Genomic DNA, 55,258 nt, shown 5'->3' with positions numbered 1-55,258 from the left:
CCCGCGTCGTACGGGTGGTGCTGGCGGCGCCGGCGGCGACGGCAAGACTGGAGAATAACGATGCTGCAACCGAAACGCAGGAAGTATCGCAAAGAGCAGAAGGGTCGTAACACCGGTGTGGCTACTCGCGGCAACGCAGTGTCGTTCGGTGAGTACGGCCTGAAGTCTATCGGTCGCGGCCGTCTGACGGCGCGTCAAATTGAAGCGGCGCGTCGTGCCATGACGCGTCACATCAAGCGCGGCGGCCGAATCTGGATCCGCATTTTCCCGGACAAGCCGATCTCGCAAAAGCCGGCGGAAGTACGTATGGGTAACGGTAAGGGTAACCCGGAGTACTACGTCGCGGAGATTCAACCGGGCAAGATGCTGTACGAAATGGACGGCGTAACCGAAGAACTGGCACGCGAAGCGTTCCGTCTGGCTGCAGCGAAGCTGCCGCTGAAGACGGCGTTTATCGTGCGCCAGCTCGGCGCCTAAGGAGTAAATGATGAAGGCTACCGAACTTCACCAGAAAGATCAGGCCGCGCTCAACAAGGAGCTGTCGGACCTGTTGAAGGCGCAATTCGGCCTGCGTATGCAACTCGCGACCCAGCAGCTCACGAACACGAGCCAGCTGAAGAAGGTTCGTCGCGACATCGCACGCGTGCGGACCGTCCTGACTGAGAAGGCGAACCAGAAATGAACGATAGCGTAAAAACCTCGCTTAAGCGGACGCTGGTCGGCAAGGTCGTCAGCAACAAGATGGACAAGACCGTCACCGTGCTGGTCGAGCACCGCGTCAAGCACCCGATCTACGGCAAGTACGTTGTGCGCTCGAAGAAGTACCACGCGCACGACGAGGCAAACACGTACAACGAGGGTGACCTCGTCGAAATCCAGGAAACTCGTCCGATCGCGAAGACGAAGGCTTGGACCGTGTCGCGCCTGGTCGAATCGGCACGCGTGATCTAAAAGCTGCATAGCTGTAGACGTAGTTGAAATCGTAGTAAGTTTCGCTTGCAGGGCCGGGATTATTTGTTATAATCTCGGTCTTCCCTCTTTGTGGGAGCCCCGTCGCGGGCGAAGTTGGTGGGGGAAGCGGGTCGGGCGCCAGTCCGAGTCGAAAGATTCACCGGATTGCGATGGCGGGTTTCGTCGGCCGTCGCTGCTGTTCTAACCCAAGCGGCCAGTTGGCTGACGGGACCAAGACTGACCGGGTGTGCCATGGTGGTGCGGCCGGATTAAGTTGGGAATGATAAACCATGATTCAGACCGAAACTCGGCTTGAAGTGGCCGACAACACAGGTGCGCGTGAAGTCATGTGCATCAAGGTGCTCGGCGGCTCGAAGCGTCGTTATGCCAGCATCGGCGACATCATCAAGGTGAGCGTCAAAGAGGCTACGCCGCGCGGACGCGTGAAGAAAGGCGAAATTTACAACGCCGTGGTGGTTCGCACCGCCAAGGGCGTGCGCCGTCAGGACGGCTCGCTGATCAAGTTTGATGGCAATGCCGCCGTGCTTTTGAATGCCAAGCTCGAGCCTATCGGCACCCGTATTTTCGGGCCGGTCACGCGTGAGTTGCGTAGCGAACGGTTTATGAAGATCGTTTCGCTGGCGCCGGAAGTGCTGTAAGGGGGTCGAGATGAACAAGATTCGCAAGGGTGATGAAGTCATCGTTGTCACCGGCAAGGACAAGGGCAAGCGCGGCGTCGTGCTGGCCATCGGCGAAGAGCATGTGACCGTCGAGGGCATTAACATCGCCAAGAAGCATGTCAAGCCGAATCCGATGAAGGGTACGACGGGCGGCGTGGAAGCTAAGACGATGCCGTTGCATATTTCGAACGTCGCGCTGGTCGACGCGAATGGCAAGCCGTCGCGTGTCGGCATCAAGGTCGAGGGAGACAAGAAGGTTCGTTTCCTGAAATCGACCGGTGCAGTGCTGAGCGCCTGACGCAGCGGAGTAAAAAATGGCACGTTTGCAAGAATTTTACAAAGAGAAGGTCGTTCCCGGTCTGACCGAGAAATTCGGTTACAAGTCCGTGATGGAAGTGCCGCGCATCACCAAGATCACCCTGAACATGGGTCTTGGCGAAGCCGTCGCTGACAAGAAGATCATCGAAAACGCTGTTGGCGATCTGACGAAGATCGCCGGTCAGAAGCCGGTGATCACGAAGGCGCGCAAGGCAATTGCCGGCTTCAAGATCCGTCAGGGCTACCCGATCGGTGCGATGGTCACGCTGCGTGGTCAGGCAATGTACGAATTTCTGGACCGTTTCGTGACGGTTGCGCTCCCCCGTGTGCGCGACTTCCGTGGCGTGTCGGGTCGTGCGTTCGACGGTCGCGGCAACTACAACATCGGTGTGAAAGAGCAGATCATTTTCCCCGAAATTGACTACGACAAGATCGACGCGCTGCGTGGGCTGAACATCAGCATCACGACGACTGCGAAGACTGACGACGAAGCAAAGGCACTGCTCGCCAGCTTCAAGTTCCCGTTCAGAAACTGAGGTTACCGTGGCTAAACTGGCACTGATCGAACGTGAAAAGAAGCGCGCCCGCCTTGCCGCGAAGTTCGCACCGAAGCGCACTGCGCTGAAGGCGATCATCGACGACCAAAGCAAGTCGGACGAAGAGCGCTATGCGGCGCGTCTGGAATTGCAGCAACTGCCGCGCAATTCGAACCCGACCCGTAAGCGCAATCGTTGCGCGATTACTGGTCGCCCGCGCGGCACGTTCCGTAAATTCGGCCTTGCGCGTAACAAGATTCGCGAAATCGCGTTCCGCGGCGAGATCCCTGGCCTGACCAAGGCGAGCTGGTAATAGGAGAGACGTAAATGAGCATGAGTGATCCTATCGCCGATATGCTGACTCGCATCCGCAATGCGCAGATGGTCGAGAAAGTGTCGGTGACTATGCCCTCGTCGAAAGTCAAGATTGCGATTGCGCAGGTCCTGAAGGACGAAGGCTATATCGACGATTTCGCAGTGAAGTCAGAAGGTGCGAAGTCGGAACTGAATATTGCGTTGAAGTACTACGCTGGCCGTCCGGTTATCGAGCGCCTTGAGCGCGTATCGAAGCCCGGTCTGCGCGTGTACCGCGGCCGCAACGACATTCCCCAGGTCATGAATGGCCTTGGTGTGGCGATTGTTTCGACGCCGAAGGGCGTGATGACGGACCGCAAGGCGCGCGCTACAGGCGTGGGCGGCGAAGTCATCTGCTACGTCGCTTAAGCCGAAGGGAGAAGAAACATGTCTCGAGTAGGTAAAAGCCCGATCACGCTGCAAGGCGCGGAAGTGGCCCTCAGCGGCGAGAGCATCACCGTCAAGGGTCCGCTCGGTACGATTTCGCGGATCGGCAACAGTCTCGTGAAGGTGGTGATTGACAGCGGCGTCGTGAAGTTCGAGCCGGCTGACGAAAGCCGCGAAGCAAATGCGATGTCGGGCACGATGCGCGCGCTGGTAGCGAACATGGTGCTCGGTGTCACGAAGGGTTTCGAGCGCAAGCTGACGCTGGTTGGCGTCGGTTATCGCGCACAGGCGCAAGGCGACAAGTTGAACCTGTCGCTGGGTTTCTCGCACCCGGTGGTGCACCAGATGCCGGAAGGCGTGAAGGCTGAAACCCCATCGCAGACCGAAATCGTGATCAAGGGAATCGACAAGCAGAAGGTCGGCCAGGTAGCTGCGGAAGTGCGCGGTTACCGCCCGCCCGAGCCCTATAAGGGCAAGGGTGTGCGCTATGCCGACGAGGTCGTGATCCTTAAAGAAACGAAGAAGAAGTAAGGGTGCGCAATCATGGATAAGACTCAATCTCGCCTGCGCCGCGCTCGTCAGACGCGTATCAAGATCGCTGAGCTGCAGGTCGCGCGTCTCGCCGTGCATCGCACGAACACGCACATCTATGCACAGGTGTTCTCGCCGTGCGGCACCAAGGTGCTCGCCAGCGCGTCGACGCTCGAAGCCGAAGTGCGTGCGCAACTGGCCGACAAGACGGGCAAGGGCGGCAACGTCGCCGCTGCCACGCTGATCGGCAAGCGCATCGCAGAAAAGGCTAAGGCTGCCGGCATCGAATCCGTCGCCTTCGACCGCTCAGGTTTCCGCTACCACGGCCGCGTGAAAGCGCTGGCTGATGCAGCGCGCGAAGCCGGGCTCAAGTTCTAAGGGAAGAATTCGTCATGGCAAAGATGCAAGCGAAAGTTCAGGCTGACGAACGCGACGACGGCCTTCGTGAAAAGATGATCTCGGTCAATCGCGTGACCAAGGTCGTGAAGGGTGGTCGGATTCTCGGCTTTGCCGCACTGACCGTGGTCGGTGATGGCGATGGCCGCGTCGGTATGGGCAAGGGCAAGGCGAAGGAAGTGCCGGTTGCCGTCCAGAAGGCAATGGAACAGGCTCGTCGCAACATGTTCAAGGTGCCGCTCAAGAACGGCACGCTGCAACACGAAGTGCACGGCAAGCACGGCGCATCGAAGGTCCTCCTCGCTCCGGCGAAGGACGGTACCGGTGTGATCGCCGGCGGCCCGATGCGTGCTGTGTTCGACGTGATGGGCGTGCAGAACGTTGTGGCGAAGAGCCACGGTTCGACGAATCCGTACAACCTCGTTCGTGCAACGCTCGACGGTCTGCGCAAGCAGTCCACGCCGGGTGACATCGCGGCGAAGCGTGGTAAGTCCGTCGAAGAAATTCTGGGCTAAAGGTGGGCACCATGTCTGAAAAAACTGTCAAGGTTCAGCTCGTCAAGAGCCTGATTGGGACCCGCGAAACGCATCGTGCAACGGTGCGTGGCTTGGGCCTGCGCCGACTCAACTCCATCAGTGAGTTGCAGGACACGCCGGCGGTCCGCGGCATGATCAACAAGGTCTCGTACCTCGTTAAGGTCATTGGCTAAGGCTTCCGACTAGGAGTTGATAATGGAATTGAATAACCTGAAGCCGGCAGAAGGTTCGAAGCACGCGAAGCGTCGCGTCGGCCGCGGCATCGGCTCCGGCCTCGGCAAGACCGCAGGTCGTGGTCACAAGGGCCAGAAATCGCGTTCGGGCGGCTTCCACAAGGTAGGCTTCGAAGGCGGTCAAATGCCGCTGCAACGTCGCCTGCCGAAGCGTGGCTTCACGTCGCTGACGAAGCAATTCGTTGGTGAAGTGCGCCTCTCCGATCTGGAAAAGCTGCCGGTCGATGAGATCGATCTGCTCGCGTTGAAGCAAGCCGGCCTCGTCGGCGAACTGACGCGCAGCGCCAAGATCATCGCGACGGGCGAGCTGAAGCGGAAGATCGTGGTGAAGGGCCTGGGTGCGACGAAGGGCGCGCGTGCTGCGATTGAAGCAGCAGGCGGTTCTTTTGCCGAGTAACGAGCAAGTCGGTTGCCGTCACTAGCATTTGCATCGGAGAAGGTACTTGGCTAACAGCCCGAGTCTCGCAAAACCTGGTCGAAGCGCGGCGAAGTTCGGCGATCTGCGTCGGCGAGCAGTGTTTCTGCTGCTGGCGCTGATCGTCTACCGAATTGGCGCGCACATTCCGGTGCCGGGTATCGACCCGGACCAGCTGGCGAAGTTGTTCCAGAGCCAGTCGGGCGGCATCCTTGGCATGTTCAACATGTTCTCGGGCGGCGCGCTTTCGCGATTTACGATTTTCGCGCTGGGGATCATGCCGTACATCTCGGCGTCGATCATCATGCAGTTGCTGGCGATCGTATCGCCACAGCTCGAAGCGCTGAAGAAAGAAGGGCAGGCGGGGCAGCGGAAGATCACGCAGTACACACGGATTTTCACTGTCTTGCTGGCGACGTTCCAGGCGTTCGGTATTGCGGTGGCGCTCGAGAATCAGCCAGGGCTGGTCCTCGATCCGGGGATGGTGTTCCGGCTGACGACCGTCGTGACGCTCGTGACGGGCACGATGTTCCTGATGTGGCTCGGCGAGCAGATCACGGAGCGCGGTCTCGGTAACGGTATCTCGATCATTATTTTCGGCGGGATCGCGGCGGGTTTCCCGAATGCGATCGGCGGGCTGGTCTCGCTGGTGCAAACCGGCGCGATGGGGCCGGTGTCCGCGATTATCGTGGTCGCGCTGATCGCAGCTGTGACGTATCTGGTGGTGTTCATCGAACGCGGCCAGCGCAAGATCCTCGTGAACTATGCGAAGCGTCAGGTCGGCAACAAGATTTACGGTGGCCAGTCATCGCATCTGCCGCTGAAGCTGAACATGTCGGGCGTGATTCCGCCGATCTTCGCATCGTCGATCATCCTGTTCCCGGCAACGATCCTGAACTGGTTCAGCTCGGGATCGCGTACCGGGTGGTTCTCGGACACGCTGCATAACGTGGCCGAGGCGCTGAAGCCCGGTCAACCGGTGTATGTGTTGCTGTACGCGTTGGCGATCGTGTTCTTCTGCTTTTTCTACACTGCGCTGGTGTTCAACAGCAGGGAAACGGCCGACAACCTGAAGAAAAGTGGCGCGTTCGTTCCGGGTATTCGTCCGGGCGATCAGACGGCTCGATATATCGACCGCATTCTCACGCGTTTGACGCTGGCGGGTGCGATCTACATCGTGTTCGTCTGTCTGCTGCCGGAATTTCTGGTGCTGCGCTGGAATGTGCCGTTTTATTTTGGTGGAACGTCGCTGCTGATCATTGTCGTCGTCACAATGGATTTCATGGCGCAGGTACAGTCGTACGTTATGTCGCAACAGTATGAATCGCTGCTGAAGAAAGCAAACTTCAAAGGCGGCGGCGTCCCGATGCGCTGAAAGGACATATGGCCAAAGACGATGTAATCCAGATGCAGGGCGAGGTCATTGAAAACCTGCCCAACGCTACCTTTCGGGTGAAGCTGGAAAACGGCCATGTCGTATTGGGACACATATCCGGGAAGATGCGGATGCACTACATCCGTATCCTTCCTGGCGACAAGGTGACGGTTGAATTGACGCCTTACGATCTGTCGCGTGCGCGGATCGTCTTCCGGGCGAAGTGATTTGAAAAAAGGGTAATATCATGAAAGTGATGGCATCGGTTAAGCGCATTTGCCGCAATTGCAAGATCATCAAGCGCAAAGGCGTTGTGCGCGTGATTTGCAGCTCTGATCCGCGCCACAAACAGCGTCAAGGCTGAACGCCGCGCTTTTGCTTGCGCTTTTTGTTTGAGGAAAAACAATGGCTCGTATCGCAGGGGTTAACATCCCGAACCACCAGCACACCGAAATCGGCTTGACGGCGATTTATGGTGTTGGCCGCACGCGTTCGCGCGACATTTGCGTCGCTGCTGGTGTGGCATTTTCGAAGAAGGTCAAGGACCTGAACGACGCAGACCTCGAAAAGCTGCGTGAAGAAGTCGGTAAGTTCATCGTCGAAGGCGATCTGCGCCGTGAGACGACGATGAACATCAAGCGCCTGATGGATCTGGGCTGCTACCGTGGCGTACGCCATCGCAAGGGCCTGCCCCTGCGTGGTCAACGCACGCGTACGAACGCCCGTACGCGCAAGGGTCCGCGTCGTGCAGCGCAATCGCTGAAGAAGTAAGCGGGACTGACAGTTACAGGAAAATGTAATGGCTAAGGCTTCGAACAACTCCGCGGCGCAACGCGTTCGCAAGAAGGTCAAGAAGAACGTCGCCGAGGGCGTGGTTCACGTTCACGCGTCGTTCAACAACACCATCATCACGATCACCGATCGTCAAGGCAACGCGCTTGCCTGGGCGACGTCGGGTGGCCAGGGCTTCAAGGGTTCGCGTAAATCGACCCCGTTTGCAGCCCAGGTGGCGGCCGAGTCGGCTGGCCGCGTGGCGATGGAATACGGCGTAAAGAACCTCGAAGTGCGGATCAAGGGCCCCGGCCCCGGCCGCGAGTCCGCGGTGCGCGCGTTGCATGGTCTTGGCATCAAGATCACCGCGATCTCCGACGTGACGCCGGTTCCGCACAACGGTTGCCGTCCGCCGAAGCGTCGTCGTATCTAAGACGCCGCGCTTGCTCATGCCTGTTGCCGCCTCGGGCGTCGACAGGCTTGTGCATTATGAATTGACTAAGCCCACCGTTCGGCCCAAAGGGTTCGGACTAGCGTGAAGGCAGGTTTTCACGTGATCAATCACAGAAGGAACGCAAAGTGGCACGTTATATCGGCCCTAAAGCCAAGTTGTCCCGCCGTGAAGGCACTGACCTCTTCCTGAAGAGCGCCCGTCGTTCGCTCGCTGACAAGTGCAAACTCGACAGCAAGCCTGGCCAGCACGGCCGCACGTCGGGTGCCCGTACGTCCGATTACGGTACGCAGTTGCGCGAAAAGCAGAAAGTGAAGCGCATCTACGGCGTGCTCGAGCGCCAGTTCCGCCGCTACTTCGCGGAAGCGGACCGCCGCAAGGGCAACACCGGCGAAACGCTGCTGCAACTGCTCGAATCGCGTCTCGACAACGTCGTCTACCGGATGGGTTTCGGTTCGACGCGTGCTGAAGCGCGCCAGCTCGTGAGCCACAAGGCGATCACGGTGAACGGCCAGGTTTCGAACATTCCGTCGCTGCAGGTCAAGTCTGGCGACATCGTGGCAGTCCGCGAACAGTCGAAGAAGCAGGCCCGTATTCTCGAGGCGCTGTCGCTGGCTGAGCAGGGCGGCCTGCCGAGTTGGGTCGCTGTCGATTCGAAGAAGTTCGAAGGCACGTTCAAGCAAATGCCGGAACGCAGCGACATCGCTGGCGATATCAACGAAAGCCTGATCGTCGAATTGTATTCGCGGTAATCGGATTAACGGCCGGGGCACCCTGATTGCGCTGAGCAAGGGGGCGTCTCGGCTGGTTATTTTCAGGTTGTTACCGGTCAGCCTTATCGGTGTAACGAGCCGAGGGTATTGAAAAGGAAAACCTATGCAAACCAGTTTGTTGAAGCCCAAGATCATCGCAGTCGAATCGCTGGGCGAGAGCCACGCGAAAGTGGTCATGGAGCCGTTTGAACGCGGCTATGGCCACACCTTGGGTAACGCGCTTCGGCGTGTGTTGCTGTCGTCGATGATCGGTTACGCGCCGACCGAAGTGACGATCGCAGGCGTTGTGCACGAATACTCGACGCTCGACGGTGTGCAGGAGGACGTGGTCAACCTGTTGTTGAACCTGAAGGGTGTCGTATTCAAGTTGCACAATCGTGACGAAGTGACCGTCACGTTGCGCAAGGAAGGCGAAGGCCTCGTGACCGCTGGCGATATCGAACTCGCGCACGATTGCGAAGTGATCAACCCGGACCACGTGATCGCGCATCTGTCGAAGGGCGGCAAGCTCGACGTGCAGATCAAGGTCGAGAAGGGCCGCGGCTATGTGCCGGGCAACGTGCGTCGCTACGGCGAGGAATCGGCCAAGATCATCGGCCGTATCGTGCTGGACGCATCGTTCTCGCCGGTTCGCCGCGTGAGCTATGCCGTCGAGAGCGCGCGTGTCGAACAGCGTACTGACCTCGACAAGCTCGTGATGAACATCGAAACCAACGGTGTGATTTCGCCGGAAGAAGCGATCCGTCAGTCGGCCCGCATCCTCGTCGATCAGCTGTCGGTGTTCGCTGCGCTGGAAGGTACCGAAGCAGCGGCCGAAGCGCCGTCGCGCGCGCCGCAGATCGATCCGATCCTGCTGCGTCCGGTGGACGATCTCGAGCTGACGGTTCGTTCGGCGAACTGCCTGAAGGCCGAGAACATCTACTACATCGGCGACCTGATCCAGCGTACGGAAAACGAGCTGCTGAAGACGCCGAATCTGGGCCGGAAGTCGCTGAACGAGATCAAGGAAGTACTCGCTTCGCGTGGTCTGACGCTCGGCATGAAGCTCGAAAACTGGCCGCCGGCTGGTCTCGACAAGTAACATCGCACGCTGTACCGCGACTGGCAAAGACGCGGATTTTCCTTTAAAATCCACGTCTTGCCTTTTCACTACCGGCCCGTGCTACCCACAAGGGAAGCGATAGAAGAGCTGGATCAAAACTTTGAATCAAAGGAAATGAAATGCGTCACCGTCATGGTTTGCGGAAACTGAACCGCACGAGCAGCCACCGTCTGGCAATGCTCCGTAACATGTCCAACTCGCTGATCGAGCACGAAGTCATCAAGACTACGCTGCCGAAGGCGAAGGAACTCCGTAAAGTCGTCGAGCCGCTGATCACGCTCGGCAAGAAGCCGTCGCTGGCCAACCGTCGTCTGGCATTCAACCGCCTGCGTGACCGTGATTCGGTCGGCAAGCTGTTCGACGTGCTCGGCCCGCGTTTCGCGAATCGTCCGGGTGGCTACCTCCGTATCCTGAAGTTCGGTTTCCGCGTCGGCGATAACGCACCGATGGCGCTGGTCGAACTGCTGGACCGTCCGGAACCAGTCGAAGCCGACAACGTTGCTGAAGCCGAATAAGCGAAAAGCGACAGCAGTCGAACTGCATAAAAAGCCAGGCTCTTGCCTGGCTTTTTTATTTCCCGGGCGCGATCAACACGGCAGAACGCGCCAGCCAGCGCGACCGATAGCCGCACCGCCTGCCGGCAGACGCACGGTACCCAGTGTTACGATAACGCTCTGATTTCCCGCCGCCGGAGCCTGTGCGTGAGCCTGAATGTGACCTTGATGCTGACGACGGTGCCCGATGCGGAGATCGCCCGGAAGCTCGCGTCCGACGTCCTGGCCGCACGTCTTGCCGCCTGCGTGACGCAACTGGGCCATGTGCAGTCGATTTACCACTGGCAAGGCAAGATCGAATCCGCCTACGAGATCCAGGTGCTGTTCAAGACGAGCGTCGCCCGCGCGCCGGAGCTCGAGCAGTTCATTCAATCACATCACCCGTACGAGACGCCCGAAATCCTGTCTTGGCAAGCCACCGCATCGGTCGCGTACGGGCAGTGGGTTAACGCCGAAACGCAACGCACTATTCATGTTTAACCGTATAGACCGGCGATCGCGCGGCACCGCGCCCATCCTCGCCATCATTCTCACGCTGTTCGCGCTCGTCCTGCTGTCGGCGAACATCGCACGTGCCGCCGACGACTTCCTCGATCCCGCCGATGCATTTCGCTTCAGCGCGAGCGAGACACCCGGCGTCGTCGACGTTCACTACAAGATCGCCGACGGCTACTACATGTATCGCGAGCGCTTTGCGTTTGTGGTGAAGGGCGGCGCGGCGACGCTCGGCGATCCGCAGTTGCCCGCCGGTCACGTGAAGTTCGATCAGACGTTCGGGAAGAACGTCGAGACCTACCGCGGTGAGTTGACCATCCACGTTCCGGTCAAGCAGGCTGCAGCCGGTTTCGATCTCGCGGTGACGTCGCAGGGATGTGCCGATGCGGGCATCTGCTATCCGCCGATGGCGCGTGTGTATCACGTCAGCGGCGCCGCGCTGCAGGCGGCTAGTGGCGGTGCACCCGCACAGTCGACCGCAAAGCCCACCGGTTCGAACGACGGCGCGTCCTGGTACGAGCGCGCCACCAGTGCCGACTACGCGCAGTCGCTGCTCGAGGGCGGCGGCTTTTTCACGATCGTCGGGCTGTATTTCATCGCGGGCATCGTGTTGAGCCTGTTGCCCTGCTCGTATCCGATGATTCCGATCCTGTCGGCGATCATCGTCGGTGAAGGTGCGCGCGTGACGCGTGCACGCGGGTTCTCCCTGTCGCTCGCGTACGTGATCGGGATGGCGCTCGTCTACACGGCACTCGGTATTGCGGCTGCGCTGGTCGGCCAGAGCCTCGGTGCGTGGCTGCAGAATCCGTGGGTACTTGGCACGTTCGCCGTGCTGCTGACCGCTTTCGCGTTGACGCTGATGGCCGGTTTCGACATCGTGCTGCCGCAGCGCTGGCAGGACGGCGCATCGCGTGTCTCGCAGGGACGTCAGGGCGGCCGGTTCGCCGCGGTCGCCGTGATGGGTGCGCTGTCCGCGCTGGTCGTTGGCGCCTGCATGACGGCCCCGCTGTTCGCGGTACTCGCCTTCATCGCACACACGGGCAATGCGTGGCTCGGCGGCGCGGCATTGTTCTCGATGGGCATCGGGCTGGGTGTGCCGCTGCTCGTGATCGGTCTCGGTGCCGGCACGCTGCTGCCGCGTGCGGGCGCGTGGATGGACGGCGTGAAGGTGTTCTTCGGCGTCGTGCTGCTGGCGGCCGCGTTGTGGATCGTCTGGCCGGTGCTTGGTGCCGTCGCGCAAATGCTGTTGAGTGCCGTGTGGCTGCTCGTCGCGGCAGCGTCACTGGGGCTGTTTGCGTCGCCTGCGGCCGGTGTCTCGCTAGGGCGCAGGTTCGCGCGTGGCATCGGTGCGGCGCTCGCGGTCTGGGCGACGGTGCTGCTCGTCGGGCTCGCGGCGGGATCGGCCGATCCGTTGCGGCCGCTCGCCGTGCTGGCCGCTCGCGGTCCGGTGACGGGTGCTGGTGGCGCGGCAGCCCAGCCAGATCTGACGTTCGCGCCGGTCCGCTCGTCGCAGCAACTCGACCAGGCGGTCGCGGCCGGCGCACAGCCGACGATGCTCGATTTCTACGCGGACTGGTGCGTGAGTTGCAAGGAGATGGAGAAATTCACGTTCAGCGACCCGCGTGTGCTGGCGCGGCTCAAACAGCTGAACCTGCTGCGGGCGGACGTGACCGCGAATAACGCCGACGATCAGGCGCTGCTGAAACGCTTCAAGCTATTCGGGCCGCCGGGCATCATCTTCTTCGATCGTAGCGGGAAGGAAGTGCTGCGCGTCGTCGGGTATCAATCGGCGGACGAATTCCTGCGCAGCCTCGACCGTGCGACGGTGCCGTCGCCGCAGACCTGAAGGCCGCGGTCGCCCAATAAAAAAGCGCTGTAATCCAGCGCCTTTTTTACAACGAGACAAACCCGCGCCGGATCAGCGCTGCGCCTTCAGCAAACGCGCGGCATCGAGCGCGAAGTAGGTCAGCACGCCGTCCGCGCCAGCCCGCTTGAACGCGAGCAGCGCTTCCATCATCGCCTTGTCGTGATCCAGCCAGCCGTTCTGCGCGGCAGCCTTGAGCATCGCGTACTCGCCGCTCACCTGATACACGTAGGTCGGAAAGCCGAACTCGTCCTTCACGCGCCGCACGATATCGAGGTACGGCATGCCGGGCTTGACCATCACCATGTCGGCGCCTTCGTCAATATCGGCTTGCACTTCGCGCAGCGCTTCGTCGGTGTTGGCCGGGTCCATCTGGTAAGTCATCTTGTTGCTCTTACCCAGATTCGTCGCCGAGCCGACCGCGTCGCGGAATGGACCGTAGAACGCGGACGCGTATTTGGCCGAGTACGCCATGATCCGCGTATGAATATGGTCGTCGCTCTCCAGCATTTCGCGGATCGCGCCGATGCGCCCGTCCATCATGTCCGACGGAGCGACGATGTCGACGCCGGCCTCGGCCTGCGCGCGCGCCTGATCGACGAGGATCTCGACGGTCTCGTCGTTGATCACGTAGCCGTTTTCGTCGAGGACACCGTCCTGACCATGGCTCGTGTACGGATCGAGCGCGACGTCGGTCAGCACGCCCAGTTCGGGAAAGCGCTTTTTCAGCTCGCGGATCGCGCGCGGAATCAGACCGGCTTCGTTGGTCGCTTCGCGGCCGTCCGGCGTTTTAAGCGCGGGCTCGATGGCGGGGAACAGCGACAGCACAGGCACGCCCAGCGACACGCACTGCTCGGCGACGCCCATCAGCAGATCGACCGACACGCGTTCGACGCCCGGCATCGACGGCACAGCCTGCCGCTCGTTATTGCCTTCGACGACGAATACCGGATAGATCAGGTCGTTGGTCGTAAGAATGGTCTCGCGCATCAGGCGGCGCGAGAAGTCGTCGCGGCGCATGCGGCGCGGACGATGATGCGGGTAGAAGCTCATAGCAAATGTCGTAGAGGTGATAAAAAAGCCCTGCCTCCGCGTCCCGGACGCCTCCCGGAAACTTTTTGAGACAATGGTATATCATACCGATCGAGCAAGGCGCCATGCGCTGACCTCCCCGCTTCTCCTCCCTGAGCGGGTGCCTGTCGTTTTTCGATTAGGCTGTTTGACCCGCCGTTAAAGCGGCGGGTTTTTTTATGGGCGAACGAAAATGCGTCGCCGCGTCGCCGCCCAGCCGCCTCGAAACGACGCATTATGAACCGGCCCCGGTGCTCGGCTCATCGACCTCGGTCGGCGCGATCCAGCTTTCGATCAGCGCGTGCGCCTCGTCCAGTCCAATCCGTTTCAGCGACGAAAAGAGTTGCGCGCTGAGCTCGCCTTCGTAGCCCGCATTCTTGTACTCGGTCAGTCCTTTTTGCGTGGTCCGCAGCGCATTGACGCTTTCCTGCCGCGTCAATTTGTCGCATTTGGTCAGCAGCGTGTGGATCGGTTTGCCGGTGGGCGCAAACCATTCGATCATCCGGCGGTCGAGTTCGGTGAGAGGACGTCGCGAGTCCATCATCAGGATCATGCCGCGCAGCTGCGCACGCGACTGCAGATAGCTGGACAGCAGCGCCTCCCAGTGCGCCTTCGCCGCGCCGGGCACTTCGGCATAGCCGTAGCCCGGCAGATCGACGATATGGCCCGTAGGCTCGTCCGCAGGGCCGACAGAGAAGTAGTTGATATGCTGCGTGCGGCCCGGCGTCTTGCTGGCGAAGGCAAGCTGCTTCTGGTTGCACAGCACGTTGATCGCCGTCGATTTGCCCGCATTCGATCGTCCCGCGAACGCCACCTCCGGCTGCGGCGTGGGCGGCAGGTCGCGCAGGTGATTGACCGTGGTGAGAAAGCGGGCTTGGTGGAGCAGGAAGGCCATGAAGGAACCAGAGAGGAGACGCGGAGGGAGCCCTGATCGGGCCGGGACATGCCCGACTGGCGTCTTGGCGATTAGCGAGTTATTGTACAATACGTCGGTTTACTGGAGACCAGCGAGGCTAGTGCGCAAGGCTTTGCGGAGTTAATCGGTCACCGTCGTATTTTGCAGAACCTCTAATTCCCACAAGACGAAACAGGGTGTGCGAATGAATCGACTGGGCAAGTTTCTGGTGGTACTTCACACAGCAGCAGGTCTCTCAGTTTTAGCGGTACAGGCAAGAGCAGCAGATCCGGCCAAGCCGGACGTCAACAGGGGACAGGCAATCGCGGCGCAGGTATGCGCGACATGTCACGGAGCAGATGGAAACAGCGCCGGCGGCGCGTATCCGAAGCTCGCGGGTCAACATCCCGAGTATCTGATCAAGCAGCTCAAGGATTTCAAGACGCAGCCGGGCGCAAAGCAGCCCGCGCGCAACAATGCGATCATGGCGGGCATGGCGGCTGCGTTGTCGGACCAGGATGTGGTCAACGTCGCGACGTATTTCTCCGAGCAGACACCGAAGCCCGGTTATGCGCACAACAAGGATACGGTTGCGCTCGGACAGAAGATTTATCGTGGCGGGATCGCCGAGAAGGGTGTGCCGGCATGCGCAAGCTGCCACGGCCCGACCGGTCAGGGCATTCCGTCGCAGTATCCGCGGCTGTCGGGTCAGTGGTCGGACTACACGGTCGCGCAGTTGACCGCGTTCCAGCAGGGCCCGGGAGCGCGTAACAACAACGAAGCGATGCATACGATCGCGCAGCGTCTGTCGGATAGCGAGATCAAGGCAGTCGCCGATTACATCGCGGGCTTGCACTAAACCGGCAGTCCGCACGCAAGTGCCGCCGGCCCCCGGGGCCGGTCAGAAAACAAGAAAAGGGTGGGGGCGTCGTGCTCGTAGCGACCGCCCTTCACCCTTTTTTGCTGTTCAGCTGGAGTTTGAATGAGCGTCACCACGTCGGGTTTGCAGTTGAAGTCGGGCCAGCGGGCCGTACGCACTACAGTCGAACTGCTCAGTTCGATGCGCTTCGCGATCGCGCTGCTCGTGATCCTGGCGATCGCGAGCATCATCGGCACCGTGCTGACCCAGGACGACCCGTACCCCAACTACGTCAATCAGTTCGGCCCGTTCTGGGCGGACATCTTCCGCTCGCTGTCGCTGTACAACGTGTACAGCGCGTGGTGGTTCATGCTGATCCTCGGCTTTCTGGTCACGTCGGTTTCGCTGTGCGTGATCCGCAACGCGCCGAAGATGATCGCCGACATGAAGAGCTGGAAGGACAAGGTGCGCGAAGGCAGTCTGCGCGCGTTCCATCACAAGGGTGAATTCGCGGTCGGGGGCACACGCGCCGATTCGGCGGCGCTGCTCTCGAGGCTCGTCGGCAAACTCGGCTACAAGTTCGTCACGCGCGAGAGCGAAGGCGCGACGCTGATCGCGGCGAAGCGCGGCGCGCTGACGAAGATCGGCTACATCTTCGCGCATGTCGCGTTTGTCGTGATCTGCATCGGCGGTCTGCTCGACAGCAATCTGCCGATCAAGCTGCAGATGTGGCTGTTCGACAAGACGCCGATCCGCGGCAACACGGTGATCAACGAGATTCCGCCCGAGCATCGTCTGTCGCAGTCGAACCTCACGTTCCGCGGTTACGCGTGGGTGCCCGAAGGCCAGTACGTCTCGACGGCGATCCTGAACCAGCAGGACGGTTCGCTGATCCAGGACCTGCCGTTCTCGATCGAGCTGAAGAAGTTCATCGTCGATTACTACTCGACCGGCATGCCGAAGCTCTTCGCGAGCGACATCGTCGTGATCGATCACAAGACGGGCGCGAAGATTCCCGCGCGCGTCGAAGTGAACAAGCCGTTCACGTACGACGGCGTATCGATCTATCAATCGAGCTTCCAGGACGGCGGCTCGCAGATGCAGATGACCGCGTACCCGATGGTCGGCGGCACCGTGAAGACGATGCCCGTCACCGGCACGATCGGCAATTCGGTGCCGCTGGCGGCGAGCATGCCGGGCGCGAACGGCCAGACGGTAGAGTTCGCGGATTTCCGCGCGATCAACGTAGAGAACATCTCAAACGGCAGCGGGCAAAACGATGTGCGTGGCGTGACCGCGCACCGCACGCTGAAAGAAGCGTTCGACGAGCGGCTCGGCTCCGGCGCGAAGACCTCGAAGCCGCTCGACCTGCACAACGTCGGCCCGTCGATGCAATACAAGGTGCGCGACAAGGACGGCCAGGCGCGCGAATACAACAACTACATGCTGCCCGTCGATGTCGGCGGCGAGCGGATGTTCCTCGCCGGCATGCGGGCCAATCCGGGCGACCCGTTCCGCTATCTGCGCATTCCGGCCGACGCCGGCGGCTCGGTGAAGGAATGGATGAACCTGCGCGCGGCGTTCCAGGACCCGGCGCTGCGTGCCGAGGCGGCGCGGCGTTTCGCCGCACGTTCGGTGCCTGATGCGAACCGCGACTTGCAGCAGCATTTGCAGGACAGCGCCGAAAGGGTCTTGACCCTCTTTGCGGGCGACGATGCGAATACCACCGCCGCAGCCGGCGGCCAGACCGTCGGCGGCTTCCAGGCAGTGGCGGGTTTCATCGACCGGTCGGTGCCGAAGGCGGAGCAGGAAAAGGCCGCCGGGCTGCTACTGCGGATGCTCGAAGGCGCGACGTGGGACCTGTGGCAACTGGACCGTGCACAGATCGGCGAGGCGCCTGCGACACCCGGCGCAGACACGAGCCGCTTCCTGCAGAGCTCGATCAACGCGATTTCCGACAGCTTTCTGTATGGATCGCCGGTCTATCTGCAGCTGGATTCATTCAAACAGATCCAGGCTTCGGTATTTCAGCTGACGCGCGCACCTGGCAAAAAAGTCGTGTATCTTGGCAGCCTGCTCCTCGTGCTGGGCATCTTCTCGATGTTCTACGTCCGCGAACGGCGCCTGTGGTTCTGGCTGAAAGACAGTGAGCGCGGCGTCGACATCGTGATGGCGATGTCCAGTGCACGCAAGACGCTCGATTTCGAAAAAGAGTTTGCCCGGACGCGCGACGCTGTCGGTGCGGCGCTGGGCGTCAAACCGACCGACGCATCCGGTACAGCCGGCGCCCCCAGCGCGCCGCCGTCCGCAAGCTCACCCGATACGACCCGGTAAGAACATGGATCTGACCCAAGCCTCCACTCCCTCTTCGCGGCCGGCCGCCTCTAGCCGCCCAGCGACGCCCGCCGTCCAGCCCGCCGACCCGGCGCTGCTCGACGAACGGTCGTTCCTGAAGCGTCTGCGTCCGTCCGACTGGCTGTTCGCGATCGCGCTCGTCGCCGGCGCGGGTTTCGCGCTGTCGCGTTACCACGCGTTCATGAACTACTACGACAAGCTGGTGCTGGTGTGCGCGGTGCCGGCGATGATCGTGCTCGGCTGGCGCTGGAAGCCTGCGCGTCTGCTGATGGCCGGCATCGCCGTGCTGTCGCTGTTCGCGATCCAGACGTATCACGGCGACCTCACACGGGCCGATACCGCGTTCTTCCTGAAATATTTCCTGTCGAGCCAGTCTGCGATCCTGTGGATGAGCGCGTTGTTCGTGCTCGCCACGCTGTTCTACTGGATCGGCCTGCTGTCGCGTTCGCCGACGGGCGCCGCGATCGGCTCGAAGATGACGTGGGCCGCAGTGCTGATGGGCTTCGTCGGCCTGATGGTGCGCTGGTACGAGTCGTACCTGATCGGCGCGGACGTCGGCCACATTCCGATCTCGAACCTGTATGAAGTATTCGTGCTGTTCAGTCTGATCACGGCGCTGTTCTACCTGTACTACGAACGCCACTACAACACGCGGGCGCTCGGCGCGTTCGTGCTGCTGATCATCAGCGCAGCCGTCGGTTTCCTGATGTGGTATTCGATCGCACGCGACGCGCAGCAGATCGAGCCGCTCGTCCCCGCGCTGCAAAGCTGGTGGATGAAAATTCACGTGCCGGCGAACTTCATCGGCTACGGCAGCTTCGCGCTGTCGGCGATGGTCGGCGTCGCGTATCTGGTCAAGGAGCGGGGCGTTCTCGCCGATCGTCTGCCGGCGCTCGACGTGCTCGACGACCTGATGTACAAATCGATCGCCGTCGGCTTCGCGTTCTTCACGATCGCGACGATTCTCGGCGCGCTGTGGGCCGCCCAGGCGTGGGGCGGCTACTGGAGCTGGGACCCGAAGGAAACTTGGGCGCTGATCGTCTGGCTGAATTACGCCGCGTGGCTGCACATGCGGCTGATGAAGGGCCTGCGCGGCGCGATCGCCGCGTGGTGGGCGCTCACGGGCCTGCTGGTCACGACCTTTGCATTCCTCGGCGTCAACATGTTCCTGTCGGGGCTGCATAGCTACGGCAAGCTGTAAGATCCGCCGCGCTGCGACGACTCAATAACCGCCAGTGCCTCGCACTGGCGGTTTTTTTATTCTGGCGATGGATGATTCCGGCTGTTGGCGGCGTTCACCTGAACGTAGCCCGCAAAAACGGGCGGAATGGACATCGGAACGGCGTGCGGCGCCATGGAGCGGTCAACATGTGGATCAAGCGAGCGAGCGGCATCGCGGTGCGCGGCGAAGGCATTGCGCCCAGCGACATTACGCCAAGGGCAGTATTCGAGAACCGGCGGCGCGTGCTGCAGGCAGCGGGCGCGATCGCGCTCGGCGGGTTGGTTGGTGTGAACGGCCAGGCGCTGGCGGCATACACATCGCCGGACAGCAAGGCGCAGAAGCTTGCCGCGAAGACGAACCCGAAATTCACCGTGCTGGACAAGGTGACGCCCTACAAGGACATCACCACGTACAACAACTTCTACGAGTTCGGTACCGACAAGAGCGATCCCGCGCAGAACGCGGGCACGCTGCGGCCGAGGCCATGGCGCGTGAGTGTCGAGGGCGAGGTGAAGAACGCGAAGGTCTACGACATCGACGAGCTGCTGAAACTCGCGCCGCTCGAGGAGCGCGTGTACCGGCATCGCTGTGTCGAGGGCTGGTCGATGGTGATTCCGTGGATCGGCATTTCGCTGTCCGAGTTGATCCGCCGGGCGCAACCGACCGGCAACGCGAAGTACGTGCAGTTCATCACGCTGGCCGACCCGTCGCAGATGCCGGGTCTCTCGCAGCCGATTCTCGACTGGCCGTATTCGGAAGGGCTGCGGATGGACGAGGCGATGAATCCGCTGACGCTCCTCACGGTCGGTCTCTACGGGCAGGTGCTGCCGAACCAGGACGGCGCACCGATCCGCATCGTCGTGCCGTGGAAGTACGGGTTCAAGAGCGGGAAGTCGCTGGTGAAGATCCGCTTCGTCGAGAAGCAGCCGGATACGAGCTGGAATAAGTACGCGCCGCAGGAGTATGGTTTTTACTCGAACGTGAATCCGAACGTCGATCATCCGCGCTGGAGCCAGGCGACCGAACGGCGGATCGGCGAGGATGGTTTCTTCACGCCGAAACGCAAGACGCTGATGTTCAACGGCTACGGCGATCAGGTCGCGTCGCTGTATCAGGGCATGGACCTGAAGAAGTTCTTCTGAGCCGACCGATCATGCCAACCGATACGTCGACCGTTCCCCGCAGCGACGCGTCCCGCGCGCCGGCTGCGACCTCCGGCTCTAGCGCTGCTGCCGCCCGGCGCCAGCCAGCCGTCGGCGTCGGCCACTGGATCGTGCCCGCGAAGATCGCCGTGTTCATCGCCGCGTGGTATCCGCTCGCGCGCATCGTGCTGTTCGGTCTGACTGACCGGCTCGGCGCGAACCCGATCGAGTTCATCACGCGCTCGACCGGCCTGTGGACCCTCGTGTTCCTGTGCATCACGCTCGCGGTCACGCCGCTGCGCCGCCTGACCGGCATCGCCGCACTGGTCCGCTTTCGCCGGATGCTGGGTCTGTATGCGTTCTTCTACGCGACGCTGCACTTCACCACGTACGTGTGGTTCGACAAATGGTTCGACGTTGCGGAGATGCTGAAGGACATCGGCAAGCGGCCGTTCATCACGGTCGGCTTCGCGGCGTTCGTTCTGCTGATTCCGCTCGCGATCACGTCGCCGCGCGCGATGGTGCGCAAGCTGGGGCGCCGCTGGCAGACGCTGCATCGCGCGATCTACGTGATCGGTGCGCTGGCGATCCTGCATTTCTGGTGGATGAAGGCCGGCAAGCACGACCTGCTGCTGCCGAAGATCTACGGCGCGATTGTCGTGGTGCTGCTCGGCTGGCGGCTCGCGGTGTGGTTGAAGGCGCGCGTCGCGCAGCGGGCGAAGGCGTGAACTGACCGGCTCCAGAAAACAAAAAAAGCGATGCGTTGATGCATCGCTTTTTTCATGTCGCCGTGCACATCGGGACGGCTGCTTATCTCAGCAGAATCACGCCGGCAAAACCGACTCGCCCGCGAATAGCTCCGGCACCGTCTCGCGCGCGCGGACCACGTGCGCCGCGTCGCCGTCGACCATGACTTCGGCCGCGCGCGGGCGCGTGTTGTAGTTCGAGCTCATCGCGAAGCTGTACGCACCGGCCGAGCGGATCGCGAGCAGATCGCCTGCTTCGACGGCCAGGTCGCGGTCGCGGCCGAGCCAGTCGCCGCTCTCGCATACCGGGCCGACCACGTCGTAGCGATGCGCGGCCACGTCGCGCTGCACGACAGCGTCGATCGCGTGATACGCGCCGTACATCGCGGGACGGGCGAGATCGTTCATCGCCGCATCGACGATCGCGAAGTTCTTTTCCTCGCCCGGCTTCAGGAATTCGACGCGCGTGAGCAGCACGCCTGCGTTGCCGACGAGCGACCGGCCCGGCTCGAAATAGACCTCGCGATGGCCGTGGCCGCGCGCTTCGATCCGGTCGAGCAGCATGCGGACGAACTCGCCGATGTCCGGCGGCGTTTCGTCGGCATAGGTGATGCCGAGGCCGCCGCCGACGTCGATGTGTTTGATCGTCACGCCGTCGGCTTCGATTTGCCCGATCAGTTCGAGCAGCTTGTCGACCGCGTCGAGGTACGGCGCGATTTCGGTGATCTGCGAGCCGATGTGGCAGTCGATCCCAACCACGTCGAGATGCGGCATCGCCGCGGCCGCGCGATAAGTGGCGCGCGCTTCGTCGAACGCGACGCCGAACTTGTTCGACTTCAGCCCGGTGGAAATGTACGGATGCGTCTTCGCGTCGACGTCCGGATTCACGCGCAGCGACACGGGCGCCGTGCGGTCCATCTCGCCGGCAACCGCATTCAGCCGATCGAGCTCGGGAATCGACTCGACGTTGAAGCATTTGACGCCGGCCGCAAGCGCGTCGCGCATTTCGGCTGCGCTCTTGCCGACGCCGGAGAACACCGTGTTTTCCGCCTTGCCGCCGGCCGCGAGCACGCGGGCGAGTTCACCGCCCGACACGATGTCGAAGCCGGCGCCCAGTCGCGCGAACACGTTGAGCACGGCGAGGTTGCTGTTCGCCTTGACGGCGACGTGGACCGTCGCGCGACGTCCCGCGCACGCGCCGGTGTAGGCCTGCCACGTCGCAGTGAGCGCCGCGCGGGAATAGACGTACAGCGGCGTGCCGAACTGGTCGGCGAGCGAAACGGTGGACACGCCTTCGGCGTGCAGCACGCCGTCGACATACTCGAATGCTGATTGAGTCATGCGAAGCTTTACTGAGTGGTGAGAGTGCCGGAAGACGGTTGCGGCGTCGATGCAGCAGCGTCGGAAGCCGGTGCGTTGCGCAGTTCGCTATCGGTCGACAGCGATAGCGGCGTGCCCGATGTATCCGGCACGGTGCCCGATGCGGTTTCCGAATCTGGTTTGACGTCGTCGGGCGACGGCGTGGCGGGTGGCCGGGTTTGTTCGACCGGCCTGGCCGGCAGCGGCGGCACGGTAGGCAGATAGAGCGCGCCGCGTTGACCGCAGCCGCTTAATGCGCCACCTGCGAGAATGGCCAAAGCCGCTACAATCGCGCTCATCCGGAAGACGACTCGCATGACTGTCCCTGAATAATCAATCATTGGAGTTTAGCATGTCCGATCATGAATACCTGACCCGCGCAGAGGCCGTACTCACGGTCGTGGAACGCACACTCGACGACACGGAAGCCGACATCGAATTCGAACGCAGCGGCAATGTGCTGACGCTCGAATTCGAGAACGGAACGAAGATTATCGTGAACCTGCAGCCGCCGATGCGCGAGATCTGGATCGCCGCGAAGTCCGGCGGTTTCCACTTCCGTTTTACCGACGGCGAATGGCGCGACACGCGCAGCGGCACGGAATTTTTCGCGGCGCTGTCCGATTACGCGACCCAGCAGGCCGGCGAGCCGGTCCGCTTCAAGCCGTAGCCGCGGCAGCTTCGCCGCGGTTTCTCTGAGGTTTCTCCGCCGTTGTTCAATCCGCAGCCTAGTGGCTGCGGAACAGATTCATGATGTCCTGCTTTTCCTGCTCGCCGACCTGCTGCGGTGCGGCCCCTGACGCGCCGCTTGCGCCGGCGTCGAGCGATGCCTGGCTCACGCCGACCGTCGCGACGAAGCCGTGCCCCGGCGTGAAGTCTTCGAAGTACAGCTCGTCGCCGAGCGTCACGACGCCGTCGGGCATCGGCATCCGGTACTCGGGTACACCCTTCAGCGCGCGACCCATGTAGTCGATCCACACTGGCAGCGCGAGCCCGCCGCCCGTTTCGCGATCGCCGAGGCTGCGCGGATTGTCGTAGCCGATCCACGCGATGGCCGTGAGCGTGTGCTGATAACCGGCGAACCACGCGTCGCGCGAATCGTTGGTCGTCCCGGTCTTGCCGGCGAGGTCAGTGCGCTTCAACACGTTGGACTTCGCGCCGGTGCCGCGCTGCGCGACGCTTTGCAGCAGGCTGTTCATTACGTAGGCGTTGCGCGCGTCGATCGCGTGCGGCGCGCTTTCTCCCGCGACGAGTGGCTGCGCGTGCGCGACGACGATGCCGCGCTGGTCGGTGACCTCGGCGATCAGATACGGGTTCACGCGGTAGCCGCCGTTCGCGAATACAGAGAACGCGCCCGCCATCTGCAGCGGCGTGACCTGGCCGGCACCAAGCGCCATCGGCAGATAGGCCGGATGGCGATCCGCATCGAAGCCGAACCGCGTGATGTACTGCTGCGCGTATTTCGTCCCGATCTGGTTGAGGATCCGGATCGACACGAGGTTCCTCGACTTCTGCAGCGCGGTGCGCATCGTCATCGGACCGTCGAAGCCGCCGCCGTAGTTTTTCGGTTCCCACGCCTGGCCACCGGTTTCGGCGGCGCTGAAAAAGAGCGGTGCATCATTGATGATCGTCGCCGGGGCGAGGCCCTTTTCCAGCGAAGCAGAGTAGATGAACGGCTTGAAGCTCGAACCCGGCTGGCGCCACGCCTGCGTCACGTGGTTGAACTTGTTCTTGTTGAAGTCGAAGCCACCGACGAGTGCGCGGATCGCGCCGTCCTGCGGCACCACCGACACGAACGCGCCTTCCACCTGCGGTAACTGCGTGATCGACCAGTTGCCGTCGTCGCCCTTCACGACGCGAATGATCGCGCCCGGCCGCAGGCGCTGATTCGGCTGTGCGCGCGCACTGAGTGAGAACGCCGCGAAGCGCAGCGCGTCGCCTTCGATCGTCGCGGTATTGCCATCGATGAACGTGATCTGCACCTGCTTCGGCGTCGCGGCAGTGACCACGGCTGCGATGATTTCGCCGTTGTCGGGATGCTCGAGCAGCGCATCGTCGATGGCCTGCTCGCGGTCGTCCGCGTCGGTGGGCAGATCGATGAACGCTTCCGGTCCGCGATAGCCGTGACGGCGTTCGTAGTCCATCAGGCCTTTGCGTAGCGCGCGATAGGCGACGTCCTGGTCCGCCGAGTCGATCGTCGTGACGACGTTCAGCCCGCGCGTGTACGCCTCTTCGCGATACTGCGCGTACATCATCTGGCGCACCATTTCCGCGACGTACTCCGCGTGCACGCTGAACTCCTTGCCCGCGCCCTTCACGACGAGCGGCTGCCGCGCGGCGGCGTCGTACTGTTCCTGTGTGATGTCGCCCAGCTCGAGCATGCGCTGCAGGATGTACTCCTGACGCACCTTCGCGCGCTTCGGATTCACGACCGGGTTGTACGCCGATGGCGCCTTCGGCAGCCCGGCGAGCATCGCGCATTCGGCCAGCGTCAGATCCTTCATGTCCTTGCCGAAGTACACGCGTGAGGCGCTCGCGAAGCCATACGCGCGCTGCCCGAGATAGATCTGATTCATGTACACCTCGAGAATCTGATCCTTCGTCAGCTTCGATTCGATCTTGTACGCGAGCAGCATCTCGTAGATCTTGCGCGTGTAGGTCTTCTCGCTGGATAGAAAGAAGTTGCGCGCGACCTGCATCGTGATCGTGCTCGCGCCCTGTGTGGCGTGGCCATTCGTCAGCGCGACGAAGCCCGCGCGCGCGATGCCGGTCAGGTCGACGCCGCCGTGATCGTAGAAACGGGCGTCCTCGATCGCGAGCACGGCCTTCTTCAGGTTATCCGGCACGTCCTGAATGTGCACGACGTCGCGGCGCTCCTCGCCGAATTCGCCGATCAGCACGTGGTCAGCCGTGTAGATGCGCAGCGGCACCTTGGGCTGGTAATCGGTGAGCGCATCGAGCGACGGCAGGTTCGGCGTCGCGACAACAAGCGCGTAACCCAACACGAGACAGCCGCACACGATACCCGCGACGATTAGCCCAACAAAGCCGAGCAGGAGCTTGAGCCAGAGGGGACGCTTGCGCTTTTCCGGTGCGGGCGGCGGGGACGTAGGAGACGTGGATTGCATATGAACACCAAAAAACAGTCCCGCGATTATAGCCGCCCGGTTTTGCGGCTTTCGGCGCGCTTACTTCGAGCGCGCTCGCGTGCAGGGATGACTCCACTCTAGCCGCTTTGCCGCTGCGCGCACGACGTCGAACGTTGTGTTGGCCGTCCGGCGCGAATATCGCGCGAACGGCCCGCTTCGCACAATGCGTCATCAGGCCCGTGCACGAATGGTTCGTCGCGGGACGCAACGGGATGGAGGCGCGATGGCGTTCGGGAGTTCGTTGTTATTGCCGGCGCGGCGGTTCGCGGCCGGCGTGGACGTGAGCCAGCAGGCACTGCGGCTCGTCGTGCTGAGCAGGCGGTCGCGCGCCGGCGGCGGAGTGCGGCTCGAGCACGTGGGCGAGGTGCCGCTTGCGTCCAGTGCGATGGCGGGCGCGGATGTGGTGGATCGTACGGCGGTGTCGCGCGCATTGCGGCATCTGTATGCCGGCTTGCCGTCGCGTTGTGCCGCGCAGACGATGAGTTGCGCGATGGGGCTGCCTGCGTCCGCGATTGCCACTACCACGGTGCCGCTCGCGCAGTTCGGCGGCGGCATGCGTGCGACGAGCCGGCGTGCGCATGCCGTGCTCGAGCCCGCCGTGATGATCGAGGCCGAACGGATCGCGGGCATCGAGCGGCACGCGCTCGCAGTGGACTGGTTCGTCGAAGATGCGGCACACAACGCTCAAGATGAAGGCCACGTGACGATTGCCGCCGCCGGTCGTGCGCATCTTGAAGCGCGTGTCGAATGCGCGGCGTCGGCGGGCATCTCGCTGACTGCGCTCGACGGCGAGCCGCATGCGGCACTGCGTGCGCTGCGTTATGCGGCCACCTGCGAACTGGCGCCGAACGAACCGTACGTCGCGCTGTGGGTCGGTACGGAAAGCGTGCATGGGTGGCTCATCGCGGGCGAAGCGATGGCCGGCGAGATCCGCTATCCGGCGCCCGGGTATGCGGGTTTCGCCGATGCGTTGCGCGATCTCGTGCGCGAGAATGCGCCCGGCTGCGCACTGGTCGGCGGAGAACTCGAACTGCTCGACGGCATCGGCTTTTCCATAGCCGATATCGGCGACGTGCTCGGCTGCACCGTGCTGCCGTTCGAATGCGTGACGTTCGGCGACGGCATCGCGGCGCAGGCCATCGAACTGCTGCACGAGCCCGCCTACGCGGTCGCATTCGGACTCGCGCTGCGCGGGGTCTTCGAATGAAGGACGCGCGCACCCGTGCAGGGTCGCCGCCATGCGTGCCATGGATCGGCGGGTTCAATCTACTGCCGTACCGCCGTCGCAATGCGTTGCGTGCGCGACGGCGCTGCGTCGTCGAATGCGGTGTCGCCGTGCTGGCGGGAAGCTTGTGTGTCCTGCTGCTCGCGGGATGGCACGCGGTTGAACGCTCGCGCATCGACAGCGAGCGAGCGGCCGTCGAGCGCGCGCTCACGCAACTGGCCGCGCCGCTTGCCGAGCATGCGCGCCTTTCGCGCGATGCGAGCGCGGCGCGATCCGATATTGCCGATGCGACGGCACGTTCCGCTTCGCTCAGTCATCTGCGCGATCTGCTCGACGTGCTGAGCAACGAGCCCGCATCCGGCATCGCGGTGCAGCGCATCCGGCATCGCGCGCAGCAGACCGATCTCGTCGCGCGGGCGGCGGATCGTGCGCTGTCCGCGGCGTGGATCGAACGGCTCGACGGCGTCCGCGGTGTGCAGGGCGCCGACGCGAGCGATCCGCATCGGGGAATGAATGCGCGTCGAGGCAAGGAGGACGTCGCCGACGGTTCGTTCGAATTCGGCGTGACGGTGCGCTGGGCAGGATCGAAGGACGATGTGGCGGGTGTGCCGTATCGCATGTCCGTCGCTCGTTCGGGAGGCGTGAGATGAGTACGACCGTGATGGGCCGTTTCGATGCAGGGCGTGGAGGGCCCGCGCGTTTCGCGGATGGGTGGGCGTGGTTGAGCGTACCGCTCGAAGCATGGAGCGCGCAACGCCGCCTGGTCGTCGCGCTCGTTGTCGCATTTGCCGCGTTCGTGCTCGGGGTGCAAGGATGGCGGTCGGCCGACGTCGACGGATTCGATGCAAGCCGCGCTGCGCTCGCCGATGGGCAGCGTCGTCTCGCGGAGGCAATGCAGGCGACGACGCAGTTGCCCGCGCTGCGTCGCGATGCGCTCGCGCGTGCACAGCGTGCGCGTCCCCCGGTCTGGACCTCCGCAGACGACGTGCGTACGTTGTCGCGGCTCGCCGACGAATCCGGGCTCGCGCTCGTTTCGCTCGAGCCAGGTGCCGAGAGCGGCTCCGCCACGGATACCATGCGGCCGGTGCAGTTCGACGCGCGGGGCGACTTCGCGCAATTGATGCAGTTCGTCGCCGGGCTGGCTGCGCTGCCGGTGCTCGTCGTGCCGTCCGACGTCGACATCACGCGTGACGGCGGCATGCTTTCGGTGAAGGCGACGCTGCAGGTGTTCAGCCGCTTGCCGCCGGCCGCGACCGCACTTGCACGCGCATCGAACGCCGCCGCGGATGCCGACGACGAGCCGGAGGTCGTGTTCTACGATCCGTTTTCACCGCGAGCCGCCGATGTCGACGAATCGGCCGGTGCGAGTCTGCGGCTCGTCGGGCTGCTGCGCGATCGCGTGCATGCGCTAGCGCTCGTCGAAACCGACGACGGCCCGATTGCCGCCGCGCCAGGGCAGCAGATCGGCGACGGGCGCGTGACGCACATCGACGCCGCCGGTCTCACGCTCGCGACATCGTTGGGAGCGAGGCAACTGACGCTCGCGAAGGATGCGCGATGAGCGTCGCGTTTCCGGTGCGTTGCGTGGCCGTGTGTGTCGCGGCGATCGCATGGACTGCTCATGCGGTCGTTCCGCCGCTGCCCGAGCGCATGCCGCTCGACGACATCGTCTCGTCGACCGGCATGCCGCCGCTGCCGCGTGGCATACCGGACGGAAGTGGAAGTACACCGAACCCGTTCGCCGATACCGCCGATACCGCCGATACCGCCGATACCGCCGATACCGTCGATACCGTCGAGGCGGTGCAAAAAGGTCCCGTCGATGAAAACGGCACCGCCGCTGCGACTCCATATCTGCCGGTTGCTTCAACGCCGCCCGATCCACTCGAAGGGCCGCCTACACCTCTTCCACCGGTGCAGCGAATGACGTCCGCCGTTCACGACGAAACCCCCAACCTGCCCGCCGACAAACCGATCACGCTGGATTTTCAGCACGCTGAACTGGGCGCCGTGCTGAACGCTTTTGCGCGGTTCACGGGGCTCAACATCGTGTCGAGCGAGAAAGTGCGCGGCTTCGTATCGCTTAAGCTCGACAAGGTACCGTGGCGCAATGCGTTCGATACGCTGCTCGACGTCAACGGCCTTGCAATGGAGCGACGCGGCAACGTGATCTGGGTTGCGTCGCTTGCGGAGCTCGCTGCGCGCGAGCGGCAGCGTTTCGAAGCGCACGCGCGGGCCGCCGACCTCGAGCCGCTCGTGAGCCGTGTGTTCGAACTGCACTACGCGCGTGCCGACGACGTGCGGCGCCTGCTCGGTGCGGCGGGCAACCAGCGCGTCCTGTCGAAGCGCGGCTCGTTGATGGCGGATCCGCGCACCAACCTGCTGTTCGTCACCGATCTCGATGCGCGGCTCGCGCAGATCGCGCAGCTGATCGCTTCGATCGACCGGCCGACGCGTCAGGTGCTGATCGAGGCGCGCATCGTCGAAGGGGAGCAGGGGTTCTCGCGCAATCTCGGCGTGCGGATGGCGCTCGCCAATACCGCCGCGGATGGAGCCGGCACCGGTGCGGTCGGCGGCAGCGAAGGGAAGCTGTTCGACCTGACGGCCCGGCCGATTTCCGGCTTCGATGCGGCGACGGCGGGGCTGTCGCTGTTCGCGGCGCGCGCCACCCGTCTGCTGAACATCGAATTGAGCGCGCTGGAAGCCGAGGGGCGCGGGGAGACGATATCCAGTCCGAACGTCGTCACCGCCGACCGGACGAAAGCGATCGTCGAACAGGGCACGGAGTTGCCGTATCAGGCAAAAGTCGGGCAGGGCGTGTCGGGCGTACAGTTTCGCCGTGCGAGCCTGAAGCTGGAGGTCGAGCCGCAGATCACGCCCGACGGCCACGTGGTGCTCGATCTCGACGTTGCGAAAGACAGCGTCGGCGAACAGACCGCGGCGGGCCCTGCGATCAACACGAAACACGTGCAGACGCGGGTCGAAGTGGAGGACGGCGGAACCGTATCGATCGGAGGAATCTACGAGCAGAATGATCGCGACGATGTGACGGGTGTGCCGCTCCTGGGCAAAATACCGGTTTTAGGCGCACTTTTCAGGCATCGCGCGCATCACGACCAGCACGACGAACTCGTGGTGCTGATCACGCCGCACGTGGTGCGAGCCCAGTGAGGCGGCCGCCGGCGCAGGCTCGACAAGGCAGTCGCTTTGCCAGTAAGCTGCGGCACGAACTATCGGATTACCAGAGGATAACGTTGCAACCGCGGGACGCACACGCCAATGTATTTTTTGTAGGACTCATGGGGGCAGGCAAAACCACCGTGGGCCGGGCCGTGGCGCGTCGGTTGGAGCGCCCGTTTTTCGATTCCGACCATGAGATCGAGGCGCGTACCGGCGCCCGCATTCCGCTGATTTTCGAGCACGAGGGCGAAGCCGGTTTTCGCGATCGCGAAGCGCAGGTTATCGCGGAACTGACCGGACGCGACAACATCGTGCTCGCGACGGGCGGCGGCGCGGTGCTGCGGCCCGAAAATCGCGACGCGCTGCGCAATCGCGGCATCGTCGTGTATCTGCGCGCGAATCCGCACGACCTGTGGCTGCGCACGCGCCGCGACAAGAATCGCCCGCTGCTGCAGACCGAAGACCCGAAAGCACGTCTCGAGGCGCTGTACGACGCGCGCGATCCGCTGTATCGCGAATGCGCGCATTTCGTCATCGAGACCGGACGTCCGTCGGTTACCGGGCTCGTCAATATGGTGCTGATGCAGCTCGAAATGATCGGCGTCAGCGTCGGGCAGCCGGCTTCCCCGACGCCATCTACGCCATCTACGTGATAATGGCGAGCATGATGACCCCCATGATTACGGCATGATCACCGTTAACGTCGAGCTGGGCGAGCGCGCCTACCCCATCCACATCGGCGCCGATCTGATCGGCCAGACGGCGCTTTTCGCGCCGCATATCGCCGGCGCGTCGGTGACGATCGTCACCAACACCACCGTCGATCCGCTGTACGGCGACGCGCTCCGGCGCGCGCTGGCGCCGCTCGGCAAACAGGTGTCGACGGTCGTGCTGCCCGACGGCGAGGTGTACAAGAACTGGGAAACGCTGAACCAGATCTTCGACGCGCTGCTCGGTGCGCGCGCCGACCGCAAGACCACGCTGATCGCGCTGGGCGGCGGCGTGATCGGCGACATGACCGGTTTCGCGGCCGCTTGCTACATGCGCGGCGTGCCGTTCATCCAGGTGCCGACCACATTGCTGTCGCAGGTCGATTCGTCGGTGGGCGGCAAGACCGGCATCAATCATCCGCTCGGCAAGAACATGATCGGCGCGTTCTATCAGCCGCAAGCAGTCATCGCCGATATCGGCGTGCTGCAAACCTTGCCCGCGCGCGAGCTGGCCGCGGGCGTCGCCGAAGTGATCAAGACCGGCGCGATTGCCGATGCGGCGTTTTTCGACTGGATCGAAGCGAACGTCGATGCGCTGAACCGCTGCGAACCCGAAGCGCTCGTGCATGCGGTGAAGCGTTCGTGCGAGATCAAGGCATCGGTCGTCGCCGCGGACGAGCGCGAAGGCGGCCTGCGCGCGATCCTGAATTTCGGCCACACGTTCGGGCACGCGATCGAAGCCGGCCTTGGCTACGGCGAATGGCTGCACGGCGAAGCGGTCGGCTGCGGGATGGCGATGGCCGCGGATCTGTCGGTGCGGCTCGGCCATCTCGACGAAGCGTCGCGTCGGCGGCTCGTCGACGTGATCTCGGCTGCCCGGTTGCCCACCCGCGCACCCGCGCTCGGCGCGAACCGCTATGTCGATCTGATGCGGGTCGACAAGAAAGCGGAAGCCGGGCAGATCAAATTCATCCTGCTGAAACGGTTCGGCGACACGCTGATCGCGCCTGCTCCGGACGACGCCGTCCAGGCGACGCTCGCGGCATCCGTCTAGTCCGGACGGGCCGCGCGCAGCGGCGCGCCGGACCCGAAGCGCTCCAGGCGGTGACGATCCTCTTGCGGAGAAACTGGTGAGCGATACGCGCAGCGACCAACCGACGAACGACAGTGCCACGCGCAGCAGCTCGGTGCCGCCGCCGCGACCCACCGTCGCCGCGCTTGAGGCGCATCTCGCGCCGTATGCGGCGCATTCGTCGCTGTCTCGCGGGCGTCGCTATCCGGAAAACGCTCCCGCGGCCCGCACCGAGTTCCAGCGGGATCGCGACCGCATCGTGCATTCCACCGCATTTCGCCGGCTCGAATACAAGACGCAGGTCTTCGTGAATCACGAGGGCGACCTGTTCCGCACGCGTCTCACGCACAGTCTCGAGGTCGCGCAGATCGCGCGGTCGGTTGCGCGCAACCTGCGCGTCAACGAAGATCTCGTCGAAGCCATTTCCCTTGCGCACGATCTCGGCCATACGCCGTTTGGCCATGCGGGCCAGGATGAACTCAACGAGTGCATGCGCGAGCACGGCGGGTTTGAGCACAACCTGCAGAGCCTCGCGGTCGTCGACGAACTCGAAGAACACTACGGCGCGTTCGACGGGCTGAACCTGTGCTTCGAGACGCGCGAAGGTATCCTCAAACACTGCTCGCGCGAGAACGCCCGCCGACTCGGCGAGCTGGGCGAACGCTTCCTGCTTGGCCAGCAACCGTCGATCGAAGCGCAGATCGCGAATCTTGCCGACGAAATCGCGTACAACAATCACGACGTCGACGACGGTTTGCGCTCGGGGCTTCTCACGATCGACCAGCTCGCCGAGGTTGAACTGTGGAAGCAGCACTACGACGCGGCGCGCGCGGATTATCCGCTCATCGAAGGACGCCGGCTGGTGCATGAAACGGTGCGACGCATCATCAATACGCTGATCGTCGATCTGATCGACACGACAACGCGCAATCTGCAGCACCACGCGCCGGCCTCGCTCGACGACGTGCGCGCAGCGCCGCCGCTCGTCGCGCACAGCGAGGCCGTGGCCGCGCAGGCCACGGCGCTCAAGCGCTTTCTGTTCGCGAATCTGTATCGCCACTATCGCGTGATGCGGATGGCGAGCAAGGCGCGGCGCGTGATCGCGGGGCTGTTCGAAGCGTTCACCACCGATCCGCGCCTGTTGCCGCCGGCCTACCAGGCTACGCAGCCGGACGCGCAGCAGCGGCTCGTCGCGCACTACATTGCCGGTATGACCGACCGGTACGCGCTGAAGGAGTATCAGCGGCTGTTCGTCGTCGACGGCACGTAGCGTTGGCGCCGCGGTTGTATCGCGGCGACGCTACGCGTGGGCTGGACAGCGATGGTGGTTCGCCCACTGTCGGCTATCGCAGCGATAAGCGATACAGCGACGTAGCGACGTAGCGGTACCACGTCGCCTAACGCGAACGCGCCAGCAATGCGCCCGTCAGCAGCGCAAGGCCACCGACGATCGCGATCGTCCGCCACGGGTTCTCGTGCACGTAGTCGTCCGCATCGGCGAGTGCGATTTCGGCGCGCTCGCGGACCGCTTCGCGAGTTTCCTGCAGACGCGCGCGCGCCGAGTCGAGTCGCTTGCGCATCTGTTCGCGCAGGACCACCGCGTCGGCCTGCGTGCCGTCGGCCAGGGTTTCTTCGAGTTCCGCCATCAGCGTGCGTAGCTCGCCGGCGACATCTTCCGCGGCATGGCGGCTGTGACGGGCGATGCGGCGTGCGCGTCTTCCAGTCGTGGCCCAGGATTCGCCGATGGCTTCTCGCGTGTTCGGTAGTGCAGTCATGGTCGCTCCGTCGGTGGAAGAGAATGAGAAAGCCCGAGTCTCCCGCGGGATTCCGTTGAGGAACCCGTCACGCCGCAACTTCGGTGCCCGCCTGCGGCGATCCTGCCGACGCCTGCGAACGCGGCCGTTCAAACGCATGAATGGAACCCGCGCACGCCGGGCAGCAAGCAGATTTTTCAGCGACGGCGGCCGTGCTGGTCAAAATTACAATGCGTTTCACGTGCATGCGATGCCCGCCGCATAGGCATAGAATCCAGAAAAACAAAACGCCGCCACGATGTGACGGCGTTTTACTGCAACAGGCCGCGAGGTCCGGTGTGTCCAGCCGTGCTAGAAGATGTAGCCCAGCTTCAGGTACGTGACGATCGGATTGAGCTTGATCTTCGCTTGCGAGACCGCGCTTCCGCCGACGGGCGTCGCACCCGACGTGTGCAAGGTCGCCGTCACGCTGACCGGAATGTAGGACACGGAAAAGCCGGCAAACCAGTGCTTGGTGAGCGCGTAATTGAAACCGACGTTAAACACCGGAGCCCAGGAACGATCTGTCGTAACGGAGGTCGGACCATGCAGAACGCCTTGTTCGAAACTGGTGTTGGTGATCTTGGCGTCGGTGAACCAGACATACGTCGCGCCGATCCCCACGTACGGACGGAATCTAGCCTGAGCATCGAAGAAGTGATACTTGACCAGTACTGCCGGGCTCCACTGCTTCGCCGAGCCGAGCGTGCCGAACTGCGAGAAAGAGCCCTTGCCGGTGAGGTCGAATTTCGGCGGAATGCCGAGTTCCGCTTCCGCGGCAATGTGGTCGGTGATGAAGTAGCCAGCGCTGAAACCGAGCGTGTCGGACGAGTCAATGCCTGCGCCGGTACCGGGCTCGCTGATGTTGACGGGTGTGCCCCCGACCGAGAGTATTTTCAGTGGGTCGCTGCTGTCCTGGGGTGCGAAATGGAACCAACCTGTCGTGAGATAAATGCTGCCGGCAGATTGCGCATGGGCTGCCGTTACGCAGGCGAGCGCTGCGATCCCCGTTATGGCCTGTTTTAATTTCATTGTGCTCCTCCTGAAAAAGCCCGCTCATTATGACCACAACGTTTGAAACAAACCATACGCTGCAGTTAGAGCCTTTTCCCTAAGCGCCAGGCGGCTTCCGGCTCAGCCGCGCGGCGCCGAACCCAACGCGCACGCGGCTCTTCGGACCTTCGGGTATATACCAACGCGACTATTGGATAATCCAGCATGGCACGGCTTGCACGTCTTTATGTTCCTGACCAGCCGCAGCACGTGATTCTGCGCGGACTCGACCAGCAGCCCGCATTCGTCGACGACCAGGATTACGAGCTCTTTATCGATTGTCTGAAAGCGGCTTCACGCGATCACCGTCTTTCCATTCACGCGTATGCGTTGATGCCTGGCGCGGTGCAACTGCTCGTCACGCCCGCCGACGAATCGAGTCTCCCCAAGGCGATGCAGGCCGTCGGCCGTCGCTACGTCGCGCATTTCAATCGTCGCTATGCGCGCCGTGGCACGTTGTGGGAAGGTCGCTATCGCGCGACGGTGATCGAGGGCGAGCGTTACTTCCTGCTCGCGAGTCGCGTGGTCGAGCTGTGTCCCGTACGCACGCAACTGGTCACCGTGCCCGAGGACTATCGCTGGTCCAGTTACCGGCATCACATCGGACTCACGCTCGACAGCCTCATCACCGATCACCCGCTGTACTGGTCGCTCGGCAATACGCCGTTCGAACGGCAGCGCGCGTATCGCGAGCTGTGCGAGCAGCCGCTCGACGAGCGCGAAGCCAGCCAGCTGCAGCAGGCGACGTTGAAGGGCTGGGTATTGGGCGGCGATTCGTATCGCGAGTGGGCGGCGCGTGCCGCGAACCGGCGCGTGTCGCCGCTGCCGCGCGGCCGGCCGCGCAAGGTGCGGGAAACGCCGCAAACGCGCTAGATAGCGGTTTCAGGCCTCAGGCCACGGCGCCCCCGAATCGGCATCCATCGATGCCGTTTTCTTTTGCACTATTTTGATATGGAACCTTTTAAATGTGAGGATCGTGCACCAACACGATAATAGGTGTCAGAGCATCACGTTTTATTTGCTATTCCCTTGATTCGTCGCGTATATTCCGAATTCCGGCGGTTCCCCGGCACACGACGCCGGAAGCCCGATCGCCCGCGCGGCTGCACACCCGGCACGGCAGATGGCGAAAACAACAATTGGTTTTAACGGCCGCCCCGGCCTCTTTCAGACGGTGTCCCCATGAACGACCCCCTGCAACCGACGTCCTCGGTGCCCGCCGCCCAAGGTCTGTACGACCCGCAAAACGAACACGACGCCTGCGGCGTCGGCTTCGTCGCTCACATCAAGGGCAAGAAAAGCCACGAGATCATTCAGCAAGGCCTGAAGATCCTGGAGAATCTCGATCACCGCGGCGCGGTCGGCGCAGATCCGTTGATGGGCGACGGCGCGGGCATCCTGATCCAGATTCCGGACGGCTTCTATCGCGAAGAGATGGCGAAGCAGGGCGTCACGCTGCCGCCGAACGGTGAGTACGGCGTCGGCATGATCTTCCTGCCGAAGGAACATGCGTCCCGGCTCGCATGCGAACAGGAGCTGGAGCGCACGGTGAAGGCCGAAGGCCAGGTCGTGCTGGGCTGGCGCGACGTGCCGGTCGATCACGCGATGCCGATCTCGCCGACGGTGAAGGCGAGCGAGCCGCTGATCCGCCAGATCTTCATCGGCCGCGGCAAGGACATCATGGTGACCGACGCGCTCGAGCGGAAGCTGTACGTGATCCGCAAGACCGCGAGTCACCGCATCCAGGCGCTGAAGCTCAAGCACGGCAAGGAATATTTCGTGCCGTCGTGCTCGGCGCGCACGGTCGTCTACAAGGGGCTGCTGCTCGCGGGTCAGGTCGGCGTGTATTACCGCGACCTGCAGGACGAGCGCGTCGTGTCGGCGCTCGCGCTCGTGCACCAGCGCTTCTCGACCAACACGTTCCCGGCGTGGGAACTGGCTCACCCGTACCGGATGATCGCGCACAACGGCGAGATCAACACGGTGAAGGGCAACGTCAACTGGCTGAACGCGCGGACCGGCGCGATCGCGAGCCACGTGCTCGGCGACGATCTGCCGAAGCTGTGGCCGCTGATCTATCCGGGCCAGTCCGACACCGCATCGTTCGACAACTGTCTCGAACTGCTCGTGATGGCCGGCTACCCGCTCGTGCACGCGGTGATGATGATGATCCCCGAAGCGTGGGAGCAGCACACGCTGATGGACGACAATCGCCGCGCGTTCTACGAGTACCACGCCGCGATGATGGAGCCGTGGGACGGCCCCGCCGCGATCGCGTTCACCGACGGCCGGCAGATCGGCGCGACGCTCGACCGTAACGGTCTGCGTCCGGCGCGCTACATCATCACGGATGACGACCTGGTCATCATGGCGTCGGAAGCGGGCACGCTGCCCATTCCCGAATCGAAGATCGTCAAGAAGTGGCGCCTGCAGCCGGGCAAGATGTTCCTGATCGACATGGATCACGGCCGCATCATCGACGACAAGGAACTGAAGGACAACCTCGCGAACGCGAAGCCGTACAAGAGCTGGATCGACGCGGTGCGGATCAAGCTCGACGAGATCGAGCCGAAGGCCGAAGACGTCGTCACGGAACGCCGCGAAGCGGCCGCGCTGCTCGATCGCCAGCAGGCGTTCGGCTACACGCAGGAAGACCTCAAGTTCCTGATGGCGCCGATGGCGCAGGCGGGCGAGGAAGCGGTCGGCTCCATGGGCAACGACTCGCCGCTCGCGGTGATGTCGAACAAGAACAAGACGCTGTACCACTACTTCAAGCAGCTGTTCGCGCAGGTGACGAACCCGCCGATCGACCCGATCCGTGAAAACATGGTGATGTCGCTCGTGTCGTTCGTCGGCCCGAAGCCGAACCTGCTCGACACGAACAACATCAACCCGCCGATGCGCCTCGAAGTGTCGCAGCCGGTGCTCGACTTCAGGGACATCGCGAAGATCCGCGCGATCGATCAATACACCGGCGGCAAGTTCAGCTCGTACGAGCTGAACATCTGCTACCCGGTCGCGTGGGGCAAGGAAGGCATCGAGGCGCGTCTCGCGTCGCTGTGCGCCGAAGCCGTCGACGCGGTGAAGTCCGGCTACAACATGCTGATCGTGTCGGACCGCAAGACCGACCGCGACAACGTCGCGATCCCGGCGCTGCTGGCTACCGCTGCGATCCATACGCATCTCGTGCAGCACGGTCTGCGCACGAGCGCGGGTCTCGTCGTCGAAACCGGCTCGGCTCGTGAAACGCACCACTTCGCGCTGCTGGCGGGCTACGGCGCCGAAGCCGTGCATCCGTACCTCGCGCTGGAAACGCTCGCGCAGTTCGCAGCTGGCCTGAAGGGCGACCTGTCGGCCGACAAGGCGATCTACAACTTCACGAAGGCGGTCGGCAAGGGCCTGCAGAAGGTCATGTCGAAGATGGGCATTTCGACCTACATGTCGTACACCGGCGCGCAGATCTTCGAAGCGGTCGGCCTCGCCGAAGATCTCGTCGCGAAGTACTTCAAGGGCACGGCGTCGAAAGTCGGTGGGATTGGTCTGTTCGACGTCGCCGAAGAAGCGATCCGTCTGCATCGCGATGCGTTCGGCGACAACCCGGTCCTCGCGAACATGCTCGACGCGGGCGGCGAGTACGCGTACCGCGTGCGCGGCGAAGATCACATGTGGACGCCCGACGCGATCGCGAAGCTGCAGCATTCGGCGCGCAGCAACTCATATCAGACGTACAAGGAATACGCGCATCTGATCAACGATCAGACGAAGCGTCACATGACCTTCCGCGGCCTGTTCGAGTTCAAGGTCGACCCGATGAAGGCGATTCCGCTCGACGACGTCGAGTCGGCGAAGGACATCGTCAAGCGTTTCGCGACGGGCGCGATGTCGCTCGGCTCGATCAGCACCGAGGCGCACACCACGCTCGCGATCGCGATGAACCGGATCGGCGGCAAGTCGAACACCGGCGAAGGCGGCGAGGACGAGAACCGTTATCGCAACGAACTGCGCGGCATTCCGATCAAGAACGGCGACACGCTGAAGTCGGTGATCGGCGACGAGATCATGCGCGACATTCCGCTGAAGGACGGCGATTCGCTGCGCTCGAAGATCAAGCAGGTCGCGTCGGGCCGCTTCGGCGTCACGGCTCAGTACCTCGCGTCGGCCGACCAGATCCAGATCAAGATGGCGCAGGGCGCGAAGCCGGGCGAAGGCGGCCAGCTGCCGGGTCACAAGGTGTCCGAGTACATCGGCAAGCTGCGTTACTCGGTGCCGGGTGTCGGCCTGATCTCGCCGCCGCCGCACCACGACATCTATTCGATCGAAGATCTCGCGCAGTTGATCCACGATCTGAAGAACGTGAATCCTGTGGCGAGCATCTCGGTGAAGCTGGTGTCGGAAGTGGGCGTCGGCACGGTGGCGGCCGGGGTCGCGAAGGCGAAGGCCGATCACGTCGTGATCGCGGGCCACGACGGCGGCACCGGCGCATCGCCGCTGTCGTCGCTGAAGCACGCGGGCACGCCGTGGGAGCTCGGTCTCGCCGAAACGCAGCAGACGCTCGTGCTGAACCGCTTGCGCGGCCGCATCCGCGTGCAGGCCGACGGCCAGATGAAGACCGGCCGCGACGTCGTGATCGGCGCGCTGCTCGGCGCCGACGAATTCGGTTTTGCCACGGCACCGCTCGTCGTCCAGGGCTGCATCATGATGCGCAAGTGCCATCTGAACACGTGCCCGGTCGGCGTTGCGACGCAGGACCCGGTGCTGCGCACGAAATTCCAGGGCCAGCCGGAACACGTCGTCAACTTCTTCTTCTTCATCGCTGAAGAAGTGCGCGAAATCATGGCGCAGCTCGGCATCCGCAAGTTCGACGATCTGATTGGCCGCGCGGATCTGCTCGACACGAAGAAGGGCGTCGAGCACTGGAAGGCGAAGGGTCTCGACTTCTCGCGCGTGTTCTACCTGCCGCAGGTGCCGGCGGACGTCGCGCGTCTGCACGTCGACTCGCAGGATCACGGCCTCGAGCGCGCGCTCGATCACACGCTGATCGAGAAGGCGAAGGTCGCGATCGACAAGGGCGAGCATGTGTCGTTCATCCAGCCGGTGCGTAACGTGAACCGCACGGTCGGCGCGATGCTGTCCGGCATGGTCGCGAAGAAGTACGGCCACGACGGGCTGCCCGACGACACGATCCACATCCAGCTGAAGGGCACGGCGGGTCAGAGCTTCGGTGCGTTCCTGGCTAAGGGCATCACGCTCGATCTCGTCGGCGATGGCAACGACTACGTCGGCAAGGGGCTGTCGGGCGGCCGCATCATCATCCGTCCGACCAACGATTTCCGCGGCAAGTCCGAAGAAAACATCATCTGCGGCAACACGGTGATGTACGGCGCGATCGAAGGCGAAGCGTTCCTGCGCGGTGTTGCGGGCGAACGCTTCTGCGTGCGTAACTCGGGTGCGACGGCGGTCGTCGAAGGCACCGGCGACCACGGCTGCGAATACATGACGGGTGGCACGGTCGTCGTGCTCGGCGAGACGGGGCGCAACTTCGCGGCCGGCATGTCGGGCGGCCTAGCGTACGTGTACGACCCGGACAACACGTTTGCGGCGAAGTGCAACAAGGCGATGGTCGCACTCGATCCGGTCCTGCAGCAGGCGGAACAGGAACGCACGGTCGAACCCGCGCTGTGGCACGGCGGCCAGACCGACGAGGCGCTGCTGAAGGGGCTCATCGAACGTCACTTCCAGTTCACGGGCTCGACGCGTGCGAAAGCGTTGCTTGAAAACTGGGATGCGGCGCGGCGCCAGTTCGTGAAGGTATTCCCGACCGAATACCGTCGCGCGCTCGGCGAACTGGGCGCGAAGAAGGCCAGCAAGGAAGTGCTGGCGGCCTGATTCATACCCGCGACGCGACGACGAAAACGACGAAGCAGCCCGCTGCAGCAAATGCGGCGGGCGACGCTCCCCTCACCGAATACCGATAGACACGAGAACCACATGGGCAAGGCAACCGGCTTTCTCGAGTTCGAACGCCGCCACGAGGCGTACGAAGCTCCGCTCACGCGTGTGAAGCACTACAAGGAATTCGTGTCGGCACTGACCGACGACGAAGCGAAGATCCAGGGCGCACGCTGCATGGACTGCGGCATTCCGTTCTGCAACAACGGCTGCCCGGTGAACAACATCATCCCGGACTTCAACGACCTGGTGTTCCATCAGGACTGGAAGAACGCGATCGAGGTGCTGCACTCGACCAACAACTTCCCCGAGTTCACGGGCCGCATCTGCCCGGCGCCGTGCGAAGCGGCGTGCACGCTCGGCATCAACGACGACCCGGTCGGCATCAAGTCGATCGAGCATGCGATCATCGACAAGGCCTGGACCGAAGGCTGGGTCGCGCCGCTGCCGCCGAAGCACAAGACCGGCAAGAAGGTCGCCGTGGTCGGTTCCGGCCCGGCGGGCCTCGCGGCCGCACAGCAACTCGCGCGCGCGGGCCACGACGTGACGGTGTTCGAGAAGAACGACCGGATCGGCGGCCTGCTGCGTTACGGCATCCCTGACTTCAAGCTCGAGAAGTGGCTGATCGACCGCCGCATGCGTCAGATGGAAGCGGAAGGCGTGACGTTCCGCCCGAACGTGTTCGTCGGCCGCGAACCGTTGCCCGCGCACATCGGCAACACCGCGAAGGAAACCGTCACGCCCGACGAGCTCAAAGAGCAGTTCGACGCGGTCGTGATCTCCGGCGGTTCGGAAACGCCGCGCGACCTGCCGGTACCGGGCCGCGAACTCGCGGGCATTCACTACGCGATGGAGTTCCTGCCGCAGCAGAACAAGATCAACGCGGGCGACAAGGTCGTCGATCAGCTGCTTGCGAAGGGCAAGCACGTGATCGTGATCGGCGGCGGCGATACGGGTTCCGACTGCGTCGGCACGTCGAATCGTCACGGTGCGAAGGACGTCACGCAGTTCGAACTGCTGCCGCAGCCGCCGGAAGAAGAGAACAAGCCGCTCGTCTGGCCGTACTGGCCGATCAAGCTGCGCACGTCGTCGTCGCACGAGGAAGGTTGCGAGCGCGACTGGGCCGTGGCGACCAAGCGCTTCGAAGGCAAGAACGGCAAGGTCGAGAAGCTGGTGGCCGTGCGCGTCGAATGGAAGGACGGCAAGATGCAGGAAGTGCCGGGCTCGGAGTTCGACATGAAGGCCGATCTCGTGCTGCTCGCGATGGGCTTCACGCAGCCGGTGTTGCCGGTGCTCGAAGCGTTCGGTGTCGACAAGGATGCGCGCGGCAACGTGCGCGCGGCGACCGAAGGCGACAAGGCTTACTACACGTCGGTCGACAAGGTGTTCGCGGCGGGCGACATGCGCCGCGGCCAGTCGCTCGTCGTGTGGGCGATCCGCGAAGGCCGTCAATGCGCGCGGTCGGTCGATGCGTACCTGATGGGCCATTCCGACCTGCCGCGCTGAACGGCGCGGGTTATCGTATAGTCGTCACTTCAGTTGTCACGACGGTGTGTCGTTCGACGCGGCACGCCGTTCACGCTTGCAGGACGGGTGGAGACGATGCGGTACAAAGCCGGGCGCCCGGAAGGGCGACCCGGCTTTTCTTTTTTGCGTCATCGTTGCTTACGCGCGCCTGTAGCGCGCGAGCGTAAGACCGTCGAGATCGAGTTCCGGCGTGCGCTGCGTCACCAGATCGGCGACCACGCGACCCGAGCCCATCGACATCGCCCAGCCGGTCGAGCCGTGTCCGAGGTTGATCCACAGATTGCCGATGCCGGATGGCCCGAGCAGCGGCGCACCGTCGGGCGTCATCGGCCGGCGCCCAACCCAGAAGTGCGCGGACGATGGTTTTGCCGCACGCGGAAACCAGTCGTCGAGCACTTTCATCAGCGTGTGCAACGCCTGTTCACGCAGCGTCGCGCGGCCGTTGCCGAGTTCGGCCGTGCCGGCCACGCGCAGGTTCGTGCCGAAGCGCGTGATCGCCGTCTTCAGCGATTCGTCCATCAGCGCGGCGCGCGGCGCTTTCTCGTCGTCGATCACGGGCAGCGTCGCCGAGTAGCCCTTCACCGGATAGAGCGGCACCTTCACGCCGAGCCGCGCGAGCAGCGCCGCGCTGTCGACGCCGAGCGCGACCACGACCGCATCCGCCGTGAGCATTTCCTTGCCGCGCGCGCTGTCGATCCGCACGCCGCGTACCGCGCCGCCCTGTACGTCGAGCGCGGTGACGTGCGTCTCAAAACGGAACTGCACGCCGGCCTTCTCGCACAGTGAGCGCAGTTCGCGGGTGAAGCGCGCGCAGTCGCCGGCTTCGTCGTCGGGCAGGTAGAGGCCCGACACGGGCGTCTGGCGTGCCCACTGCAGGCCCGGCTCGATCGCGACGCATTCGGCGGCGCTCACCTCGCGATGCACGATGCCGCCGTCGCGCAGCACCGCGAGCGAGGGCTGCGCAAGCTCGACGTCGTAGTCGCTGCGAAACAGTTGCAGATAGCCCTTGCTGCGGCCGTACTCGAACGGATAGCTCGAGCGGAACTCATGCAGGCACGCGCGGCTGTAGTACGCGATGCGCTGCATCCGCTGTTTGTTCACCCGGAACCGCGCGAGATCGCATTCGCGCAGCCAGCGCGCGATCCAGCGCCACTGCGCCGGGTCGAACGTGGGCCGGAAGATCAGTGGCGACATGGGCTGGAACATGTATTTCGCGATCTTCGTGGGCATGCCGGGCGCGGCCCACGGCGTGACGTAGCCGGGCGCGATCACGCCGGCGTTGCCGAAGCTCGTCGACAGCGCGACGTCGACCTCGCGTTCGATCACAGTCACTTCGCAGCCGCGTTCGCGCAGGTAGAAAGCCGTGGCGACGCCGATCACGCCGCCGCCGAGTACGATCGTTTGCATGGCGTGGGCGGTGGTCAGGGAGCGGGGGCCGTTGCTTCAGTGGCTTCGAGCGCTTCGGCTAGCGATTTGCCGCGCGTCTCGGGCAGGCAGAGCGCCGACACGATGACGAGCAGATAGCCGCTGCCCGCGACGATGCCCATCGATTTCACAAGCGTCGTCGTCTGCGACAGCGTGCCGACGAGAATCGGAAAGAACGAGCCGAGCCCACGGCCGAGGTTGTAGCAGAAGCCCTGACCCGAGCCGCGAATCGCATTCGGATACAGCTCGGACAGATACGCGCCGACGCCCGCGAAAATCCCCTGCACGACGATGCCGAGCGGAAAGCCGAGCAACAGCATCGCGCCATTGGTGATCGGCAGCATCGTGTACGCCATGCCGAGCGCGAACGAGCCGATTGCGAACAGCACGAACGACGCGCGCCGGCCGATCCGGTCGCACAGGATCGCGCCGACGATATACCCGCAGAACGACCCGACGATCAGCACGACGAGATAGCCGCTCGTGTTGAACACCGACAGATGCCGCACGGTTTTGAGGTAGGTCGGCAGCCACGTCGTGATCGCGTAGTAGCCGCCGAGCATGCCGGTGCACAGCGCGCTGCCGAGCAGCGTGGTCTTCAGATGCGGGAACGAAAAGATCTGCAGGAAATGCGATGTATCGAGGCCGTTGTCGCGCGCACGGCGCGTCGCGATATAGATGTCCGGATCGCTGACGTTGCGGCGGATGTAGAGGATCCACAGCGCGGGCAGCAGTCCGATCCAGAAGCACGCGCGCCACGCGTACTGCTCGGGCAGCAGCGCGAAGAACGCCCAGTACAGGATCGCGGCGGCGCCCCAGCCGAACGACCAGCTGCTCTGTACCGTGCCGACCGCTTTCGCGCGATGCTGCGGCGAGCGGATCGTCTCGGCCATCATGATCGTCACCACCGACCACTCACCACCGAAGCCGAAGCCCTGCAGCGTACGTGTGGTGAGCAATTGCCAGAACGAATTCGTGAAACCGGACAGGCACGTGAACACCGCGAAGGTTGCGATGGTCCACTGCAGGACGCGGATGCGGCCGTAGCGGTCGGCTAGAATGCCGGCGAGCCAGCCGCCGACAGCCGATGAGATCAGCGAGCCGGTCGCGATCATGCCGGCTTCGCTTTTCGTCATGCCCCAGGTGGCGATCAGGGTTGGGATCAGGAACGAGTAGATCATGAAGTCGAACGCGTCGACTGCGTAACCGCCGAATCCGGCGTACAGCGTGCGCCGCTCGCGGGTCGTCAACTCGGTGAACCACTGGAACGATCCCATTATTTTTCGTCTCCTCCTGTCTCGCGCGAGGGGCGGCGTGTGCCGCGGTGGCCCTTATTTTACGGTGCGTTATTCCGCATAACCAGTTGGAATAAAAAAGAAGCGAGACGGGGTGCGGCAGCCAGCGAGGCGGGTGCCGATCCGCTCCAGGAGCGGCCAGAGAGTTTCCTTACCGTATGTTGCACGGTAATTTTATTTTGCAGCGATACCGGTAAACTCTGCCGCTACGTATGCGCTGCATGCGATCCTCGACTTCCTCTGCGCGCGAGCGCTCACTCAGGACGGCTCGACCCATGACTCTCACTGCGACAGCCCGCTCGTTGTGCTCGTCCGCCACGCGGCGGCGCAGCATCGCGACGCGCGAACCGGCCGCCTTGCAGGTGGACGGGGCCCGGCGCGCGTGGCTGAAGGGCACCGGCGCGCTTGCATTGTCCGGGTTCACGGGCACGCTGCTCGCGGGCTGCGGCGGGTCGATCTCAGACGATGCGGCGCCGACGCCACGTCTTGCGTCGGTCGCGAATTTCCGCGATGTCGGCGGCGCGGCGGAAGGCTACGTCACGGTCGACGGTGCGCGTGTGCAGCGCGGCCGCTTCTATCGTTCGAGCGCACTCACGGCCAATGCGGCCGACAAGGCGGTGCTCGACACCCTTACGATCGCCGTCGACTACGACCTGCGCACGCCAGGCGAGGTCGCACAGTCGCCGGACGTGATGCCTGCGGGCGCCGCGTACGTCAGCCTCAATATCGACGGCACGTCCGAGCCGCCGCAGATGTTGCCCGCCACGTCCGCGGACGCGGTTGCGATGATGGAAGCGCTGTGGCGCAGCTTCGTCAGCGGCGAAGCGCAGCGTACGGGTTTCGGCACGCTGCTCACGCGCCTCGCGAATACTCCGGGCGCGCAGCTCTTTCACTGCGACGACGGCAAGGACATTTCGGGATGGGTGTCGGCGGTACTGCTGAGCATCGCGAACGTCCCGTTCGACGTCGTGATGCAGGACTATCTGCTGTCGAACACGTACCTCGCGGCGTCGACGCAGACCACGCTCGCAGTGATCCGCGCGCAGCAGGGCGATGCCGCGGCGACGGCGGCCGTGCCGCTACACAACGCGCAGGCGAGCTTCCTGCAGGCGGCCGTCGATCAGGTGCAGGCGAGCTACGGCACGATGAACGCTTATCTCACCACGGGGCTTGGTTTGTCGCAGGCCACGGTCGGGCTGCTACACGCACGGCTCATCAACTGAGCGTCGCAAACGCGTTGCCGCTCAGTGCGCCGCATAAAAAAACGCAAAAAAAACGGCCCGGTCGCCGTGCCGGGCGAGCGGACCGAAGGGGGTGGCTCACAGAGCCAGCTCGCACTATACCTGCGGGTTTTCGCGCAGAGGCGCATCGGTAAGGCAGGGTAAGCAAGCGACCCCGCGAGGCAAGAAACAGCAATATTTCGCGCTCACGCGAGCGCCTTGGCGCGCTCCTGCGGATCCGGTTTCTGCGGATGGTGCGGATGGTGCAGACCATCCGCTCGATCGATACGATCGTTCCGGTTCACACTGACGTCGATCCGCTCCGCTCCACCCCGTTCGGGCCGCGCTTCCTGCGCAACCGGCAAAACAAGCTGAATCCACAGTCCACCGTCGGGATGGTTGCGCACCTCGCAGCGTCCACCGCGATCCTGGGCGAGCCGCGCAACGATCGCGAGCCCGAGCCCGCAGTGACCATCGCCGCCGCGGGCCGCGTCGAGCCGCACGAACGGTTTCATCGCAGCGGCGATGCGATCTTCGGCGATACCGTCGCCGTGATCGCGCACGCTGACGATCCAGTGACGGCCGTCGCGTGAGGTCGAAATCTCGACCGGCGGCGCGCCGTGCTCGAGCGCGTTCTCGACCAGATTGGTGATCAGCCGGTCGAGCATCGTGCGCGGCAGCGTGAAACCTGGCCCGGCCCGCAGATCGAGCGCGAAGAGCGGTTCGTCGTCGAGCGCCTCGCCTCCCGAGAACTGCTCGCGCAGGAATGTCTCCACTTCGACAGGCGGTCCCGCGTCGGCAGCCTGGCCGGCGAACTCGAGGAACTGCTGGACGATGTTCGTCAGCGAGTCGATGTCACGGATGAAATCCGACCGGTCTTTCTCCGCGGCGAGCACGCTCGCGCGCAGCTTCAAGCGCGTGAGCGGCGCCTTCAGATCGTGCGCGACGCCCGCGAGCATCACGGCCTGATCGTCGTCGGCTTCATTCAGGCGTCGCATCATTCCGTTAAACGAACCGATCAGGTCGCGCAGTTCGCGCGGCCCCTGCTCGTCGATCGGCTCGGGCCGCCCGCCGTCGCCGAACGCGCGGGCTGTGTCCGCGACACGCGACAGCGGCCGCTGCATCTGCCATGCCGCCAGGAGCGACAGGATCAGCGCGGCGACCAGCATCGAGCCCGCCTCGACCAGGAAGCGTGGCTGCGGTGGAAGATCGACCGGCGCGACGATCCACATTGGCTTGTCGGGGAAGCGCACCCAGATGCGCGGCGGCCGCGCGTCGTCAGCGACGATCTGCGTGCCGGCCGGCAGATTGTCGAGCAGATGCTGACGCAGCTCGACGAGCGGAGGCTGGATCGGCGTGCGCAGATGTACCGCGCCCGGCATGTTCCAGGTGGGCACGAGATGCACGCGCAGCGCGGGCGCGAGTTCCGCACCGCTTGACGATTCGCCGTTCGCGGCATGCAGCACCAGCAGCATGCCGCGCGCGAAGCCGTCGATCTCGTGACGTGGCGGCTGCCGCACGACCAGCACGAACCAGCCTGCCTGCACGGCGAGCAGCACGACGGTGGACAGCAGCGCCATCCGGCCGAACAGTGAGTTCAACGGATTTTTCATGAGCCTCATGAGCCTGCCGCCGTGCCGTTGTCGGGGTTACCGACGCCGTCCGCCGCAGGCGGTTCGACATCAGAGGAGTCGGCAGAATCGAGGCCGGTCGCAGAGGCGTCCGGCACGAATACATAGCCCTTGCTGCGCACGGTCTGCACGTAGCGCGGGTTCGACGGGTCGTCTTCGATCACGCGGCGCAGGCGCCAGATCGGCACGTCGAGACTGCGGTCGCGGAACGCGAGGTCGTCGCGATGCACGAGGTCGTGAATCAGCGCGCGCGACAACACCTTGTACGGCTGTGTGCTGAAGATCTTCAGCAGCGCGAATTCGCTGTCGCGCAGCGTGACGCACGCGCCGTCGCGCAGCAGCGTGCGGGTCGCGTAGTCGAGTTCGAACGGCCCGAAGCGAAAGCGTTCGCGCGCTTCCGGCGCGCTCGGCGTCGCGGGACCGCGCCGCCGCAGCACCGCGTGGATGCGGACCAGCAGCTCGCGCGGATCGTAGGGTTTCGTGATGTAGTCGTCGGCGCCGAGCGACAACCCCGTGATGCGGTCAGCCACCGTGCCGCGCGCGGACGCGAAGATCACCGGGATGTCGTCGCCGGCGTCGCGCAGCGCAGCGAGCGCGCGCAGGCCGTCCGTCTTCGGCATCATGATGTCGAGCACGACCACCGACGGACGCTCTCTTTCGAGGCGCCGTTTGAGGTGTGTGCCATCGTGCAGTACGGATACGTCGAGCCCGTTCGATTGCAGGAACCGGCACAACAGATCGCGTACCACGGCATCGTCATCGACGATAAGGACCTGTGGATTCATCGCGAAATTTTAGACCGGCCGGCACCCGCTGCGGACGCCGGCTTTCTTACCTTTGCTTACATCCCCGCACAGCGAGGCGCGGCGGCCCTTTGAGCGGGCCTGTGCGCGCCTGCGCAGGCCTCGGGGAAATTTTTTGAGCGGCTTCGCAACGCGAAGTAAGCGCCACAGGAAACCGCGCGCTGCTTCGCCCATTGCACCTGTCGTCACCGCGCGAAGATTCACCTCGCAATACGTCGATCGGCGTCGCGCCACATTCGTCCGCGGCGTACGTCCGCGACCGGCGCGGCGTCGATTCCACTATTTTCGCGAGGCTCATCATGACCAATACCGTCGGTAACCATCACTCCACCTTTCCGCCGATCACCCATCCGCAGGCGGGCAGCAAGCCGGCCGCAACGGGCACTGCGGCCACCGCCCCGGCGGGCAGCGCCGCGCATACCGGTACCGAAGCGTCCGCCGCCGGTTCATCGATGTCGCCGATGCCGTCGTTGCCGACCGGTCTGGTCGGTCATCACGTCGACACTACCGCATAACGCGGAGCACCGGTGACCAGATCGATTTTCCAGAGAAGCGTGGTGCGCACAGCCGTGGGGTCGCTGCTGTGCGCGATGGTGCTGCTGCTTGGCGGCTGCGGCGTCGCCGCGCTGCCGTGCCGGGTCGCATCGGCCACGCTGAAGATTATCCCCGTCGTCGGACATGCGGCCGCTACGCCGTTCGACGCGTGTTCATCCGCCATCGACTAATACGATGAAACGAGCGTTGCTTGCGGGCGTCGCTGCATGGGTTGTGTCGACGCTGCCGATGACCGTCGACGCGCAGGGGCCGTACAGCCCCTCCGCGCACCCCAATCCGAACGCAGCGAACGCGGCGAATGCGGTAACCAGGGCGACCGCGAGCCGCGCGGCCGACGATGCGCGCACGCGCGCCGAGCCTGTGCCGTTCGCGTTTCGCGGCATTCCGCTCGGCGTCACGCTCGACGCGTTGCGCGCGAGCCGGACCGCGCGCGCGACGCCGCCGGGCAGCGAACTCGTCTGCGAGACCGACGTGAGCGCGGGCACGCTCGGCATGCGCCTGAAAGCGGAGGACAGCCTGATCGTCGCGTGCCGCTGGGCGCATCGCGCGAGCGACGGCTGGCGCATGTCGCGCGCGGTCGTCGACGGCGCACCGGCGGACGAGCACGTGCTCCGTTTCGCGCGTGTGTCCAGCGACGAGCCGCTGCGGCTCTTCGAGATCTCGTTCGTCGTCGACGGCGTGACCGCGGCGGATCTGCGCAGCGCGCTGGCAGTGCGCTACGGCGCGCCGCGCATGCTGACCAGTGCCGCCGACGCGGGCACGCCCGCGCTGCCCGTGTACGTATGGGAGAACGCGGTCAGCTCGATCACGCTGTGCCTGCTGCCCGCGACCGGCAACGGCACGCTGACGTATCTGCTGAAGGATCCCGATGCGCGGCTCAAGTCGGTCGAGCGGCTCTGGCAGGACGGTCTGCCGGAAACGGGCTGACCCGAATGAACCGGCCTTTGTCTTCGTTTGCCGCGCTGTCCACGCTATCCGCGCTTCAATACGTCACGCTCGCCAGGGAGCAGCCATGAACATTTCACGAGCCTTCGCCGTTACCTCGGTGACCGCCTGCATCGCCGCATACGTGGCCGCCCTGGCCGCGTGCTCGAGCGGGCCGCATTCGATCGTCGACACACCGATGGTCGCACCCGTCACGTCGGCACCGCTGAACGTTAACACGCAGGGCGCGATCTATCAGGCGGGCAGCTCGGTACTGCTGTACGAAACGCCGCGCGCGCAGCATATCGGCGATGTGCTGACGATCCGCCTCTCCGAGTCGTACACCGGCAACAGCAATTCGAATGCGTCGGCGAGCCGGTCGAGCGACATCAGCGCACAGGCCGCCGACAAATCGACGAACGCCGCCGCGAAGCTCGCGAAGCTATTCAACATCGGCTCGGCGAGCACGACGTTCAACGGGCAGGGCAGCATCTCGGATACGACCGGCATGTCGGGCACGCTGGCCGTGACGGTGATCGGTACGATGCCGACCGGCAACCTCGTCGTGTCCGGCGAGAAGATCATCGCGATGAACGGCAATCACGACCGTCTGCGGCTGTCGGGCGTCGTCAATCCGAAGGACGTTGAAGCGGGTAACTATGTCGATTCCGGCAAGGTCGCGAATGCGAAGATCGAACAGGCCGGCGAGGGCATGCTCGCCGACGCGACGACGATGGGCTGGCTGCAGCGGCTGTTCCTGAGCGTGCTGACGTTCTGAAGCGGGGCGGCCGTTGCCGCCCCCGTACGTTAAAGCTGCGCGGCCTGCTGCACTTCGGGCGCTTCCACGTAGCGTTCGGCGAAACCCACTTCGCCCTGCGGGACGAACACGTACCCGTGTCCCCACACCGTCTGCACGTAGCGCGGCTCCGACGGATCGGTTTCGATCAGCCGGCGCAGACGCCAGATCGATACGTCGAGACTCCGGTTGCGATACGCGCCGCCATGACCGTACAGCTTCTCGATGATCTGCGCGCGCGTCAGGATCGTCATCGCGTGATTGACGAACAGCTTGAGAATCGCGAACTCGCTTGAACGCAGCGGAATACGTTCGTCGTCGCGGCGCAGTTCGCGCGCCGGGAAGTTCACTTCGAACGGACCGAAGCGATACGGTGCCCGGCTTTCCGGTGCGCTCGATACCGGATTGCCGCGTCGTCGCAACACGGTGCGAATGCGCGCGACCAGTTCGCTCGGATCGAACGGCTTGCCAAGGTAATCGTCGGCGCCGAGTTCGAGGCCGATCACGCGATCGATCACATCGTTGCGCGCGGTCAGCAGGATCACGGGAATGTCGTCGCCGCTGGCACGCAACGCGCGCAGCGCGCTGATGCCATCGAGCTCCGGCATCATGATGTCGAGTACGACGAGTGCGGGCCGCTCGATCTGCAGACGGCGCTGCAGCGCGAGACCATCGTGCAGCACCGACACCGCGTAGCCGCGTGCCTGCAGATATTCGCGCGTGACGTCGCGCACCACGGAATCGTCGTCGACAAGCAGGATATGTTGGCTCATGCAGGGAATCCTAAGTGATGAGGACGCGTGCCGAAAGCACGCAAATCTTTCGTTTTCTTTCCTCGATGCGCGTTTGCCGGAGCAAAAACGCACGACCGTAAGACATCGCGGAACGGCTGCGACGACAGCGGACGCGACGCGCGTCAATCGGTGCGCGACGCCTGTAGCGCGGGCTTTTCCTGCGCATGCCGGTCGACCACCATTCGCGAGACAAGGCCGCCGAGCTTCACCGACGCGGTCGAAAAGCGGTCGGTGGCGAGGCCGCGCGTCTCGTAACGCGCGGTCACAACAACGCGGCCGCGCTGGAGCAAGGTCAGGTCGATCGTCGACAGATAGGGCGTCGGCTCGTCGCTGAACGCGCGCTGACCGTAGTCGATCGACGCCGCGTAGACGAGCTGCGCTTCGCAGCCAGGCGGCGAGGTGCCTGGGTTGTACAGGTCGGAGCGCACACCACGCTCGGTCAGCACCGTTTGCAAGGCGGGCACGAAGTCTCCGGTCGTGACCGTCTGGTTCACTTCGATGCAGACGTGCGGTACGTCGAGCGGCTTGCCGGTGACGTAGCTCGGCGACGAGTAATGCGTGGCGGCCGCGTAGCCCGCCTGGATCACGGAGCCGGTCGCATCGACGATCGAGATCAGCGTCCATGCGCAGCCGTTCAGTGTGAGCGTTGCAACGACGAGCGCCAGCGCGGCGGAGAGGCGCGCGCAGCGACGCGTGCTGCGGGCAGATGCGATTGGTGCGGGACGCAACGCGGCGCACGACGCGTGGTACGAGGCAGGGTGCATGGCGAGCCGCATCAGACGTCGAGCGGCTCAGCGTGCGACGCGACGCGTGGCCGGCGGGCAGGGCGGTCGTTCGGCATGAGCGCGGAATCCGGTAACGGTCAATTGCGGTAATGAGCGGTCAGTCGAGCCGCACATCGCCGGAACGATGCGTAACACGGAACGAAAGACGCGCGACATCACGCGGGGCATACCGCTATCGTCGCCGTTCGACGCGAAATCAAAACGGCGAACAGCCCGTCCGGAAGCCAAATGCTTTCCGAGTCTTGCCGTTTGTTTCGCGGGTTTTCGCGGAAGAGCTCAGCCGGGTTCGGCCAAACTCAGCCGAGCGTCAGGCCGCCGTCGATATGGATCACCTGGCCGGTGATGTGACGGGCTTCGTCGGAGAGGAGGAAAGCGATCAGCGCGGCGACGTCGTCGGGCTCGGCAATGCGGCCGAGTGGCGTCGCCTGCGCGGCGCGCGCCCATGCGGGCGCGTTGTCCGCGCTCGGGCCGCGCTCCTTGCGCGTGTAGCCGGGCGCGACGCAGTTCACTGTGACGCCGTACGGCGCGAGTTCGGCTGCGGCGGTTTTCGCGAGCGACTCGATCGCCGCTTTCGCGGCGGCCGTCGCGGCGAACGGTGTGTCGCCGCGATAGCGATGCGCGACGAACGAACTCAACGCAACGACCCGGCCACGCGACGACGTTTCGAGCGCGGGCGTCGCGCGTCGCACGAGTGCAGCGAAGGCCGCGGGCATCGCGGCGAACGCATCGGCGAATGCGTGCGCGTCGAGCGTACCGAGTGTCTGGCGTTGCGCGTGTCCCGCGTTCGCGACAAGCTGATCGAGCGCGCCAAACACGGCGAGCGTCTGATGAACGATGTGTTCGGCCGCGCCCGGTTCCGCGAGATCGCCGTACACGGTCGAGCACGCGGCACCGCGCGCGATGCAGTCGGCGGCGACCGCGTCGAGCCGGTGGCGCGCATCGGCATCCGCGCCGCGTGCATGCAGCATCAAGGCAATCTGCGGCTCGGCTAGCCGTCGAGCGAGTGCCGCACCGATTCCCGAACCCGCGCCGGTGATCAGCACGACCCGGCGTGCGGATTCCGAGGCTACGGTGCTCATGCGGCGACCGGCTCCGCGCTGCGCTCGACGTCGAGCGTCTCTTCGTGGAATGCGGCCAGCGACTCGCGATGCGCGACGCTGACGATCGCGGCCTTCGGCAGCCGCTCGGTGAACAGATGATAGAGACGCGCTTCGTTCTCGGCGTCGAGTGCGCTCGTCGCTTCGTCGAGGAACAGATAGTCCGGCTTGTGCAGCAGCACGCGCGCAGCGGCGAGACGTTGCTGCTCGCCCGGCGACAGGATGCGCGTCCAGTGGCCCGATTCCTCGAGACGATCCGCGTACTCCGAGAGCCGGCACACGCGCAGCGCCTCCGCGCATTCTTCGTCCGTGAACGTGCTCGCCGACGATGGGTAGGTGAGCGCGGCCTTCAGCGTGCCGATCGGCAGATAGCTCTGCTGCGGGACGAACATCATCCGCGCGTCGACGGGGGCATCGATCGAGCCGTCGCCGAACGGCCAGAGCCCGGCGAGCGCGCGCATCAGCGTGCTCTTGCCCGAGCCCGACGGGCCGCGCACGAGCCACCGCGAGCCCGGCTTGATCGCAACGTCGCGGATATTCGACAGCGCGTTGCCGTTCGGCAGGGCGAGCTTCAGGCCGTCGGTCGTGAGGTCGACGGAATCGATGTAGTGCAGCTTGATGCCACCGTGTTCGGTGGCCGGCGATACCGATTCCTTCAGACGCGGCGCATGCACGATGCGCTTGAATTCGCGCAGCCGGTTCACGGTCGCGCGCCATTCGACCAGCGTGCCGTAACTGTTGATGAACCACGAGAACGAATCGCTGACGGTGCCGAACGCCTGCGAGACCTGCATCAGCACGCCGAAGCTGAACGCACCCGCGAAATAGCGCGGCGCCGCGGCGACGAGCGGGAAGATGATCGCGATCTGGCTGTAGAAAGCCAGCACGAACGTCAGCCGTTTTGTGTACTTCATCACGGCCCACCAGTTGTCGCGGATCCGGCTGAAGAGCCCCTGCGAGGTCGTCTTCTCCGTTTCCATGCCGTCGTAGAACGCGATCTGTTCGGCGTTCTCGCGCAGCCGGATCAGACCGAAGCGGAAGTCCGCCTCGACGCGCTGCTGCTGGTAGTTGATCGACACGAGCGGATGGCCGACCTTCTGGATGATGAGCGAACCGGCCACCGCATACAGCGCGGCGGCCCACACCATGTAGCCGGGAATCTGCACCGGCATGCCGCCGAGCGTGACCGACAGCGCACCCGCGAGCGACCACAGGATCGTGATGAACGACACGAGCGTGACGAGCGTCGACAGCAGATCGAGCGTGAGCGACAGCGTGGTCGTTGCGAACGATTGCAGGTCGTCGCTGATCCGCTGGTCGGGGTTGTCGGCGAGACGGTCGCGCTCGATCCGGTAGAACGTCGCATCGCCGAGCCATTCGTTCAGATAGCGTGTGGTCAGCCACTGGCGCCAGCGGAAGCCGAGCATCTGGCGCAGATACCGGCCATATACCGCGAGGATGATGAAGCCGAACGCGAGCGCCGTGAATATGCCGAGCAGGCGCGGGAAGTCGTGTACGTCCTTGCTCTGCAGCGCGTTGTAGAAGTCCGCGTTCCAGCGGTTGAGCCGCACGTTGATCCACACGACGAGCAGATTGATCACGATGATCGTGACGAGCAGCCCCCATGCAACCTTGCGTTCCTCGGACACCCAGTACGGCCTGATCAGGCTCCACGCGGACACGCGGTCGTCTTTCGGCGGGGTGCTGCTGGAAGGGAGTGTGGTGGTCATGAGCATCCTGATGATGTGCCGGCTCAGGGCGGGTTGCGGTGGCGTCTCGCGTGGCCCGGTCGGTGCCGCGACGCGCGTGACCGGTCGATTTCCGCGATTCTCACGCGACCCGCTTAAGCCAGTCTTAATGGTCCGACGGTCCGGCGATCCTGCTGCACCGGCCCGCGCGGCCTT

60 protein-coding genes (1 of these 60 only partly in view) are annotated in these 55,258 nt (G+C 63.9%); 45 read left to right on the top strand and 15 right to left on the bottom strand.

The genetic code is table 11. The features are described 5' to 3' along the window. From rpsC to dsbD, 24 genes are all read left to right on the top strand, one after another. Positions 1-58, top strand: the end of a protein-coding gene (gene rpsC / locus ACREXZ_RS23150; RefSeq protein ID WP_431766436.1) for a 30S ribosomal protein S3. It extends 758 nt beyond the left edge of the window; 58 of the gene's 816 nt are visible here — the last part of the coding sequence; its start codon lies off the left edge, out of view; the stop codon is at positions 56-58. Between the two features lie 2 nt (positions 59-60). Then, positions 61-477 carry a 50S ribosomal protein L16 gene (gene rplP / locus ACREXZ_RS23145; protein ID WP_091019613.1) on the top strand — a complete coding sequence of 139 codons (417 nt, stop codon included), beginning with the start codon at positions 61-63 and terminating at the stop codon, positions 475-477. Positions 478-487: 10 nt separating this feature from the next. After that, a complete protein-coding gene (rpmC, locus tag ACREXZ_RS23140) occupies positions 488-682 on the top strand; it encodes a 50S ribosomal protein L29 (RefSeq protein WP_408505241.1) in 195 nt (64 codons plus the stop codon). Next, positions 679-951, top strand: a complete 273-nt coding sequence (gene rpsQ / locus ACREXZ_RS23135) for a 30S ribosomal protein S17 (protein WP_431766435.1) — start codon at positions 679-681, stop codon at positions 949-951. Before rpmC ends, rpsQ begins: the two co-directional genes overlap by 4 nt. A 290-nt stretch (positions 952-1,241) precedes the next feature. Continuing rightward, on the top strand, positions 1,242-1,610 hold the full coding sequence (rplN, locus tag ACREXZ_RS23130) for a 50S ribosomal protein L14 (protein ID WP_431766434.1): 369 nt from the start codon (positions 1,242-1,244) through the stop codon (positions 1,608-1,610). A 10-nt stretch (positions 1,611-1,620) separates the two neighbouring features. Beyond that, positions 1,621-1,929: a 50S ribosomal protein L24 gene (gene rplX / locus ACREXZ_RS23125; protein ID WP_133651025.1), complete on the top strand. Its 309-nt coding sequence runs from the start codon at positions 1,621-1,623 to the stop codon at positions 1,927-1,929. A gap of 16 nt (positions 1,930-1,945) precedes the next feature. Beyond that, entirely contained in the window at positions 1,946-2,485 is a 540-nt protein-coding gene (rplE, locus tag ACREXZ_RS23120; RefSeq protein WP_091019622.1) for a 50S ribosomal protein L5, read from the top strand. Positions 2,486-2,492: 7 nt separating this feature from the next. Beyond that, entirely contained in the window at positions 2,493-2,798 is a 306-nt protein-coding gene (rpsN, locus tag ACREXZ_RS23115) for a 30S ribosomal protein S14 (protein ID WP_431766433.1), read from the top strand. A 14-nt stretch (positions 2,799-2,812) separates the two neighbouring features. Beyond that, on the top strand, positions 2,813-3,208 hold the full coding sequence (rpsH, locus tag ACREXZ_RS23110) for a 30S ribosomal protein S8 (protein ID WP_091019626.1): 396 nt from the start codon (positions 2,813-2,815) through the stop codon (positions 3,206-3,208). Between the two features lie 18 nt (positions 3,209-3,226). Continuing rightward, the gene (rplF, locus tag ACREXZ_RS23105) at positions 3,227-3,757 is read left to right on the top strand and encodes a 50S ribosomal protein L6 (RefSeq protein ID WP_431766432.1); all 531 of its coding nucleotides are present in this window, start codon (positions 3,227-3,229) and stop codon (positions 3,755-3,757) included. 12 nt (positions 3,758-3,769) lie between these two features. Continuing rightward, the gene (rplR, locus tag ACREXZ_RS23100) at positions 3,770-4,135 is read left to right on the top strand and encodes a 50S ribosomal protein L18 (protein ID WP_094778387.1); all 366 of its coding nucleotides are present in this window, start codon (positions 3,770-3,772) and stop codon (positions 4,133-4,135) included. Positions 4,136-4,149: 14 nt separating this feature from the next. Continuing rightward, positions 4,150-4,668, top strand: a complete 519-nt coding sequence (gene rpsE / locus ACREXZ_RS23095; protein ID WP_173256845.1) for a 30S ribosomal protein S5 — start codon at positions 4,150-4,152, stop codon at positions 4,666-4,668. Positions 4,669-4,679: 11 nt separating this feature from the next. Next, complete coding sequence (gene rpmD, locus ACREXZ_RS23090; RefSeq protein WP_042626366.1) at positions 4,680-4,862, top strand: 50S ribosomal protein L30; 183 nt, start codon at positions 4,680-4,682, stop codon at positions 4,860-4,862. 22 nt (positions 4,863-4,884) lie between these two features. Then, on the top strand, positions 4,885-5,319 hold the full coding sequence (gene rplO / locus ACREXZ_RS23085; RefSeq protein WP_431766431.1) for a 50S ribosomal protein L15: 435 nt from the start codon (positions 4,885-4,887) through the stop codon (positions 5,317-5,319). A gap of 46 nt (positions 5,320-5,365) precedes the next feature. After that, complete coding sequence (gene secY / locus ACREXZ_RS23080; protein WP_431766430.1) at positions 5,366-6,712, top strand: preprotein translocase subunit SecY; 1,347 nt, start codon at positions 5,366-5,368, stop codon at positions 6,710-6,712. An 8-nt stretch (positions 6,713-6,720) separates the two neighbouring features. Continuing rightward, on the top strand, positions 6,721-6,939 hold the full coding sequence (infA, locus tag ACREXZ_RS23075; RefSeq protein ID WP_004521905.1) for a translation initiation factor IF-1: 219 nt from the start codon (positions 6,721-6,723) through the stop codon (positions 6,937-6,939). 20 nt (positions 6,940-6,959) lie between these two features. After that, positions 6,960-7,076 carry a 50S ribosomal protein L36 gene (gene rpmJ, locus ACREXZ_RS23070; protein WP_004199844.1) on the top strand — a complete coding sequence of 39 codons (117 nt, stop codon included), beginning with the start codon at positions 6,960-6,962 and terminating at the stop codon, positions 7,074-7,076. 41 nt (positions 7,077-7,117) lie between these two features. Continuing rightward, a complete protein-coding gene (rpsM, locus tag ACREXZ_RS23065; RefSeq protein ID WP_012434566.1) occupies positions 7,118-7,483 on the top strand; it encodes a 30S ribosomal protein S13 in 366 nt (121 codons plus the stop codon). A gap of 28 nt (positions 7,484-7,511) precedes the next feature. Beyond that, entirely contained in the window at positions 7,512-7,916 is a 405-nt protein-coding gene (gene rpsK / locus ACREXZ_RS23060) for a 30S ribosomal protein S11 (protein WP_006052224.1), read from the top strand. 146 nt (positions 7,917-8,062) lie between these two features. Next, positions 8,063-8,686 carry a 30S ribosomal protein S4 gene (gene rpsD, locus ACREXZ_RS23055; protein WP_431766429.1) on the top strand — a complete coding sequence of 208 codons (624 nt, stop codon included), beginning with the start codon at positions 8,063-8,065 and terminating at the stop codon, positions 8,684-8,686. A gap of 124 nt (positions 8,687-8,810) precedes the next feature. After that, positions 8,811-9,788, top strand: a complete 978-nt coding sequence (locus ACREXZ_RS23050; protein ID WP_091019650.1) for a DNA-directed RNA polymerase subunit alpha — start codon at positions 8,811-8,813, stop codon at positions 9,786-9,788. A gap of 140 nt (positions 9,789-9,928) precedes the next feature. Beyond that, positions 9,929-10,324: a 50S ribosomal protein L17 gene (gene rplQ, locus ACREXZ_RS23045; RefSeq protein ID WP_431766428.1), complete on the top strand. Its 396-nt coding sequence runs from the start codon at positions 9,929-9,931 to the stop codon at positions 10,322-10,324. A 207-nt stretch (positions 10,325-10,531) separates the two neighbouring features. After that, complete coding sequence (cutA, locus tag ACREXZ_RS23040; RefSeq protein WP_431766427.1) at positions 10,532-10,843, top strand: divalent-cation tolerance protein CutA; 312 nt, start codon at positions 10,532-10,534, stop codon at positions 10,841-10,843. Further along, complete coding sequence (gene dsbD, locus ACREXZ_RS23035) at positions 10,836-12,704, top strand: protein-disulfide reductase DsbD (protein ID WP_431766426.1); 1,869 nt, start codon at positions 10,836-10,838, stop codon at positions 12,702-12,704. Before cutA ends, dsbD begins: the two co-directional genes overlap by 8 nt. A 72-nt stretch (positions 12,705-12,776) precedes the next feature. Here the strand turns inward: dsbD and hemB are convergent, their stop codons facing one another. After that, a complete protein-coding gene (hemB, locus tag ACREXZ_RS23030; RefSeq protein WP_431766425.1) occupies positions 12,777-13,775 on the bottom strand; it encodes a porphobilinogen synthase in 999 nt (332 codons plus the stop codon). Between the two features lie 253 nt (positions 13,776-14,028). Further along, entirely contained in the window at positions 14,029-14,688 is a 660-nt protein-coding gene (gene yihA, locus ACREXZ_RS23025) for a ribosome biogenesis GTP-binding protein YihA/YsxC (RefSeq protein WP_431766450.1), read from the bottom strand. A gap of 205 nt (positions 14,689-14,893) precedes the next feature. Between yihA and ACREXZ_RS23020 the strand changes: the two genes are divergently transcribed. The 5 genes from ACREXZ_RS23020 to msrQ all read left to right on the top strand — a co-directional run bounded on the left by ACREXZ_RS23020 (position 14,894) and on the right by msrQ (position 20,994). Further along, positions 14,894-15,547, top strand: a complete 654-nt coding sequence (locus ACREXZ_RS23020; RefSeq protein WP_431766424.1) for a c-type cytochrome — start codon at positions 14,894-14,896, stop codon at positions 15,545-15,547. A 123-nt stretch (positions 15,548-15,670) separates the two neighbouring features. Beyond that, complete coding sequence (locus ACREXZ_RS23015) at positions 15,671-17,881, top strand: cytochrome c biogenesis protein ResB (protein ID WP_431766423.1); 2,211 nt, start codon at positions 15,671-15,673, stop codon at positions 17,879-17,881. A 4-nt stretch (positions 17,882-17,885) separates the two neighbouring features. Continuing rightward, positions 17,886-19,103 (top strand): c-type cytochrome biogenesis protein CcsB, encoded by a 1,218-nt coding sequence (gene ccsB, locus ACREXZ_RS23010; RefSeq protein ID WP_431766422.1) that lies wholly within the window; start codon positions 17,886-17,888, stop codon positions 19,101-19,103. A gap of 167 nt (positions 19,104-19,270) precedes the next feature. After that, positions 19,271-20,266 (top strand): protein-methionine-sulfoxide reductase catalytic subunit MsrP, encoded by a 996-nt coding sequence (gene msrP, locus ACREXZ_RS23005; protein ID WP_431766421.1) that lies wholly within the window; start codon positions 19,271-19,273, stop codon positions 20,264-20,266. A gap of 11 nt (positions 20,267-20,277) precedes the next feature. After that, complete coding sequence (gene msrQ / locus ACREXZ_RS23000) at positions 20,278-20,994, top strand: protein-methionine-sulfoxide reductase heme-binding subunit MsrQ (RefSeq protein WP_431766420.1); 717 nt, start codon at positions 20,278-20,280, stop codon at positions 20,992-20,994. A gap of 96 nt (positions 20,995-21,090) precedes the next feature. On the opposite strand, the gene lysA is transcribed toward msrQ, so the two are convergent. Together lysA and lptM are read right to left on the bottom strand one after the other, a co-directional pair. Further along, on the bottom strand, positions 21,091-22,353 hold the full coding sequence (gene lysA / locus ACREXZ_RS22995) for a diaminopimelate decarboxylase (RefSeq protein WP_431766419.1): 1,263 nt from the start codon (positions 22,351-22,353) through the stop codon (positions 21,091-21,093). A gap of 8 nt (positions 22,354-22,361) precedes the next feature. Further along, the gene (lptM, locus tag ACREXZ_RS22990; RefSeq protein ID WP_431766418.1) at positions 22,362-22,688 is read right to left on the bottom strand and encodes an LPS translocon maturation chaperone LptM; all 327 of its coding nucleotides are present in this window, start codon (positions 22,686-22,688) and stop codon (positions 22,362-22,364) included. Between the two features lie 35 nt (positions 22,689-22,723). On the opposite strand from lptM, the gene cyaY reads away from it, so the two are divergent. Beyond that, a complete protein-coding gene (gene cyaY, locus ACREXZ_RS22985; RefSeq protein ID WP_431766417.1) occupies positions 22,724-23,041 on the top strand; it encodes an iron donor protein CyaY in 318 nt (105 codons plus the stop codon). 58 nt (positions 23,042-23,099) lie between these two features. On the opposite strand, the gene ACREXZ_RS22980 is transcribed toward cyaY, so the two are convergent. Further along, the gene (locus tag ACREXZ_RS22980; RefSeq protein WP_431766416.1) at positions 23,100-25,499 is read right to left on the bottom strand and encodes a penicillin-binding protein 1A; all 2,400 of its coding nucleotides are present in this window, start codon (positions 25,497-25,499) and stop codon (positions 23,100-23,102) included. A gap of 244 nt (positions 25,500-25,743) precedes the next feature. Here ACREXZ_RS22980 and pilM point away from each other — a divergent pair, with 244 nt between their 5' ends. The 7 genes from pilM to ACREXZ_RS22945 all read left to right on the top strand — a co-directional run bounded on the left by pilM (position 25,744) and on the right by ACREXZ_RS22945 (position 32,977). After that, positions 25,744-26,727 carry a pilus assembly protein PilM gene (gene pilM, locus ACREXZ_RS22975; protein WP_431766415.1) on the top strand — a complete coding sequence of 328 codons (984 nt, stop codon included), beginning with the start codon at positions 25,744-25,746 and terminating at the stop codon, positions 26,725-26,727. Next, a complete protein-coding gene (locus ACREXZ_RS22970; protein ID WP_431766414.1) occupies positions 26,724-27,395 on the top strand; it encodes a fimbrial assembly protein in 672 nt (223 codons plus the stop codon). Before pilM ends, ACREXZ_RS22970 begins: the two co-directional genes overlap by 4 nt. Further along, a complete protein-coding gene (gene pilO / locus ACREXZ_RS22965; RefSeq protein WP_431766413.1) occupies positions 27,392-28,306 on the top strand; it encodes a type 4a pilus biogenesis protein PilO in 915 nt (304 codons plus the stop codon). The genes ACREXZ_RS22970 and pilO overlap by 4 nt, the downstream gene beginning before the upstream one ends. Continuing rightward, entirely contained in the window at positions 28,303-29,916 is a 1,614-nt protein-coding gene (locus tag ACREXZ_RS22960) for a type IV pilus secretin PilQ (RefSeq protein WP_431766412.1), read from the top strand. The genes pilO and ACREXZ_RS22960 overlap by 4 nt, the downstream gene beginning before the upstream one ends. Positions 29,917-29,999: 83 nt before the next feature. Further along, complete coding sequence (locus ACREXZ_RS22955) at positions 30,000-30,578, top strand: shikimate kinase (protein WP_431766411.1); 579 nt, start codon at positions 30,000-30,002, stop codon at positions 30,576-30,578. Between the two features lie 34 nt (positions 30,579-30,612). Further along, positions 30,613-31,689 carry a 3-dehydroquinate synthase gene (gene aroB / locus ACREXZ_RS22950; RefSeq protein WP_431766410.1) on the top strand — a complete coding sequence of 359 codons (1,077 nt, stop codon included), beginning with the start codon at positions 30,613-30,615 and terminating at the stop codon, positions 31,687-31,689. Between the two features lie 76 nt (positions 31,690-31,765). Continuing rightward, positions 31,766-32,977, top strand: a complete 1,212-nt coding sequence (locus ACREXZ_RS22945; protein ID WP_431766409.1) for a deoxyguanosinetriphosphate triphosphohydrolase — start codon at positions 31,766-31,768, stop codon at positions 32,975-32,977. 127 nt (positions 32,978-33,104) lie between these two features. Here the strand turns inward: ACREXZ_RS22945 and ACREXZ_RS22940 are convergent, their stop codons facing one another. Then, positions 33,105-33,482 carry a DUF883 family protein gene (locus tag ACREXZ_RS22940; RefSeq protein WP_431766408.1) on the bottom strand — a complete coding sequence of 126 codons (378 nt, stop codon included), beginning with the start codon at positions 33,480-33,482 and terminating at the stop codon, positions 33,105-33,107. A 330-nt stretch (positions 33,483-33,812) separates the two neighbouring features. Next, complete coding sequence (locus ACREXZ_RS22935) at positions 33,813-34,532, bottom strand: OmpW/AlkL family protein (RefSeq protein WP_431766407.1); 720 nt, start codon at positions 34,530-34,532, stop codon at positions 33,813-33,815. 186 nt (positions 34,533-34,718) lie between these two features. Here ACREXZ_RS22935 and ACREXZ_RS22930 point away from each other — a divergent pair, with 186 nt between their 5' ends. The 3 genes from ACREXZ_RS22930 (at position 34,719) to ACREXZ_RS22920 (ending at position 42,008) form a co-directional block, all read left to right on the top strand. Continuing rightward, positions 34,719-35,426 (top strand): transposase, encoded by a 708-nt coding sequence (locus tag ACREXZ_RS22930; protein ID WP_431766406.1) that lies wholly within the window; start codon positions 34,719-34,721, stop codon positions 35,424-35,426. Between the two features lie 309 nt (positions 35,427-35,735). After that, on the top strand, positions 35,736-40,439 hold the full coding sequence (locus ACREXZ_RS22925) for a glutamate synthase-related protein (protein WP_431766405.1): 4,704 nt from the start codon (positions 35,736-35,738) through the stop codon (positions 40,437-40,439). Between the two features lie 102 nt (positions 40,440-40,541). Continuing rightward, the gene (locus ACREXZ_RS22920; RefSeq protein ID WP_431766404.1) at positions 40,542-42,008 is read left to right on the top strand and encodes a glutamate synthase subunit beta; all 1,467 of its coding nucleotides are present in this window, start codon (positions 40,542-40,544) and stop codon (positions 42,006-42,008) included. Positions 42,009-42,167: 159 nt separating this feature from the next. Here the strand turns inward: ACREXZ_RS22920 and ACREXZ_RS22915 are convergent, their stop codons facing one another. After that, entirely contained in the window at positions 42,168-43,436 is a 1,269-nt protein-coding gene (locus ACREXZ_RS22915) for a D-amino acid dehydrogenase (protein ID WP_431766403.1), read from the bottom strand. A 14-nt stretch (positions 43,437-43,450) separates the two neighbouring features. Then, positions 43,451-44,731: an MFS transporter gene (locus ACREXZ_RS22910; RefSeq protein ID WP_431766402.1), complete on the bottom strand. Its 1,281-nt coding sequence runs from the start codon at positions 44,729-44,731 to the stop codon at positions 43,451-43,453. A 293-nt stretch (positions 44,732-45,024) separates the two neighbouring features. Between ACREXZ_RS22910 and ACREXZ_RS22905 the strand changes: the two genes are divergently transcribed. After that, positions 45,025-45,972 carry a tyrosine-protein phosphatase gene (locus ACREXZ_RS22905; protein ID WP_431766401.1) on the top strand — a complete coding sequence of 316 codons (948 nt, stop codon included), beginning with the start codon at positions 45,025-45,027 and terminating at the stop codon, positions 45,970-45,972. 203 nt (positions 45,973-46,175) lie between these two features. Here the strand turns inward: ACREXZ_RS22905 and ACREXZ_RS22900 are convergent, their stop codons facing one another. Beyond that, positions 46,176-47,582: an ATP-binding protein gene (locus tag ACREXZ_RS22900; RefSeq protein WP_431766400.1), complete on the bottom strand. Its 1,407-nt coding sequence runs from the start codon at positions 47,580-47,582 to the stop codon at positions 46,176-46,178. Positions 47,583-47,587: 5 nt separating this feature from the next. After that, entirely contained in the window at positions 47,588-48,385 is a 798-nt protein-coding gene (locus ACREXZ_RS22895) for a response regulator (RefSeq protein WP_431766399.1), read from the bottom strand. Positions 48,386-48,702: 317 nt separating this feature from the next. Between ACREXZ_RS22895 and ACREXZ_RS22890 the strand changes: the two genes are divergently transcribed. The 4 genes from ACREXZ_RS22890 (at position 48,703) to ACREXZ_RS22875 (ending at position 50,660) form a co-directional block, all read left to right on the top strand. Then, positions 48,703-48,918, top strand: a complete 216-nt coding sequence (locus ACREXZ_RS22890; RefSeq protein ID WP_431766398.1) for a hypothetical protein — start codon at positions 48,703-48,705, stop codon at positions 48,916-48,918. A gap of 42 nt (positions 48,919-48,960) precedes the next feature. Beyond that, complete coding sequence (locus ACREXZ_RS22885) at positions 48,961-49,128, top strand: DUF6726 family protein (protein ID WP_431766449.1); 168 nt, start codon at positions 48,961-48,963, stop codon at positions 49,126-49,128. Between the two features lie 58 nt (positions 49,129-49,186). Continuing rightward, the gene (locus tag ACREXZ_RS22880) at positions 49,187-49,885 is read left to right on the top strand and encodes a hypothetical protein (protein WP_431766448.1); all 699 of its coding nucleotides are present in this window, start codon (positions 49,187-49,189) and stop codon (positions 49,883-49,885) included. Positions 49,886-49,970: 85 nt separating this feature from the next. Further along, on the top strand, positions 49,971-50,660 hold the full coding sequence (locus ACREXZ_RS22875) for a flagellar basal body L-ring protein FlgH (protein WP_431766397.1): 690 nt from the start codon (positions 49,971-49,973) through the stop codon (positions 50,658-50,660). A 29-nt stretch (positions 50,661-50,689) separates the two neighbouring features. On the opposite strand, the gene ACREXZ_RS22870 is transcribed toward ACREXZ_RS22875, so the two are convergent. From ACREXZ_RS22870 to ACREXZ_RS22855, 4 genes are all read right to left on the bottom strand, one after another. Continuing rightward, the gene (locus ACREXZ_RS22870; RefSeq protein WP_431766396.1) at positions 50,690-51,451 is read right to left on the bottom strand and encodes a response regulator; all 762 of its coding nucleotides are present in this window, start codon (positions 51,449-51,451) and stop codon (positions 50,690-50,692) included. 143 nt (positions 51,452-51,594) lie between these two features. Further along, complete coding sequence (locus ACREXZ_RS22865) at positions 51,595-52,236, bottom strand: hypothetical protein (RefSeq protein ID WP_431766395.1); 642 nt, start codon at positions 52,234-52,236, stop codon at positions 51,595-51,597. A 317-nt stretch (positions 52,237-52,553) separates the two neighbouring features. Then, positions 52,554-53,336: an SDR family NAD(P)-dependent oxidoreductase gene (locus tag ACREXZ_RS22860; RefSeq protein WP_431766394.1), complete on the bottom strand. Its 783-nt coding sequence runs from the start codon at positions 53,334-53,336 to the stop codon at positions 52,554-52,556. Beyond that, positions 53,333-55,084 carry an ABC transporter ATP-binding protein/permease gene (locus ACREXZ_RS22855; RefSeq protein WP_431766393.1) on the bottom strand — a complete coding sequence of 584 codons (1,752 nt, stop codon included), beginning with the start codon at positions 55,082-55,084 and terminating at the stop codon, positions 53,333-53,335. Before ACREXZ_RS22855 ends, ACREXZ_RS22860 begins: the two co-directional genes overlap by 4 nt. Positions 55,085-55,258 lie beyond the last annotated feature (174 nt).

This window comes from Paraburkholderia sp., from assembly GCF_050742655.1.
GTDB lineage: Bacteria > Pseudomonadota > Gammaproteobacteria > Burkholderiales > Burkholderiaceae > Paraburkholderia.
The sequence above is the reverse complement of the archived record's forward strand: the minus strand, read 5'-3'. Positions and strand labels throughout refer to the sequence as shown.

Coding starts and splice junctions, on each gene's coding strand:
- cyaY (WP_431766417.1), top strand. CDS start 22,724: ATGTCCGATCATGAATACCTGACCCGCGCAGAGGCCGTACTCACGGTC.
- hemB (WP_431766425.1), bottom strand. CDS start 13,775: ATGAGCTTCTACCCGCATCATCGTCCGCGCCGCATGCGCCGCGACGAC.
- lysA (WP_431766419.1), bottom strand. CDS start 22,353: ATGACTCAATCAGCATTCGAGTATGTCGACGGCGTGCTGCACGCCGAA.
- ACREXZ_RS22940 (WP_431766408.1), bottom strand. CDS start 33,482: ATGACTGCACTACCGAACACGCGAGAAGCCATCGGCGAATCCTGGGCC.
- rplO (WP_431766431.1), top strand. CDS start 4,885: ATGGAATTGAATAACCTGAAGCCGGCAGAAGGTTCGAAGCACGCGAAG.
- rpmC (WP_408505241.1), top strand. CDS start 488: ATGAAGGCTACCGAACTTCACCAGAAAGATCAGGCCGCGCTCAACAAG.
- rpsQ (WP_431766435.1), top strand. CDS start 679: ATGAACGATAGCGTAAAAACCTCGCTTAAGCGGACGCTGGTCGGCAAG.
- pilM (WP_431766415.1), top strand. CDS start 25,744: ATGGCGTTCGGGAGTTCGTTGTTATTGCCGGCGCGGCGGTTCGCGGCC.
- ACREXZ_RS22915 (WP_431766403.1), bottom strand. CDS start 43,436: ATGCAAACGATCGTACTCGGCGGCGGCGTGATCGGCGTCGCCACGGCT.
- ACREXZ_RS22925 (WP_431766405.1), top strand. CDS start 35,736: ATGAACGACCCCCTGCAACCGACGTCCTCGGTGCCCGCCGCCCAAGGT.
- cutA (WP_431766427.1), top strand. CDS start 10,532: ATGCTGACGACGGTGCCCGATGCGGAGATCGCCCGGAAGCTCGCGTCC.
- ACREXZ_RS23020 (WP_431766424.1), top strand. CDS start 14,894: ATGAATCGACTGGGCAAGTTTCTGGTGGTACTTCACACAGCAGCAGGT.
- yihA (WP_431766450.1), bottom strand. CDS start 14,688: ATGGCCTTCCTGCTCCACCAAGCCCGCTTTCTCACCACGGTCAATCAC.
- rpsK (WP_006052224.1), top strand. CDS start 7,512: ATGGCTAAGGCTTCGAACAACTCCGCGGCGCAACGCGTTCGCAAGAAG.
- ACREXZ_RS22970 (WP_431766414.1), top strand. CDS start 26,724: ATGAAGGACGCGCGCACCCGTGCAGGGTCGCCGCCATGCGTGCCATGG.
- ACREXZ_RS22890 (WP_431766398.1), top strand. CDS start 48,703: ATGACCAATACCGTCGGTAACCATCACTCCACCTTTCCGCCGATCACC.
- ACREXZ_RS22895 (WP_431766399.1), bottom strand. CDS start 48,385: ATGAATCCACAGGTCCTTATCGTCGATGACGATGCCGTGGTACGCGAT.
- ACREXZ_RS22960 (WP_431766412.1), top strand. CDS start 28,303: ATGAGCGTCGCGTTTCCGGTGCGTTGCGTGGCCGTGTGTGTCGCGGCG.
- ACREXZ_RS22910 (WP_431766402.1), bottom strand. CDS start 44,731: ATGGGATCGTTCCAGTGGTTCACCGAGTTGACGACCCGCGAGCGGCGC.
- ACREXZ_RS22860 (WP_431766394.1), bottom strand. CDS start 53,336: ATGAGCACCGTAGCCTCGGAATCCGCACGCCGGGTCGTGCTGATCACC.
- rpsM (WP_012434566.1), top strand. CDS start 7,118: ATGGCTCGTATCGCAGGGGTTAACATCCCGAACCACCAGCACACCGAA.
- ACREXZ_RS22920 (WP_431766404.1), top strand. CDS start 40,542: ATGGGCAAGGCAACCGGCTTTCTCGAGTTCGAACGCCGCCACGAGGCG.
- dsbD (WP_431766426.1), top strand. CDS start 10,836: ATGTTTAACCGTATAGACCGGCGATCGCGCGGCACCGCGCCCATCCTC.
- rplR (WP_094778387.1), top strand. CDS start 3,770: ATGGATAAGACTCAATCTCGCCTGCGCCGCGCTCGTCAGACGCGTATC.
- ACREXZ_RS23015 (WP_431766423.1), top strand. CDS start 15,671: ATGAGCGTCACCACGTCGGGTTTGCAGTTGAAGTCGGGCCAGCGGGCC.
- ACREXZ_RS22980 (WP_431766416.1), bottom strand. CDS start 25,499: ATGCAATCCACGTCTCCTACGTCCCCGCCGCCCGCACCGGAAAAGCGC.
- ACREXZ_RS22865 (WP_431766395.1), bottom strand. CDS start 52,236: ATGCACCCTGCCTCGTACCACGCGTCGTGCGCCGCGTTGCGTCCCGCA.
- infA (WP_004521905.1), top strand. CDS start 6,721: ATGGCCAAAGACGATGTAATCCAGATGCAGGGCGAGGTCATTGAAAAC.
- aroB (WP_431766410.1), top strand. CDS start 30,613: ATGATCACCGTTAACGTCGAGCTGGGCGAGCGCGCCTACCCCATCCAC.
- ACREXZ_RS22855 (WP_431766393.1), bottom strand. CDS start 55,084: ATGACCACCACACTCCCTTCCAGCAGCACCCCGCCGAAAGACGACCGC.
- rplP (WP_091019613.1), top strand. CDS start 61: ATGCTGCAACCGAAACGCAGGAAGTATCGCAAAGAGCAGAAGGGTCGT.
- ACREXZ_RS22905 (WP_431766401.1), top strand. CDS start 45,025: ATGACTCTCACTGCGACAGCCCGCTCGTTGTGCTCGTCCGCCACGCGG.
- msrP (WP_431766421.1), top strand. CDS start 19,271: ATGTGGATCAAGCGAGCGAGCGGCATCGCGGTGCGCGGCGAAGGCATT.
- ACREXZ_RS22870 (WP_431766396.1), bottom strand. CDS start 51,451: ATGAGCCAACATATCCTGCTTGTCGACGACGATTCCGTGGTGCGCGAC.
- rpmJ (WP_004199844.1), top strand. CDS start 6,960: ATGAAAGTGATGGCATCGGTTAAGCGCATTTGCCGCAATTGCAAGATC.
- rpmD (WP_042626366.1), top strand. CDS start 4,680: ATGTCTGAAAAAACTGTCAAGGTTCAGCTCGTCAAGAGCCTGATTGGG.
- ACREXZ_RS23050 (WP_091019650.1), top strand. CDS start 8,811: ATGCAAACCAGTTTGTTGAAGCCCAAGATCATCGCAGTCGAATCGCTG.
- ccsB (WP_431766422.1), top strand. CDS start 17,886: ATGGATCTGACCCAAGCCTCCACTCCCTCTTCGCGGCCGGCCGCCTCT.
- rpsH (WP_091019626.1), top strand. CDS start 2,813: ATGAGCATGAGTGATCCTATCGCCGATATGCTGACTCGCATCCGCAAT.
- rplE (WP_091019622.1), top strand. CDS start 1,946: ATGGCACGTTTGCAAGAATTTTACAAAGAGAAGGTCGTTCCCGGTCTG.
- ACREXZ_RS22935 (WP_431766407.1), bottom strand. CDS start 34,532: ATGAAATTAAAACAGGCCATAACGGGGATCGCAGCGCTCGCCTGCGTA.
- ACREXZ_RS22880 (WP_431766448.1), top strand. CDS start 49,187: ATGACCGTCGACGCGCAGGGGCCGTACAGCCCCTCCGCGCACCCCAAT.
- rplQ (WP_431766428.1), top strand. CDS start 9,929: ATGCGTCACCGTCATGGTTTGCGGAAACTGAACCGCACGAGCAGCCAC.
- rplN (WP_431766434.1), top strand. CDS start 1,242: ATGATTCAGACCGAAACTCGGCTTGAAGTGGCCGACAACACAGGTGCG.
- ACREXZ_RS22930 (WP_431766406.1), top strand. CDS start 34,719: ATGGCACGGCTTGCACGTCTTTATGTTCCTGACCAGCCGCAGCACGTG.
- rplF (WP_431766432.1), top strand. CDS start 3,227: ATGTCTCGAGTAGGTAAAAGCCCGATCACGCTGCAAGGCGCGGAAGTG.
- ACREXZ_RS22875 (WP_431766397.1), top strand. CDS start 49,971: ATGAACATTTCACGAGCCTTCGCCGTTACCTCGGTGACCGCCTGCATC.
- ACREXZ_RS22900 (WP_431766400.1), bottom strand. CDS start 47,582: ATGAAAAATCCGTTGAACTCACTGTTCGGCCGGATGGCGCTGCTGTCC.
- rplX (WP_133651025.1), top strand. CDS start 1,621: ATGAACAAGATTCGCAAGGGTGATGAAGTCATCGTTGTCACCGGCAAG.
- lptM (WP_431766418.1), bottom strand. CDS start 22,688: ATGCGAGTCGTCTTCCGGATGAGCGCGATTGTAGCGGCTTTGGCCATT.
- msrQ (WP_431766420.1), top strand. CDS start 20,278: ATGCCAACCGATACGTCGACCGTTCCCCGCAGCGACGCGTCCCGCGCG.
- rpsE (WP_173256845.1), top strand. CDS start 4,150: ATGGCAAAGATGCAAGCGAAAGTTCAGGCTGACGAACGCGACGACGGC.
- pilO (WP_431766413.1), top strand. CDS start 27,392: ATGAGTACGACCGTGATGGGCCGTTTCGATGCAGGGCGTGGAGGGCCC.